This is a genomic window from Neptunomonas phycophila, assembly GCF_001922575.1.
Lineage (GTDB): Bacteria > Pseudomonadota > Gammaproteobacteria > Pseudomonadales > Balneatricaceae > Neptunomonas > Neptunomonas phycophila.
The window spans coordinates 1-56931 of record NZ_MRCI01000002.1 but is presented as its reverse complement, the minus strand read 5'-3'; the positions used below and the strand labels follow the sequence as shown (position 1 = coordinate 56931).

62 protein-coding genes and 1 rRNA gene are annotated in these 56931 nt (G+C 45.5%); 30 read left to right on the top strand and 33 right to left on the bottom strand.

What is annotated here, in order from left to right; all coding sequences use genetic code 11:
* Window positions 1-11 precede the first annotated feature (11 nt).
* Window positions 12-1058, bottom strand: coding sequence for a type 2 periplasmic-binding domain-containing protein (locus tag BS617_RS14190; RefSeq protein WP_075173654.1), 1047 nt, complete (start codon window positions 1056-1058; stop codon window positions 12-14).
* A 278-nt stretch (window positions 1059-1336) separates the two neighbouring features.
* On the opposite strand from BS617_RS14190, the gene BS617_RS14185 reads away from it, so the two are divergent.
* From BS617_RS14185 to BS617_RS14170, 4 genes are all read left to right on the top strand, one after another.
* The gene (locus BS617_RS14185; RefSeq protein ID WP_075173653.1) at window positions 1337-2584 is read left to right on the top strand and encodes an ATP-binding protein; all 1248 of its coding nucleotides are present in this window, start codon (window positions 1337-1339) and stop codon (window positions 2582-2584) included.
* Window positions 2577-3116 carry a response regulator transcription factor gene (locus BS617_RS14180; protein ID WP_075173652.1) on the top strand — a complete coding sequence of 180 codons (540 nt, stop codon included), beginning with the start codon at window positions 2577-2579 and terminating at the stop codon, window positions 3114-3116. The genes BS617_RS14185 and BS617_RS14180 overlap by 8 nt, the downstream gene beginning before the upstream one ends.
* A gap of 162 nt (window positions 3117-3278) precedes the next feature.
* Window positions 3279-4613: a hypothetical protein gene (locus BS617_RS14175; protein ID WP_075173651.1), complete on the top strand. Its 1335-nt coding sequence runs from the start codon at window positions 3279-3281 to the stop codon at window positions 4611-4613.
* A complete protein-coding gene (locus BS617_RS14170; RefSeq protein WP_075173650.1) occupies window positions 4591-4929 on the top strand; it encodes a hypothetical protein in 339 nt (112 codons plus the stop codon). Before BS617_RS14175 ends, BS617_RS14170 begins: the two co-directional genes overlap by 23 nt.
* 74 nt (window positions 4930-5003) lie before the next feature.
* On the opposite strand, the gene BS617_RS14165 is transcribed toward BS617_RS14170, so the two are convergent.
* Entirely contained in the window at window positions 5004-5672 is a 669-nt protein-coding gene (locus tag BS617_RS14165; protein ID WP_075173649.1) for an energy-coupling factor ABC transporter permease, read from the bottom strand.
* Between the two features lie 102 nt (window positions 5673-5774).
* Entirely contained in the window at window positions 5775-6260 is a 486-nt protein-coding gene (locus BS617_RS14160; RefSeq protein ID WP_075173648.1) for an Lrp/AsnC family transcriptional regulator, read from the bottom strand.
* A gap of 336 nt (window positions 6261-6596) precedes the next feature.
* On the opposite strand from BS617_RS14160, the gene leuA reads away from it, so the two are divergent.
* The 4 genes from leuA to BS617_RS14140 all read left to right on the top strand — a co-directional run bounded on the left by leuA (window position 6597) and on the right by BS617_RS14140 (window position 11163).
* The gene (leuA, locus tag BS617_RS14155; RefSeq protein WP_075173647.1) at window positions 6597-8261 is read left to right on the top strand and encodes a 2-isopropylmalate synthase; all 1665 of its coding nucleotides are present in this window, start codon (window positions 6597-6599) and stop codon (window positions 8259-8261) included.
* A gap of 253 nt (window positions 8262-8514) precedes the next feature.
* Complete coding sequence (locus tag BS617_RS14150) at window positions 8515-9015, top strand: MarR family winged helix-turn-helix transcriptional regulator (protein ID WP_075173646.1); 501 nt, start codon at window positions 8515-8517, stop codon at window positions 9013-9015.
* Window positions 9012-10076 carry an HlyD family secretion protein gene (locus BS617_RS14145; protein ID WP_075173645.1) on the top strand — a complete coding sequence of 355 codons (1065 nt, stop codon included), beginning with the start codon at window positions 9012-9014 and terminating at the stop codon, window positions 10074-10076. The genes BS617_RS14150 and BS617_RS14145 overlap by 4 nt, the downstream gene beginning before the upstream one ends.
* Window positions 10066-11163, top strand: a complete 1098-nt coding sequence (locus tag BS617_RS14140; protein WP_083610107.1) for a DUF2955 domain-containing protein — start codon at window positions 10066-10068, stop codon at window positions 11161-11163. The genes BS617_RS14145 and BS617_RS14140 overlap by 11 nt, the downstream gene beginning before the upstream one ends.
* On the opposite strand, the gene BS617_RS14135 is transcribed toward BS617_RS14140, so the two are convergent.
* The 5 genes from BS617_RS14135 to BS617_RS14115 are packed head-to-tail and all read right to left on the bottom strand — an operon-like array spanning window position 11160 to window position 15641.
* Window positions 11160-11744 carry a rhomboid family intramembrane serine protease gene (locus tag BS617_RS14135; protein ID WP_249263623.1) on the bottom strand — a complete coding sequence of 195 codons (585 nt, stop codon included), beginning with the start codon at window positions 11742-11744 and terminating at the stop codon, window positions 11160-11162. The two genes, BS617_RS14140 and BS617_RS14135, sit on opposite strands and share 4 nt — an antisense overlap.
* A gap of 30 nt (window positions 11745-11774) precedes the next feature.
* Window positions 11775-12620 carry a M90 family metallopeptidase gene (locus BS617_RS14130; protein WP_249263622.1) on the bottom strand — a complete coding sequence of 282 codons (846 nt, stop codon included), beginning with the start codon at window positions 12618-12620 and terminating at the stop codon, window positions 11775-11777.
* Between the two features lie 15 nt (window positions 12621-12635).
* Window positions 12636-13088, bottom strand: a complete 453-nt coding sequence (gene rimI, locus BS617_RS14125) for a ribosomal protein S18-alanine N-acetyltransferase (protein WP_075173644.1) — start codon at window positions 13086-13088, stop codon at window positions 12636-12638.
* Window positions 13088-14041: a uracil-DNA glycosylase family protein gene (locus BS617_RS14120; protein ID WP_075173643.1), complete on the bottom strand. Its 954-nt coding sequence runs from the start codon at window positions 14039-14041 to the stop codon at window positions 13088-13090. The genes rimI and BS617_RS14120 overlap by 1 nt, the downstream gene beginning before the upstream one ends.
* A gap of 49 nt (window positions 14042-14090) precedes the next feature.
* Window positions 14091-15641 carry a 2-isopropylmalate synthase gene (locus BS617_RS14115; protein ID WP_075173642.1) on the bottom strand — a complete coding sequence of 517 codons (1551 nt, stop codon included), beginning with the start codon at window positions 15639-15641 and terminating at the stop codon, window positions 14091-14093.
* A 206-nt stretch (window positions 15642-15847) separates the two neighbouring features.
* Here BS617_RS14115 and BS617_RS14110 point away from each other — a divergent pair, with 206 nt between their 5' ends.
* From BS617_RS14110 to arsH, 6 genes are all read left to right on the top strand, one after another.
* Entirely contained in the window at window positions 15848-17002 is a 1155-nt protein-coding gene (locus BS617_RS14110) for a MalY/PatB family protein (RefSeq protein ID WP_075173641.1), read from the top strand.
* Between the two features lie 128 nt (window positions 17003-17130).
* Window positions 17131-18075 carry a ZIP family metal transporter gene (locus BS617_RS14105; RefSeq protein WP_075173640.1) on the top strand — a complete coding sequence of 315 codons (945 nt, stop codon included), beginning with the start codon at window positions 17131-17133 and terminating at the stop codon, window positions 18073-18075.
* Window positions 18076-18214: 139 nt separating this feature from the next.
* Window positions 18215-18589 carry a metalloregulator ArsR/SmtB family transcription factor gene (locus tag BS617_RS14100; RefSeq protein ID WP_075173877.1) on the top strand — a complete coding sequence of 125 codons (375 nt, stop codon included), beginning with the start codon at window positions 18215-18217 and terminating at the stop codon, window positions 18587-18589.
* A 60-nt stretch (window positions 18590-18649) separates the two neighbouring features.
* Window positions 18650-19933, top strand: a complete 1284-nt coding sequence (locus tag BS617_RS14095) for an arsenic transporter (RefSeq protein WP_075173639.1) — start codon at window positions 18650-18652, stop codon at window positions 19931-19933.
* Window positions 19934-19960: 27 nt separating this feature from the next.
* Window positions 19961-20386 (top strand): glutaredoxin-dependent arsenate reductase, encoded by a 426-nt coding sequence (arsC, locus tag BS617_RS14090; protein WP_075173638.1) that lies wholly within the window; start codon window positions 19961-19963, stop codon window positions 20384-20386.
* Window positions 20386-21108, top strand: coding sequence for an arsenical resistance protein ArsH (gene arsH, locus BS617_RS14085; protein ID WP_075173637.1), 723 nt, complete (start codon window positions 20386-20388; stop codon window positions 21106-21108). The genes arsC and arsH overlap by 1 nt, the downstream gene beginning before the upstream one ends.
* A 31-nt stretch (window positions 21109-21139) precedes the next feature.
* Here the strand turns inward: arsH and BS617_RS14080 are convergent, their stop codons facing one another.
* Window positions 21140-21778 carry a pyridoxamine 5'-phosphate oxidase family protein gene (locus tag BS617_RS14080; RefSeq protein WP_075173876.1) on the bottom strand — a complete coding sequence of 213 codons (639 nt, stop codon included), beginning with the start codon at window positions 21776-21778 and terminating at the stop codon, window positions 21140-21142.
* A gap of 228 nt (window positions 21779-22006) precedes the next feature.
* Between BS617_RS14080 and BS617_RS14075 the strand changes: the two genes are divergently transcribed.
* Together BS617_RS14075 and pdxR are read left to right on the top strand one after the other, a co-directional pair.
* Window positions 22007-22201, top strand: coding sequence for a hypothetical protein (locus BS617_RS14075; protein WP_075173636.1), 195 nt, complete (start codon window positions 22007-22009; stop codon window positions 22199-22201).
* Between the two features lie 4 nt (window positions 22202-22205).
* Complete coding sequence (gene pdxR / locus BS617_RS14070) at window positions 22206-23717, top strand: MocR-like pyridoxine biosynthesis transcription factor PdxR (protein WP_075173635.1); 1512 nt, start codon at window positions 22206-22208, stop codon at window positions 23715-23717.
* Between the two features lie 67 nt (window positions 23718-23784).
* On the opposite strand, the gene BS617_RS14065 is transcribed toward pdxR, so the two are convergent.
* Window positions 23785-24195 (bottom strand): STY0301 family protein, encoded by a 411-nt coding sequence (locus tag BS617_RS14065; protein ID WP_075173634.1) that lies wholly within the window; start codon window positions 24193-24195, stop codon window positions 23785-23787.
* Window positions 24188-24586: a BPSL0067 family protein gene (locus tag BS617_RS14060; RefSeq protein ID WP_075173633.1), complete on the bottom strand. Its 399-nt coding sequence runs from the start codon at window positions 24584-24586 to the stop codon at window positions 24188-24190. The genes BS617_RS14065 and BS617_RS14060 overlap by 8 nt, the downstream gene beginning before the upstream one ends.
* A 408-nt stretch (window positions 24587-24994) precedes the next feature.
* Here BS617_RS14060 and BS617_RS14055 point away from each other — a divergent pair, with 408 nt between their 5' ends.
* Window positions 24995-25459 (top strand): pyridoxamine 5'-phosphate oxidase family protein, encoded by a 465-nt coding sequence (locus BS617_RS14055; RefSeq protein WP_075173632.1) that lies wholly within the window; start codon window positions 24995-24997, stop codon window positions 25457-25459.
* A 67-nt stretch (window positions 25460-25526) separates the two neighbouring features.
* Here BS617_RS14055 and BS617_RS14050 read toward each other — a convergent pair whose 3' ends face one another.
* A complete protein-coding gene (locus BS617_RS14050; protein WP_075173631.1) occupies window positions 25527-26105 on the bottom strand; it encodes a histidine phosphatase family protein in 579 nt (192 codons plus the stop codon).
* Window positions 26106-26242: 137 nt separating this feature from the next.
* On the opposite strand from BS617_RS14050, the gene BS617_RS14045 reads away from it, so the two are divergent.
* Window positions 26243-26905 (top strand): cupin domain-containing protein, encoded by a 663-nt coding sequence (locus tag BS617_RS14045; protein ID WP_075173630.1) that lies wholly within the window; start codon window positions 26243-26245, stop codon window positions 26903-26905.
* Between the two features lie 151 nt (window positions 26906-27056).
* On the opposite strand, the gene BS617_RS14040 is transcribed toward BS617_RS14045, so the two are convergent.
* From BS617_RS14040 to BS617_RS14005, 8 genes are all read right to left on the bottom strand, one after another.
* The gene (locus tag BS617_RS14040; RefSeq protein WP_075173629.1) at window positions 27057-27422 is read right to left on the bottom strand and encodes a VOC family protein; all 366 of its coding nucleotides are present in this window, start codon (window positions 27420-27422) and stop codon (window positions 27057-27059) included.
* A gap of 114 nt (window positions 27423-27536) precedes the next feature.
* Window positions 27537-28280, bottom strand: coding sequence for a hypothetical protein (locus tag BS617_RS14035; protein WP_075173628.1), 744 nt, complete (start codon window positions 28278-28280; stop codon window positions 27537-27539).
* Window positions 28277-29104 (bottom strand): hypothetical protein, encoded by an 828-nt coding sequence (locus BS617_RS14030; protein WP_083610105.1) that lies wholly within the window; start codon window positions 29102-29104, stop codon window positions 28277-28279. The genes BS617_RS14035 and BS617_RS14030 overlap by 4 nt, the downstream gene beginning before the upstream one ends.
* 170 nt (window positions 29105-29274) lie before the next feature.
* Window positions 29275-30357 carry a hypothetical protein gene (locus BS617_RS14025; protein ID WP_075173627.1) on the bottom strand — a complete coding sequence of 361 codons (1083 nt, stop codon included), beginning with the start codon at window positions 30355-30357 and terminating at the stop codon, window positions 29275-29277.
* Between the two features lie 102 nt (window positions 30358-30459).
* On the bottom strand, window positions 30460-30810 hold the full coding sequence (locus BS617_RS14020) for a hypothetical protein (protein WP_075173626.1): 351 nt from the start codon (window positions 30808-30810) through the stop codon (window positions 30460-30462).
* Window positions 30811-31295: 485 nt separating this feature from the next.
* Entirely contained in the window at window positions 31296-31832 is a 537-nt protein-coding gene (locus BS617_RS14015; protein WP_075173625.1) for a hypothetical protein, read from the bottom strand.
* 116 nt (window positions 31833-31948) lie between these two features.
* Window positions 31949-32242: a hypothetical protein gene (locus BS617_RS14010; RefSeq protein WP_075173624.1), complete on the bottom strand. Its 294-nt coding sequence runs from the start codon at window positions 32240-32242 to the stop codon at window positions 31949-31951.
* 137 nt (window positions 32243-32379) lie between these two features.
* Window positions 32380-33093 (bottom strand): hypothetical protein, encoded by a 714-nt coding sequence (locus BS617_RS14005; RefSeq protein WP_139303211.1) that lies wholly within the window; start codon window positions 33091-33093, stop codon window positions 32380-32382.
* 344 nt (window positions 33094-33437) lie between these two features.
* Here BS617_RS14005 and BS617_RS14000 point away from each other — a divergent pair, with 344 nt between their 5' ends.
* A complete protein-coding gene (locus BS617_RS14000; protein WP_075173622.1) occupies window positions 33438-33689 on the top strand; it encodes a type II toxin-antitoxin system Phd/YefM family antitoxin in 252 nt (83 codons plus the stop codon).
* Complete coding sequence (locus BS617_RS13995) at window positions 33686-33946, top strand: Txe/YoeB family addiction module toxin (RefSeq protein WP_075173621.1); 261 nt, start codon at window positions 33686-33688, stop codon at window positions 33944-33946. Before BS617_RS14000 ends, BS617_RS13995 begins: the two co-directional genes overlap by 4 nt.
* A gap of 186 nt (window positions 33947-34132) precedes the next feature.
* Here BS617_RS13995 and epmA read toward each other — a convergent pair whose 3' ends face one another.
* Both epmA and efp read right to left on the bottom strand, forming a co-directional pair.
* A complete protein-coding gene (epmA, locus tag BS617_RS13990; protein WP_075173620.1) occupies window positions 34133-35101 on the bottom strand; it encodes an EF-P lysine aminoacylase EpmA in 969 nt (322 codons plus the stop codon).
* Window positions 35102-35200: 99 nt separating this feature from the next.
* Window positions 35201-35764 carry an elongation factor P gene (gene efp, locus BS617_RS13985; protein WP_075173619.1) on the bottom strand — a complete coding sequence of 188 codons (564 nt, stop codon included), beginning with the start codon at window positions 35762-35764 and terminating at the stop codon, window positions 35201-35203.
* Window positions 35765-35905: 141 nt separating this feature from the next.
* On the opposite strand from efp, the gene epmB reads away from it, so the two are divergent.
* Window positions 35906-36910, top strand: a complete 1005-nt coding sequence (gene epmB, locus BS617_RS13980) for an EF-P beta-lysylation protein EpmB (protein WP_075173618.1) — start codon at window positions 35906-35908, stop codon at window positions 36908-36910.
* 162 nt (window positions 36911-37072) lie between these two features.
* Complete coding sequence (locus tag BS617_RS13975) at window positions 37073-37588, top strand: hypothetical protein (RefSeq protein WP_075173617.1); 516 nt, start codon at window positions 37073-37075, stop codon at window positions 37586-37588.
* 84 nt (window positions 37589-37672) lie between these two features.
* Here the strand turns inward: BS617_RS13975 and BS617_RS13970 are convergent, their stop codons facing one another.
* On the bottom strand, window positions 37673-38002 hold the full coding sequence (locus BS617_RS13970; protein WP_075173616.1) for a DUF1820 family protein: 330 nt from the start codon (window positions 38000-38002) through the stop codon (window positions 37673-37675).
* Between the two features lie 207 nt (window positions 38003-38209).
* Here BS617_RS13970 and miaB point away from each other — a divergent pair, with 207 nt between their 5' ends.
* The 5 genes from miaB to lnt are packed head-to-tail and all read left to right on the top strand — an operon-like array spanning window position 38210 to window position 43436.
* On the top strand, window positions 38210-39559 hold the full coding sequence (gene miaB, locus BS617_RS13965) for a tRNA (N6-isopentenyl adenosine(37)-C2)-methylthiotransferase MiaB (protein ID WP_075173615.1): 1350 nt from the start codon (window positions 38210-38212) through the stop codon (window positions 39557-39559).
* A gap of 22 nt (window positions 39560-39581) precedes the next feature.
* Entirely contained in the window at window positions 39582-40589 is a 1008-nt protein-coding gene (locus BS617_RS13960; protein WP_075173614.1) for a PhoH family protein, read from the top strand.
* Window positions 40586-41044, top strand: a complete 459-nt coding sequence (ybeY, locus tag BS617_RS13955; protein ID WP_075173613.1) for an rRNA maturation RNase YbeY — start codon at window positions 40586-40588, stop codon at window positions 41042-41044. The genes BS617_RS13960 and ybeY overlap by 4 nt, the downstream gene beginning before the upstream one ends.
* Before the next feature lie 9 nt (window positions 41045-41053).
* The gene (locus tag BS617_RS13950; RefSeq protein WP_075173612.1) at window positions 41054-41887 is read left to right on the top strand and encodes a CorC family transporter; all 834 of its coding nucleotides are present in this window, start codon (window positions 41054-41056) and stop codon (window positions 41885-41887) included.
* Between the two features lie 58 nt (window positions 41888-41945).
* Window positions 41946-43436: an apolipoprotein N-acyltransferase gene (gene lnt / locus BS617_RS13945; RefSeq protein ID WP_075173611.1), complete on the top strand. Its 1491-nt coding sequence runs from the start codon at window positions 41946-41948 to the stop codon at window positions 43434-43436.
* A 41-nt stretch (window positions 43437-43477) separates the two neighbouring features.
* On the opposite strand, the gene BS617_RS13940 is transcribed toward lnt, so the two are convergent.
* Both BS617_RS13940 and BS617_RS13935 read right to left on the bottom strand, forming a co-directional pair.
* Window positions 43478-44452 (bottom strand): D-2-hydroxyacid dehydrogenase family protein, encoded by a 975-nt coding sequence (locus BS617_RS13940; protein WP_075173610.1) that lies wholly within the window; start codon window positions 44450-44452, stop codon window positions 43478-43480.
* A 40-nt stretch (window positions 44453-44492) separates the two neighbouring features.
* Complete coding sequence (locus tag BS617_RS13935; RefSeq protein WP_075173609.1) at window positions 44493-45128, bottom strand: nucleoside/nucleotide kinase family protein; 636 nt, start codon at window positions 45126-45128, stop codon at window positions 44493-44495.
* Window positions 45129-45288: 160 nt separating this feature from the next.
* Between BS617_RS13935 and BS617_RS13930 the strand changes: the two genes are divergently transcribed.
* Genes BS617_RS13930 through BS617_RS13920 form a run of 3 tightly spaced genes read left to right on the top strand, consistent with a single transcriptional unit; the run spans window position 45289 to window position 47670 of the window.
* The gene (locus tag BS617_RS13930; protein ID WP_075173608.1) at window positions 45289-46119 is read left to right on the top strand and encodes an arylamine N-acetyltransferase family protein; all 831 of its coding nucleotides are present in this window, start codon (window positions 45289-45291) and stop codon (window positions 46117-46119) included.
* Window positions 46116-47108, top strand: a complete 993-nt coding sequence (locus tag BS617_RS13925; protein ID WP_075173607.1) for a DMT family transporter — start codon at window positions 46116-46118, stop codon at window positions 47106-47108. The genes BS617_RS13930 and BS617_RS13925 overlap by 4 nt, the downstream gene beginning before the upstream one ends.
* Window positions 47083-47670, top strand: a complete 588-nt coding sequence (locus BS617_RS13920) for a Crp/Fnr family transcriptional regulator (protein WP_075173606.1) — start codon at window positions 47083-47085, stop codon at window positions 47668-47670. The genes BS617_RS13925 and BS617_RS13920 overlap by 26 nt, the downstream gene beginning before the upstream one ends.
* 24 nt (window positions 47671-47694) lie before the next feature.
* On the opposite strand, the gene BS617_RS13915 is transcribed toward BS617_RS13920, so the two are convergent.
* The 8 genes from BS617_RS13915 to rrf form a co-directional block, all read right to left on the bottom strand.
* Window positions 47695-47940, bottom strand: coding sequence for a TIGR03643 family protein (locus tag BS617_RS13915; RefSeq protein ID WP_083610103.1), 246 nt, complete (start codon window positions 47938-47940; stop codon window positions 47695-47697).
* A 94-nt stretch (window positions 47941-48034) separates the two neighbouring features.
* On the bottom strand, window positions 48035-49306 hold the full coding sequence (locus BS617_RS13910) for an O-acetylhomoserine aminocarboxypropyltransferase/cysteine synthase family protein (RefSeq protein ID WP_075173605.1): 1272 nt from the start codon (window positions 49304-49306) through the stop codon (window positions 48035-48037).
* 207 nt (window positions 49307-49513) lie between these two features.
* Window positions 49514-50191, bottom strand: coding sequence for a DUF1826 domain-containing protein (locus tag BS617_RS13905; RefSeq protein WP_075173604.1), 678 nt, complete (start codon window positions 50189-50191; stop codon window positions 49514-49516).
* Window positions 50188-51393 (bottom strand): zinc metallochaperone GTPase ZigA, encoded by a 1206-nt coding sequence (zigA, locus tag BS617_RS13900; RefSeq protein ID WP_075173603.1) that lies wholly within the window; start codon window positions 51391-51393, stop codon window positions 50188-50190. Before zigA ends, BS617_RS13905 begins: the two co-directional genes overlap by 4 nt.
* A 270-nt stretch (window positions 51394-51663) precedes the next feature.
* Entirely contained in the window at window positions 51664-52140 is a 477-nt protein-coding gene (gene greA / locus BS617_RS13895) for a transcription elongation factor GreA (protein ID WP_075173602.1), read from the bottom strand.
* Window positions 52141-52151: 11 nt separating this feature from the next.
* Complete coding sequence (carB, locus tag BS617_RS13890) at window positions 52152-55358, bottom strand: carbamoyl-phosphate synthase large subunit (protein ID WP_075173601.1); 3207 nt, start codon at window positions 55356-55358, stop codon at window positions 52152-52154.
* Window positions 55359-55409: 51 nt separating this feature from the next.
* Complete coding sequence (gene carA / locus BS617_RS13885; RefSeq protein ID WP_139303210.1) at window positions 55410-56546, bottom strand: glutamine-hydrolyzing carbamoyl-phosphate synthase small subunit; 1137 nt, start codon at window positions 56544-56546, stop codon at window positions 55410-55412.
* Between the two features lie 282 nt (window positions 56547-56828).
* Window positions 56829-56931, bottom strand: a 5S ribosomal RNA gene (gene rrf / locus BS617_RS13880); the annotation flags it as partial.

The window sequence follows — 56931 nt, the reverse complement described above, 5'->3', positions numbered from 1 at the left end:
CTGTGCGCTACTTATTTTTGCAACGCTTTGATAATCGAAGAATACTGATCACGCTTACCTTTCAGGTATGCCTGACTATCAGCCGCGGTGCGAAAATTAGGGATAAAGAACGACTTTTTCAGCTCTTCTTGCACTTCGCCGTCAGCAAACACTTCAGTTAACGCTTTATCGATAAAAGCAATCACCTTAGGGTCTGTTTTCTTGTTGTAGATAAAGAAGAACTCTTTATCGAATGTGAAGTTTTGATCGGCACTCATAGGCACTTCAACAGCCGGGTTTGCAAACGATAATAGTTGCTCACGGCTTGTTTCACCTAAGCCTTCTTCATGTGCCTGTTCAAGCGTTGAACCTTTTGCAGTCAACCATAAAAAGCTCATCGCCTTTTGATCATCAGCAGGTAAGCGAGTGTATTGCTCATTGGCTTGCACGCTACCGTTGATCACATCCGCAAGGCCATCAAATAGTGCTTGGTTTTTATCAGATTGAGAACCGGTATTTAGCGCTACCACATTATCCTCTTGGCCAGGATGCGCCAAACGCACGGCATTTTTCATGGCCGTAAAACCAATTTCAGAAACCCCACCCGGCTGAATAGCCACACGGACTTCTTTACCATTACCAGCGGCTTCTAAGACCTCTGCCATATTCTTATAAGGCGAGCTTTTAGGTACTAGATAACCATTGCCTGGGTTGGTAGCAAACGTTTGGCCTACGATGAAGTTATCAAACGGATTCTCGTAGCCTTTTTTGCCATACAGCTCACCTAAGTAAGCTTGATCATGAAAGATCATAATCGTGCTGCCATTGGGCACTCGCTTTAGCGCCTTGTAAGCCGCCGAAAAACCAACCGCATCGACTTTAATGTTTGTGTCTATTTTTTTAGCCAAGGCCTGCGTAATAATTGAAGACGCTTGGTAAGTATCACCACCTGTCGATTTAGAACCAATAACCACGCGAATGTTGCCGCGGATAGGGTTGTCATCAGCAAATGAGTAAAGTGGTGCAGTCAGCGTTGCAGCAAGCAAAGCTGCTTGTGCACTAATGAGCAATCGTTTCATAACCGTTTTCCTGTTAATTGTTCTTGTAAGAAAAAAGTATCTTCAGTGACTTTTATTGGCAGAACTACATGAATAAATCTTTGTTTATCTATTGAAGCTCTCCACCGAATTCGTAATAAATCATACATCATACAAACTAAGTTACAACCGTTTTTTAATTCGCATGAAACACAGCACTGTGCGACAAGATGTCGCTTAGCTCCATCATTTAGCTTAGCTATAATGAAAAATACGCTAACATACAGGCAACCTTCATCTCGCAGGCGTAGGAGCCAGCATTGACAGCCAATCAGCAACCCTTGCTACAACTAACATATATACGGTTTGTCGTTATTTGCGCGCAAACATGCGCACTAACCTTCGCGATTTTATACCTGCACCTTCCTATATCACCTTGGTTCTCAGGAAGTGCGTTATTACTGCTCGCCTTTCTTAACTTAGTCACTTACGCGCGTCTACACTCCGCTTTCCCCGTGACCTCACTCGAACTGTTTAGCCAACTGCTAGCAGATTGCATCATTTATGGTTTTTTGTTGTACCACACCGGTGGTGGTACTAATCCCTTTGTATCCATGCTGCTTATTCCTCTCATCATTGCGGTGATGACACTTGAGAACCGCTATATATGGATCATCGGTATTCTAGTCTCGCTCATGTACGGCATTCTGCTGCGTGACTATGTACCCATTACCCCCATGTTTGGCCACCAGCACGGTGTCACGGATTATTTAGATATCCACATGGTGGGTATGTGGATCAACTTTTTAATGACCGCAATTGTCATTACTTACTTCATCACACACCTTAACCGTTCTCTGCAGGCGCAACAAAAGGCCCTCATTGAAAGTCGCGAAACAGCCATCCACAACCAGCAGTTACTGTCTTTAGCCACCATTGCTGCCGGCACCGCTCACGAACTCGGCACACCTTTAGGCACCATGCGAGTGCTACTACACGAAATGAGCAAAGACCCCCGGCTCGATACCGAACAGCAAGAAGACCTCGACTTACTTCAACAGCAAGTTCAAGTATGCGCGGGTAAACTAAAAGAAATGGCTCGATCAGTAGAAGAAGAACAAAGCAGCGAGCACACGACCTTGGCTACTGAGTTTATGCAAGACATCATAGAACAGTGGAAGATAACGCGCCCCGAAGTCACCTTCACTCTAAATGTTAAGGCCGATTTACCCCCTGATTTGCGCAGTACTACAGCGCTGCGCCAAGCCATACTCAACCTACTCAATAATGCTACCGACGCAAACCCCCAAGGCATACGCATCAGCCTCACGTGGGATAAAGACGATGTTTTCATACGCATTCGCGACTTCGGCCCCGGTCTACCTATCGAGCAGGCCGACCAGCTAGGAAAGCCCTTTATCACCACCAAAGGAGGTGGGCTTGGTATAGGTCTATTTTTAACGTCATCGACTATCGCAAGTTACGATGGCGACGTACAACTCTATAATGCAGAAGACTCGGGTACTATTACCGAAGTGCGTTTATCTCGGAGAGCTGTTCATGGTTGATACTGAAAAGTTTTTAATCGTAGATGATGACCCCACTTTTACGCATATATTGGCTCGTACCATGTCAAGGCGGGGGTTTGAAACGCAGGTTTGCCAGAATGCAGAAGCTGTACCCGACTTATTAACGACGTGGACCCCCGACAAAGCCACCTTAGACCTAAAAATGGATGGCGCCTCGGGGCTTACTATTATTGAACATTTAAAAGCCGCTAACCCCGCGATTAAAATCGTTATTTTGACCGGCTACGCCAGCATTAATACCGCTGTCGAAGCCATCAAACTCGGTGCTACCCAATACTTACCCAAGCCCGCCAATGCCGATGAAATTTTAGCCGCCTTAGACAGCCAGCCAACAGGAGATGCCAGCACCCCCGTGGCAAACTCGCCTATGTCGGTTAACCGCTTAGAATGGGAACATATCAACAAAGTGCTAGCCGAGAATAACGGCAATATTTCTGCTACAGCGCGCGCCTTGGGTATGCACCGGCGAACCCTACAACGAAAGCTCGACAAGCGACCGGTCAGACGCTGAAGGTCCACGAACCGTTCATTCTACTATCGCTCAACCAGCAACTTGCTCGTTCAGGAGCAAGACTCAACAAAAACAAGGAATAATACTTACATTGTCTTGACAACGGCCAACTAAGAAATAATTATCATTATCATTATCACCACCAATAACATGGAAAGTTTAATGAGCACTTATACAGCAAGAATTCATCAGTATACTGATTCTGTAACAGGTCACGTAAATATTGAAATCCTTGAAAATAATATATCTAAAGGATTTTATGGAACTACAGTTTCCGCCATAGATATAAAGAATGGAATTTCTGGAGGTGTTTATAAAGAGACGTTAAGTTCTGTTGACAGAATTAAATCCCATCCACATAGCCACACTTCGGTGGATATTGATATATCAACAAACCAATATGAGTTATTAACTGACTTTGTTAATAGCAAAGTACATCAAACAAACTTAGGTTATGGAACATACAATTTAAACTGTGGAAACTGCGTCACTTTTATAGGTGAGACATTACAAATAATGGGGCTAGGAAGATACAACTTATCAAATTACCTTCTTCAAGGCCCAAGCATTACAAAAGCTTATGCCGAAGTAGAAGCATTTTTATGTGGCAACGAATACAATGACATGATTGATATTATGTCTACCTACAATATATTAGACTATAAGGTTAGCGCCCCAATAGCAGACTTCTTAGTAAATGAATTCGGAATGCAAAGAGACTTTTATCTTTACGAATTTTCTTACATGCAGTTGCTAGAAGAATACTTAGGAAAAGGATCGGAGTCCGATTATGCTGAAGAACTTACTTTGGACTATGAAGATTTTGGATCACCAATTGTTTTAGACTTAAACAGTGATGGAATAGATACCATAAATCTTAAAGACTCTACAGCTTTCTTCGACATTGATAATGACGGAGTACAAGAGAGAACTGGTTGGTTGAACCCAGATGACGGCTTTCTTTTTTTGGACAAAAATATTAATGGTATTGTTGATAACCAAAGTGAGCTTTTTGGCGGAAAACGAGGTGAGGGCTTTGAAAAGCTAAGCTCTTTCGACTCTAATAAGGACCGAGTAATTGACTCAGAAGACGATGCTTTTGAAGAAATCCAAGTTTGGGTTGATAATAACTCAGATGGATTATCTACTGTAGATGAAATATTCAGTCTTGTAGATCAAAACATAGAAAGCATTGACTTAAATTTCATCTATGTGGGTGAATATAACAATTACAATTTGGTAGGTGAACAATCAACAGCGATAATTAACAACAAAGATAGCATAGTCCAAGACATTTACTTCAGATATGAGGACGACAACATATCACTTACTGATTTATTTGAAGATGAAAATCAAATATTTATTGACTCAGAAAAACCAGACAATCCATTCATTGATAAACCTGAAAATATTGAATTCTATTCAAATAACATTAGCGATATAGATATCATATCCTTACTTCAAGGAAGCGGAAATGCAGCACCTGAAATCATTTAGTTTATTATTTCTAATAATTTCTCTAGAAACAAATGCCTATGAAAAATATAGCTCACAAAAAGAAGCTGGGGATCTCTTATTTAATGAAGTCATTAAGTTTAAAGAAAGTAATGGTCACTACCCTGAAGCCATTAATGAAATTAGCCTTAGCGGCGAATTAAAAAGCACGTTAAAAAAAGAGCACATCGAATACTTCACTTTCGAAACGAATGGAAATAAGGATTTTTCGGTTAAATTCGACGTAAAATTCAGCCTTTTCCATTGCTACAAAGGCAGTAATGATAAAGGTGATTGGATGTGCTTCCTTCGAAAATAGAACAGCCCTTCCAATAAACAGTAAACGCTTGGCAGGCTTCCAAATCACACTTAAGCCAGTCAAGCGAGCGCGCGTTACTGCTCATCAATGTAAACGCGCGCATCAAACGTGCGTATCCAATCCGGATAAAACACCATAATACCGGTCATCAACATGCCGTTCATCAGTGCTTCGGGGAACATGATAAGAGGAAGGTAGTTAATGTATTCGTGCTGAATTTTTGCCCACGGATACACATCGCTTACCCATAATAATAAAGACATTGCCGTACCCGATACAGCAACGACCACAGCCGCTCCCAAGAACCCGCAACCGAACAGGTAAACAAAAAAGTTCTTAGGTAAGAGACGACCAATCCAACTTTGAATAACGTGCGTTAACAATGCTGGCAGCACCACTAAACAGATCCCATTTGCCGTAAAACCTTGCCAGCTCTCTTTACCGAGTACCGTCATGGCTAACAATACTAACGTAGCCGACAAGATGGCGAGGTCCCAGCCGAGTATCAGGGTTAACGCCGTCACCCCTAAAAAGTGGATGCTCAACCCAGGTGAAATACCGGCACGCATAACCCACATCACCATTAATACGACAGTCACTGCGAAAAAAAGATGCTGCAAGCGGCGTTCATTGACCAGCAAATCCCATGGCGCTTTTATGCTAGCCGCCATCAACCCCACAACAAAAAGTACGTGGATAACCCAAAGCCAAGAACCCGTTAACAAACCGTCGGTAATGTTCATAAAAAGCTACTGATCCGTCCCAAACATGTATACATAATCATTAGGCTACGCGTAAATGACAGTGAGACCTTGATACACATCAACGAACTCAGCACCAAACGCTTACCGGCCCAAATAGTGCAAAGGCACGGCAGTCGTATCAATGACTTTACGCATAATAAATGCCGACTTAACCCCTGTAACCCCGCTGATACGAGTGATCTTACCCAGCAAAATATCGTGATAGCTATCCATATCAGCAACAGCAACTTTCAATTGGTAATCAGCATCATGACCGGTAATAAGGTAACACTCCATCACCTCTGGTATGTCACCAATAGCTTGTTCAAATGCCTCGAAACGTTCAGGGATATGCTTGTCCATACTGATATGTAACAAGGCTATTAAGTTAAGCCCCACCTTCCTTTCATTTACGCGCACGACCTGCCGCTCGATGACACCGCTCTCTTCTAACTGCTTAACTCGGCGCGAACAGGGTGCCGCCGTTAGCCCTATTCGATCCGCCAAATCTTGGTTTGATATGGATGCGTCTCGCTGAAGCTCGTGCAATATTTTTATATCAAACCGGTCTAGATCCACATTCAACATCACCACACCTCAAATACTCGCAATAAAAACAAAACAAAACCCATAAAAACATACAAATTATTGCGATTCAATTGCATTAAGAGACATTTTAGCAAACCTATTGCGCATCGTTAGGCGTAGACTACTCATCAATAGGAAGTACACAGGAATCTGCCAGCACACATTTATCCATGAGTGCAGAGTATTCGATTAACCCAATTGAATATGGCAAGCATCTAAACAGCACCCCGTTTAGAGAGCATCCTTAGCTTACCCAGCGTTAACTGTGCTGCTTCCTTGTATATCTTTGATCAAGAATCATCCTTAACTACCGTAGCTCACAAGGCAGGGAACACCATGTTCGACCATCGTAAATACCGTCCATTCACACCTATTCGCTTGACTGACCGCACTTGGCCAGACAAGCAAATTACAAGCGCACCTGATTGGTGTAGCGTTGATTTGCGTGATGGCAACCAAGCACTTATCAACCCGATGAATATCGAACAAAAAACACGTATGTTCCTGCTGCTAGTAAAGTTAGGGTTTAAAGAAATCGAAGTGGGCTTTCCATCAGCATCCCAGCCAGACTTTGATTTTGTACGCAAGTTGATCAATGAAGACATGATCCCTGACGACGTGACTATTCAAATTTTAACGCAAGCACGTGAGGATCTTATCTCCCGTTCGTACGAAGCACTCAAAGGCGCTAAGCAAGCCATTGTTCATGTGTACAACTCAACATCGACCGTTCAACGCGAGCAGGTCTTTGGGATGGATCGCGATGGCATCAAAGCCATTGCTGTTCAAGGCGCTAAATGGGTACGCGAGTACGCATCACAAAACCCAGAAACCCATTGGTCATTTCAATACTCTCCCGAAAGCTTTACGGGCACAGAAATGGACTACGCAGTGGAAGTATGTGATGCCGTTATTGCCGAATGGAAACCTGAAACCGGCCGTAAAGTCATTATCAACTTACCCGCGACAGTCGAAGTGTCTACACCGAATGTATACGCCGATCAGATCGAGTATTTTTGCCGCCACATCAGCCAACGCCAACATATTACTATCAGTCTTCACACGCATAACGACCGCGGCTGTGGTGTCGCTGCCGCTGAATTGGCCGTTATGGCCGGAGCCGACCGTGTAGAAGGCACCTTAATTGGCAACGGCGAACGCACGGGTAATATGGATATCGTCACCATGGGTATGAATTTATATTCCCAAGGCGTCGATCCTGAGTTGGATTTTTCCAACATCAAAGAAATTATAGAAGTCGTTGAGTTTTGTACCGAATTACCCGTCTCTGCACGTCACCCATGGGCAGGCGAACTCGTCTATACGGCATTCTCAGGTAGCCACCAGGATGCGATTCGTAAATCGATCAGCTACCACGAGCAACATAACCTTGAACACTGGGACGTGGCTTACTTACCCATCGACCCGCGTGACATTGGTCGCGAATATGAAGCCGTTGTTCGTATAAATAGCCAAAGTGGCAAAGGCGGCGTGGCGCTTGTTTTAGAGCGAGACTACGGTATACAACTGCCTAAGTGGATGCATGGAGCTATCAGTAAAGTCGTGCAAAAGGCTTCAGAAAATACCGGGGCTGAAATTACCTCATTACAAATCAAATCTCTTTATGATGAGCACTTTGCAGCGATTGACCCCCAATGGGCATTATCAGGCTACGACCTGCATACTGATGCCGGGATAGTAAAAGGCACATTTAAAGTCCCGGCTGTTCAACCACCGCTGCAAGGTAAAGGCACTGGAGCAATCGAAGCCTTAGTTCAAGCGCTAGAAGCCGCTTATGGTGTAACGATTCGCGTCACTCATTTTGATGAAAACGCGCTCACCGAAGGGACTAACGCCCAAGCTCAAGCCTGTATTGCACTGGATATAAACGGTAGCACCTATTGCAGTGTGATCACCGCAGAAGATACATCTGCCGCTAGCTTACAAGCCGTGCTCAGTGCCTTTAGCCGTCGCCAAATTGAGCAAGTACACGCGGCGTAAGTTTACTCCCTAAAAGCCCTTTGCCTCCCGGCCAAGGGGCTTAACACCATGGTGCTCACTGCCGTGTGCACCGCTATACCCCGCTTTACATACGCTCTCTGCCAACCCCCTCAATCAAGCCTTCACACGAAATATGCAACGCTCTTATTCAAACATTGGGCTGCCAACTAGTTAGCCAGCTAACTATAATGCAATCTAATTAGCCTGCTAACTTTATTAAGCACTTTTATATTCACCCACTACTGAGTTTCCCGTGTCTAAACATTCACCTACATCCCCGCCAAAAAACGAGTCCCCCCGTAATCGATCGTTTGGGTTGCAAATAGGCCACCTGCACCGCTTATGGCGAGCTTCGATAACAAGCGTGGTCCAGCCACTCGATATGACCGAATCACGATGGACCGCCATGGTGCATCTGAGCAAGCTGGGTGAAGGCTGCTCTCCGCGAGCACTCGCGAATGAACTAGCCATAGAAATGCCCTCACTAACCCGTACATTAAACCAACTGCAAGAGCACGGTTTAATCGAGCGGCGACAGCACCCAAGTGACAAACGCTCCCAGTGCTTGTGGTTCACACCTAAGGGACGTGATCGGCTTACTGAGCTTAACCACTATATCCACGCGGTTAGAGAGGCTTTTTATCAAGGGGTGACAGATGAAGAGCTGGAAGCGGTGAGCGACACACTAACGCGCATGGAAAACAATGCAAAACGCTGGTTAACCCATGTCGATAACGAGGAAGATCAACCATGACCCCCGATCAACTGTTCAAACGCTGGGTGCATAGAGCGCTCGTCCTGTTTGCCGTTCTCTTTATCTATTTTTTGGGCGCCGATTTATGGATGCCAGTGTCGACTCACTCGCGCGTTATGCATCCAGTCGTGCGTGTAGCACCCGAAGTCGGAGGACAAATTACAGCCGTCCATGTTATTAACAACCAACCGGTGCAACAGGGTGATGTTTTATTTACGCTGGACAAGCAAGCGTATCAATTGGCCGTCACTAAAGCCGAACTAGCGGTTAAAGCCGCGGTTAAAACCAATCAACAATTAGACGTCTCTATAATTGCCGCCAAAGCCAGTGTCGCTGCCGCGACAGCCAATGTGAATGAGTTATCCAAAGAACAAAAGCGTCTATCGCGCCTGTTAGCTAATCGCAATATAGGGCAACAGCAATACGATCAAATACACGCGAGCTACTTGGCTGCTTTGGCGGTGCTCGAAGAAGCGAAGTCAAAAGAAAACCAAGCCACCGTCGAACGGGGTCTTAAAAGTGACCAAAACCTCTTACTCAAGCAAGCCGAAAATAACCTAGCTGATGCAAAGCTCGCACTCTACTACACCGATGTTCGCGCCAAAGTAGACGGTATCATTACCAACTTACAGCTTGTCCCTGGTAACTATGCCAGTGCAGGAGCACCCGTCGCGGCCGTGGTCTCAAATGAAGCCGATATCATCGCTGACTTTCGCGAGAAATCACTCAGTAAGGCTGCTGTGGGCAATGAGGCAAGTGTCATTTTCGACAGCCTTCCAGGACAAGTATACGACGCACTCGTGGTCTCTGTAGACGCCGGTGTTAAAGCGGGCCAACTAACCGCTGACGGCAACTTAGCCGACCCAGCCGAATCCGACCGCTGGATTCGAGACGCGCAATACATGCGTATACACCTGACGCTAGACGAACACCCCGAGCTGCTGGCTTCACTCCCTACCGGCGCACGCAGTACCGTACAGCTTTATCCTGTTTCTGGGCTAGCCGCTTGGTTAGGGCATATCCAAGCCCACCTAATTAGTTGGCTGCATTATGTCTACTAAGCGCTTATTCAAAGTTAGCTTATTACCTAGGAAGTATCGGCCTTCAGCTACGGGGCCTTATGCGCAAACACTGTCTGCCAATGATGTGCAAATGTGCTTGCGCGCTGCCTTCGGCGGCACCTTAGGTTTTATCATCTGCAAACTGATGAATTGGAACTATGGCGCTTTTTTTGTCGTTTACCCCATGCTGTTACTCGCGTTGGTGCCTGTGTTAAATGGGCATGTGATCCGTCAATTTTTAGCCAGCATGGTGCTCATCAGCTTTTCTACACTTTTTGTACAAGGTGTTCTTGGTGACCGACCTATCCCAATGACAATGACAGCTATGGTGATGTTTGCAATTCTCTTTCGCTGCATGAGCCAAGGCCCCTATTTCTTATTTGGTGCCCTAGGTATTACCGGGTTATCCATTCAGCTGCATTTTGCTAGTTATCCGTACCCATCAACTCATGTAAGCGACATGGTCATGTCTAACATAGCAGCCACCTTTGTGACGATTCTTATCGCTATGTTGATGCATACGTTTTTTCCTGATGCCGAGCCGCGAACACCACGAAAACCACCACCCAAACCGGCTAGTAATTTACGCCATGAAATAATCTTAACCACAACGGTAGCGACCTTGTCTTTCGTTGTCTTTCAAGTACTGGATTTAAAAGGCTCGCTCTCTGCACAAATGGCTTCGATTCTTATCTTGTTTCCCCTTAACTGGCACGGCGCTGGCAAAGCGGCATGGAACCGAGCCGTCGGAACGCTGATTGGTTGTAATGTAGGGTTATTAATTCAGTTCGTGCTGCTAACACACTCTAATATGCTGCTATTTGTTAGCTTTGGACTGTGGTTTAGCATCATGCTATTTGCACGACATCACGCACATGAAGGTGGCGGGTCTGGAGCGGGTTTTGGTGCAATGACGACCATGGCTATCTTATTTGGGCAATACTTAACCCCCACTCAAGATTTGGTCTACAACGCCTTATACCGGTTTACATCGGTCTCGGTCTCGGTCGTACTCACCTTACTGGTCATCTACCTAATGCACCTGCTCCTCAACCGCTTTGAAGCAACACGCCTATACATTAATTAAGTTGGGCGCGCGCTTTTGTTTGCTCGGCTATAAAGGTACGCAAAAAGCGCACCGGCTAATGCTCCAAATAGGTGGGATTCAAAGGAGATGCGCGGGTCCGTGGGTAATACGCCATAAGCCATTCCGCCATAAAATATCACCACGACCAGCGCTATTAATATGTTAATTAATCGACGGTCAAAAAACGCCATCGCAATCAAAATGCTCCACAAACCAAAAATCCAGCCACTAGCCCCAATATGCAATGCGCTGCGTCCAAACAGCCAAACCAACAAACCTCCCACGGTAATAACAAACACGCTAGCGGCTAGCCAAAAGCGAAGCGAGCGCACCATACAAATAGCACTGAAGACCGTAAGACCAACCAGATTATTGACTAAGTGGCCGAGACTACCGTGAATAAAAGGCGCGGTAAAAATATGCACTAAGCTGCCAGTGTCGCGCGGAATAATCCCCCAATACGCCAATGAAACTGGCAGCACATTGTCTATCACATAAAGGCCCGCCATGCTGCCAATCAAAATAAGCAGCACCGTGATATTGGTGGATAAATGATCAGAAAAAGAACGCCGATTAGTCACCTGAAAAATACTCGCTAATGGTTATGGTTATTAATCACTAGGCATACAGCAGTGCTTATAGCGCTTTTTGCTGCCGCATGGGCATCGCTGCTTACGCTTAACTCGCACATCCTTTTCGATGGCCATCACATCTTGTTGATAGAACTCCGATAATGCATCAAATAATTTAGGATGCTTATCTTTCATCATCTGGGGGCGCTCAAAAAAATACTCAGACGCTACCGCAAAAAACTCAACACGATTGGTGCTGGCATAATCACCAATGTTGCTTTTACGTTTCACTATCTCGTTCGTTTTGTGACGAACCAATTCAAACCAAGGGATGGAATAGGCATATTCTTTAAAACGCTCTGGGTAGCCATCACACTCGCCATCCAACATATCTATAAGATGTACAAACTCATGAATACCCACATTATGTTTATCTTTACTATTAGCAAAACCTTGATAGAGCGCTGAGCGACACAACGCCATTTTGCCCGCCATAGGCCCAGTGCCCACCATACCGGTGATACGAGAATCCGCCTTACCGCATTCAAATTGCTGGTTAAAAGCAGCAGGTAATAGGTAGACGGCTTTTAAATTAAAATAGTGCCACTTGGGGAAGCCCCATACAGGGATGATGGCACTTGCGGCGACTAACATCCTATCCTTGTCAGTCACCTCAAACTGCCCCGCCTCAACCGCTGTGGTAGCTAAGAATAACGCAACTCGATGCTCAAAAAGGGCCTTATCTTCTTCGCTGAGTACTCGATAAAAAGCGACATTAGCCGTCAAAATATGACTCCACTCAGGCTGCCACTCAACCGGCACAGGCGCTTTAGAACGAAACAACCAAGTTGAGATTGCACTTAACCAACGTAAAATTTGAGTCACTCACTTTCCTTAAAGTTAGATGCTCAGCTGCATCAAGACAGCGTCTTGCTTTCCGGCCTCTGTCTGGTAATAACCCCGACGACGGCCATTTTCAACAAACCCTATTTTGGCATATAAACGTAACGCCGCCACATTGCTAGCGTTTACTTCTAGCAGGGCTACGTTGCAGTGCTGACTGCGCCAACGCGTTACCAATGATGACAGGAGCTGGGATGCCACACCTTGGCCTGCATACGCAGGATGTGTCGCTATTTGATAGAGCTCTACTTCGTCCAACACCACTCGGCTAATTGCAAAAGCGATCAAACGGTCTTGGTCATACACCCCCATATTTAATGTGTCAGGATGCTGTAGATGCGCCAATAATTGAGATTCAGACCACGCCTCATGCGGCAAACAACAGGTCTCTAGTACACCTATAGCTGGTATATCAGATGCTGCGAGTGCCGCCACACAATAACGATTCATTAGGATAACGAGCTAGCCGTATCATCGGCGGGCGTAACATAGGCCGCCAAGGGGAGTAAGGCTTGTAAATCTTGCCAGGCTTCTTTTTTACACTCGGGGATTTGCAGCATTTGCGTGAGGCTATGGCTGATAACGACCTTAGCGTCGCTACGATAATTAAACACCATACCCCGCATATCATCGATGCTTTCTTCTCGCTGCATCACCATTTGCGCCGCACTTTCGCCCAGCAAAATAATAGGCCGCGGCGGGTGATCGGCTAAGACTTTTTCCAGCTTATATCTGACCGCTTCAGACGCGACCGTACGACCTTGATTTAACGCATCACCGACTAAAATAGGCCACGGCAGCACATAAGGCGATGCGACCAATTCGGCGTTAGCCCCCATGGCGCGTACCATATTCACACACAGTCGCTGGTGCCGATCAAGATTCTGACCTACACGCCCTTGTGGCGGCATGCTATCGATCACAATGGCTTGCTCAAATAGCCAAAACGCCAAACGGAAAGTAGGGATCTCTTCTTTATGTTGTCGTGGCTTAATTTCGATATTCGCCGCCAGTTCTGCGGCTGGGGAAGGCACGCCCTGGGGCGCCGTTGCGTTATCGGCGTTTTCTTGCTTAACCCCTGTTGGCTTATTGGTGGTTAACGCATTCAAACCCGCCTGTAACTGCTCTCGCGCATGACCAGATGGCAATGGAGGTGATTTTTGTAAAGCATCAGCAAGCTGGTGCGTTGTCTGATGAGCCACCTCAACTTCGTGAGCACTGTGGTGGTTTTCATGGCCACCGGCATCGTCTAAGTCATCAAACCCCTCACTGCCATAATCACCATACAAAAACGTATTAACCCAGTCAGGAGAGGCTTTAGCTGCCGGTAACGCCGTACGAGGCAACCAACTACTGATGCCCATCGCCTGTAAATAATCGTGCCGACGTTGTTCCGAATCCATTGTTAAAGCCTTACCTGATTGAATGTCGTTGGCGAATATCCGCGAGGAGCTAAACGCCGCTGCCTTGAGGGTGCGCCTTTTGAACCGTCGAAGCCATTAAGTTTAGCGCGTGAATATATGCTTTAGCCGATGCAATAATAATATCGGTATCAGCACCTAATCCATTGACTATGCGCCCTGCTTTTTCTAAACGTACGGTCACTTCGCCTTGTGAATCAGTGCCACTGGTAATCGCATTAACCGAGTAAAGCTCCAAACTCGCATCCGATTGCACAATCGATTCAATGGCTTTTAGCGCCGCATCAACTGGCCCACCACCCGTTGCTTCGGCTTTATGCTCTTCACCATCGACCATCACCGTAATCTGCGCTAAGGGAGTTTCCCCTGTCTGTGATGTGACATTTAAAGACGACAACTTATATTTCTCGTACGCATCTTCAGCACGCGTATCCGACACTAGCGCCATTAAATCTTCATCATAGATTTCATGCTTTTTATCCGCTAATTCTTTAAAGCGAGCAAAAGCATGGTTGAGTTCTACATCAGTATTGAAGCTGGTACCCAGCTCTTCTAAACGCGAGCGAAACGCATTGCGGCCTGAGTGCTTACCCATAACCATACGGTTAGTGTTCCAACCAACATCTTGCGCCGTCATGATCTCGTAGGTTTCACGGTGTTTTAGCACGCCGTCCTGATGGATACCGGACTCATGAGCAAAGGCATTAGCGCCGACAATCGCTTTGTTTGGTTGAACAGGAAAGCCCGTGACACTCGATACTAAACGCGATGCAGGAACGATCTGTGTCGTATCGATACTGGTTTCCAACCCCAAACGGTCTTTACGGGTGCGCAAAGCCATCACCACTTCTTCTAATGACGCATTACCCGCACGCTCACCTAAGCCATTAATGGTACATTCTACCTGACGCGCACCGGCACTCACCGCTGCGAGTGAATTAGCAACCGCCAAGCCTAAATCGTTATGGCAATGCACAGAGAAAATCGCTTTGTCTGCATTTGGAATACGTTGCAATAATTGCGCGATAGTATGGCCAAACTCTTCGGGTACCGCGTAACCCACGGTATCGGGAATGTTAATAGTACGAGCACCAGCGTCGATAACCGCTTCGATGATACGGCACATAAAGTCCATCTCAGAGCGGCTAGCATCTTCTAACGAGAACTCAACATCATCAATTAAGTTGCGCGCACGTTTAACGGCGTGCACAGCGTTTTCGACTACGCGATCAGGTTCCATTTGAAGTTTGTACTTCATATGAATAGGCGATGTTGCAATAAAGGTATGAATACGGCCCGATGCAGCATTACGCAGCGCCTCTCCTGCACGGTCGATGTCGGCATCAAGCGCGCGAGATAACGAGCACACCGTGCTTTCAGTAATGGCATTAGCAATGGCTTGCACTGATGCAAAATCACCTGGCGAAGCAATAGCAAAACCCGCCTCAATGACATCGACACGCATTTTCTCTAACTGTTTGGCAATACGCAGCTTTTCATCACGAGTCATTGACGCGCCCGGACTTTGTTCTCCGTCACGTAAGGTAGTGTCAAAAATAATAACGCGATTATCTTGTGTCATAGCTGGCAGCTCCGCTCGGTTGTCTCTTGTAGGACGCTATTTGATGAGCGATAGTTTAACGCAAATGGCCGTTTTACGTCATATTTAGATCACACTTACAGCGCTAGTTACATGATATACAAAAGCTATCAGCCTCATTGATAAAGAGTTATTGATAATCATTATCAATAACGTAATATAGCGACTACATTAAAAGGGATTAGGTAATGACTCCGTTCGATTTTGATACGCAAATAGATCGCCGTGGCACGGCCAGTGAAAAGTGGGAACGCTACCGCGATACCGACATTTTGCCCATGTGGGTGGCTGATACCGATTTTATGTCGCCACCGGGTGTTATCAAGGCGCTGCATGAACGGATTGACCACGGCATATTCGGTTACACCGAAGCGCCAGAATCGCTCGTGCAAACCGTCATTAAGCGCATGGCCAGCGAATACAACTGGTCTATCGAAAGCGATTGGATAGTTTGGCTACCAGGCTTAGTATGCGGCCTCAACTTAGCCTGCCGCGCTGTTGGCACGTCTCAAGATACTGTTATAGCGCCGCAACCTATTTATCCACCGTTTGTCACAGCACCCCGCTTGTCCGACCGTCATGTTACTCAAATCCCAATGGTCGATCACGGCCAGCGCCGAGTACTGGATTTTGATGCGTTAGAAGCCAACATAACCGAGCAAACGCAGCTGCTATTGTTTTGTAACCCGCACAACCCAGGCGGCACCGTCTATAAACGAGAGGAATTAACTCGTTTAGCCAGCATTGCAGAACAACACAATATAACGATTTGCTCGGACGAAATTCATTGCGATCTCGTTCTGGAACCAGGGTTAGTCCATATTCCTCTTGCCTCCATTTCAGAGACAATAGCACAGCGCACCATCACCCTGATGGCTCCGAGCAAGACCTACAATATTGCAGGCCTTGGCTGTTCGTTTGCCATTATTCCTAACCCTCAGTTACGTCGGCAGTTTAACCAAGTACGTAAAGGCATCGTGCCTAGTGTCAATTTACTCGGTTACACCGCCGCCGAGGCCGCTTACGCGACCGGTGACCAGTGGAATACAAAACAACTGGACTACTTACGTGCGAATCGCGATTACCTCGTCAAAGAAATCAATCAAATACCTGGGTTGTCGTTATTGCCGATAGAAGCAACCTACCTGGCTTGGATCGACATTTCGGGGGCAAAACTTGAAAACCCAGTTCGTTTCTTTGAAGAAGCCGGTGTCGGTATGTCACCCGGACGCGACTTTGGTGATGATCGCTACATGCGCCTTAACTTTGGTTGCCCACGAGCACTACTTGAAGAAGCGATACGCCGCTTGCGCATAGCCCTTATTAACCATCTACCCGTATAAGTGGAACGTATTAAAAGGCAAACAGTCGGAAAAACGGATTAACGTTCTACTTAAACAATGATCAAAACGTACATAGCCACTTAACACAGGTACTTTTTACAGGAACTTTTACAGGAACTAAGCTCCCCATGGAAACACAAGCCTCGATATCAACCGCGCAACCCAATCAGTCGATTGCATTTTTTAGTCAACTCATTGATGAGATGAAACGCCATCCGCTGATCACAGCCGGTTTCATGCTTACTGTTATTGCGGTAATTGTATTAGTGCTGATTGAGTACAACGCGCTGGGGGGACAAAATATCCGTTTCAACCATGCCATGCTCGGAAGCCTAGTCAGTTTTAGTACCACGGCCCTTGGCGCGTGCGGCGTTTTACTATTGCGTGGCCTTTCAACAAAAATAGAAGACAGCATGCTGGGGTTTGCCGCCGGTATGATGATGGCCGCCAGTGTGTTTTCTCTTATTATACCTGCCTTAGATGCCTCGACCGAGATCCTTGGCAAACCCGCTTTATCACCCTTTATTGTGGTTATTGGTTTAGCGATGGGCGTGATGTTAATGCTGGGGCTCGACCGCTTTACTCCACACGCCCATGCACACAGCGGTACGTTTGGCCCCGGACGCGACCGCCTCAGTGGCGTTTGGTTATTTACGATGGCCATTACCTTGCACAACCTACCCGAGGGAATGGCTATTGGTGTCGGGTATGCCGGTGGAGATGATACCGTTGGCTTAGCCATCACATCCGCTATTTCTATTCAAAATATACCTGAAGGCTTAGCCGTAGCGATGGCCTTGCGCGCGGCCGGTATTCGCCCCTTACTCGCTCTCATTGTCGCGGCGGGGAGTGGATTAATGGAACCCATTGGTGCCTTTATTGGCGTAGGTGTCGCCAGCGGCTTACCGCTAGCTTACCCGCTAGGTTTAAGTCTTGCAGCCGGCGCCATGTTGTTTGTCGTATCGCATGAAGTCATCCCAGAAACACATCGCAATGGCCACCAAACTCCAGCAACTATTGGTTTGATGGGTGGGTTTGCCGTCATGATGGTATTGGATACAGCCTTAGGGTAATAGCCGCCTACCGCTGTTAAGCCCTTATCCTGATTAGGCCGTGCGCCTTATGAACCACCAACAACATATACGTTTTAATAAATATGTTGTCGGTGGTTTTTTTCTGTTCTATCATGTGCGCTGCACAGATGGAGCCGGTATGACACACTCTCAAGCCACAACAACAGACGCCTTAACCCCATTAAAGCTATTTAAGCTCTTGTCGGATGAAACACGCCTAACCACCCTTCTTTTACTACGTGAGAAAGGAGAACTGTGCGTGTGCGATATTACGTCGGCGCTACAGCAGTCGCAGCCTAAGGTCTCTCGGCACTTAGCCATGCTAAGGGAAAGCGAGTTACTATTAGATCGTCGAGAAGGTAAGTGGATTCACTATCGTTTGTCGCCCAACATACCTGCATGGGCTGCTCAGATCATCGAGCAGGCATGGCAGTGCAACTATGATGATATTAAACAACTCACCCAACACGCACAGAGTACATCACCTACTTTAGGTAAATCTGTGTGCGTATAACTTACTAAAAAATTTTACCTTAACATATATGAAATATCATATCTGTATAAAGAGAACCCTATGATACTCGCAAGCATAATATTCATCACAACATTAATACTCGTGATTTGGCAGCCCAAAGGACTAGGCATAGGCTACAGCGCGATATTAGGGGCTATAGCGGCATTGGCTACGGGCGTGGTTAGCTTTGACGACATCCCAACCGTGTGGGCAATCGTCTGGAACGCTACCGCCACTTTCATAGCCGTTATCATCATCAGCCTTTTGCTGGATGAGTCAGGCTTCTTTGAATGGGCAGCGTTGCACATCGCTCGCTGGGCCAAAGGGCGGGGAAAATGGCTATTTACGTGGGTTATTTTACTCGGCGCAACCGTTGCCGCTATTTTTGCTAATGACGGTGCTGCGCTCATCCTTACGCCTATCGTTATTGCCATGCTATTGGCACTTGGATTTAGCCGAGGGGCAACGCTGGCCTTTGTGATGGCGGCAGGTTTTATTGCCGATGCCGCAAGCTTGCCGCTAATCGTCTCTAATTTAGTGAATATAGTCACCGCTGACTTCTTCTCGCTTGGTTTTAACGAATACGCTTCTGTTATGGTCCCCGTCAATGTGGCTGCTATTCTCGCCTCTTTAGTGACACTTCACTTATTTTTTCGCAAAGAAATCCCGATTGATTATGACGACAGCAAATTAAAAGCCCCTCGCCAAGCTATTCGCGATCACAAAACCTTTGTTATGGGCTGGGTTGTACTCGCCATGCTGCTAATCGGCTTTTTTGCTTTAGAACCTTTGGGAGTTCCCGTTAGCTTAGTCGCAGCTGTTGCCGCATTAGTGTTGTGGATAACCGCTAAGCGCGAACGTTTAATTGATACTCATAAAGTCATCAAGGGTGCCCCATGGCAAATCGTAGCGTTCTCTCTGGGCATGTATTTGGTGGTGTACGGCTTACGCAATGCGGGGCTAACAGACTTTATTTCAAATATCCTCAACTCATTTACCGAACATGGCATTTGGGTCACCACATTAGGCACTGGGTTCTTAACCGCATTTATGTCCTCAGTAATGAACAATATGCCTACGGTCTTAATTGGTGCGCTGTCTATTGAAGGTAGCACCGCAACAGGCGTCCTCAAAGAAGCCATGGTTTATGCCAATATTATTGGCTGTGACCTGGGCCCTAAGATAACACCGATCGGTAGCTTAGCGACTCTTCTATGGCTGCACGTTCTTTCCCAAAAGAACATCCAAATTTCATGGGGGTATTACTTCAAAGTAGGTATTTTGATGACCACTCCTGTACTGCTCGTCACGCTAGCCGCCTTAGCGTTGCGCTTATCCATGTAATGCCCTTCAATTAACTGGGAGCTTGCTATGAGTCACATTACCATTTACCACAATCCAGCCTGCGGCACGTCACGTAACACACTGGCTTTGATCCGTAATAGCGGAGTAGAGCCAGAGATCATTCTCTACTTAGAAACGCCCCCTTCACGGGAGAAGCTCGTTTCACTCATTGCTGACATGGGTATACCTGTTCGCGCATTGCTAAGAACGAATGTTGAACCCTACCACGATTTGAACTTAGCCGAAGGGAGCTTCACAGAGGAACAAATTATCGATGCAATGATGGATCACCCTATCCTGATTAACCGCCCAATTGTTGTAACTCCCCTAGGTACACAGCTGTGCCGACCGTCAGAAATCGTTTTGGATATTCTGCCCGATGCCCAGCAAGGCGCGTTTAGCAAAGAAGATGGCGAGCTCATCGTTAACGATCAAGGACAACGAGTTAAATAATGAATATTGATGATTTAAGCATGCCAGCGCTCCAATCAGAGCTGCTCGAACAGAAGATGACCAAGACGGCCTGCAGCCCCACTCCTGTTGAGCACCCACCGAGAATTCTCATGCTTTATGGATCACTACGTGAGCGCTCTTACAGCCGCTTAGTGACAGAAGAAGCTGCACGTTTATTAACAAGCATGGGGGCTGATGTGCGTATATTTAACCCGTCAGGCTTACCCCTGCCTGATGACGCGCCCGACACTCACCCCAAAGTACAAGAGTTACGAGAAATGGTACGCTGGAGTGAAGGTATGGTCTGGTGCTCACCTGAGCGTCATGGTGCCATGACAGGCATTATGAAAACACAGATCGATTGGATACCACTGTCTGAAGGAGCGGTTCGGCCATCCCAAGGAAAAACACTTGCCATCATGCAGGTCAGTGGCGGTTCTCAATCATTCAATGCCTTAAACCAAATGCGTATTTTAGGCCGTTGGATGCGTATGTTTACCATACCCAACCAATCATCCGTGGCCAAAGCATGGCAAGAGTTCGACGAAGCGGGCCGCATGCGCCCTTCCTCCTATTACGACCGTGTCGTCGATGTCATGGAAGAGTTAATGAAGTTTACGCTGCTACTTCGCGGTAACGTAGATCAGTTAACAGACCGCTACAGCGAGCGTAAAGAAACCGCTGCGCAGCTTATGGCCCGCGTCAACCAAGAGAAAATATAATCGCTTGGTAACACCGATGAGCTGGTGGTGCCTACACCAGCTCACCCACTTCGATACCCGCCTCCTGCTGCAACGCATCCTGAATAGGCTCGCCGCGGACACTGGATACCGGAATCACCCCAGCCCAGACAGGCAACGCATGATCCTCTGCATCATCGATCGGTGCGCCCGCCCTCACTTTAGCGGAGACCTCTTCAATTCGAACACCAATCACCGTTGTGGCACGCAGCTCATTCGCATTAGGCGGCCGAGCGGTTAACGACCGGCCTTTATGCGTCTTCTCAAGCAGCGCATCCAACACCCTCTTTTTTTCGGCTTCGTCTTCCACCAGCTCGGGCGTGCCAAAAAGCATTACAGAGCGGTAATTAACAGAATGATGAAATGCCGACCGTGCCATAACCAACCCATCTAAAATCGATACGGTTATGCACACTTTGCCTTGCTCAAGGATACTGCGAATCAGGCCATTTTTAACAGAACCATGAATATAGAGCACATCGTCAACACGCCAGTGCAAATTAGGCTGAACTACCGGCAAGCCATCAACCACGCCGCCCACATGACACATCGTCGCTTCATCTAAAATAGCATCGATCACCGCTTTGTCGTACGTAGCCCGATTACCACCGCGCTTAACGCGGGTATGGGGTTTTACTGAATAAGATTCCATGAGCACCTCGCACTGTTTAACCATCATTCATCCAGATATAAACAGGGTAAAGGCATTATCGGGCTAAATTAATACCCACTTTTTTACTTTTTAACTAACCCACTTTAACCGCATGGCAAGAGCCGTTAACATAGGAGAGAGCATTTACATTTCTTTACATGAGTACTTTGCGCCAATCCGTTGTCTATAAATGGGAACTCAAGAGACATACACGCAAAAGGACATACAATGAAAAACATCAAAGCAGCAATCCTTTTAGTACTCAGCCTGATTATCGGTGCGTTTTTAACCGTAGTAGGATTAGTTGTTGGCTGCGCCCTGTTTGTAGCGATTGCTATTAAAATGCGCTTATCTCCGGCTCGCAAACAGTCCGAAGAAGATGGCCACACCTATGATGCCGAATACCGGGTAATCAACGACTAACACTATGGCACTGCGCTTATTTGAAACGGAAATATCGTTAACCCCACACAATAAGCAGCAAAGCCTTTATCAACTTATTCTATCGGCTATTAGACTGGGAAAACTGGAAGCCAATGACAAACTGCCTTCTACCCGTCTACTAGCCGAACAACTCCACATAGCCCGCTCTACCGTTAAAACGGTTTACGAAATATTACAAGCCGAAGGGTATGTAGAAACGCGCAGAGGCTCAGGCACGTTTGTGGCTAACTTACCCGAACTGCCAAGCTATGAACTGCCAACCAGTGAACCGCCAGCGACAAGCGAGTCGCACGCCACTTCACCGTCTTCCAGCTTAAACGCACCTGCTGTTTCGGCTAGCGCTAATACACTAAACGATTCACTACGCCAACGGCTGCACAACGAGCAAACACATCATTTTTTACCGGCTCAACCGGCGATGGATCACTTCCCACATAATGTTTGGCATAAAGTCAGTAAACAAGCCCTCCGGGAAAGCTACCACTACGGCAACCCAGACCTCGCAGGTGATCCGTTATTACGGCATGAAACCGCTCTATTTCTCCGCCAACAGCGCGGTGTAAACTGCACTGCTGACAACCTCATTATTACCAGCGGATCACAGCAAGCCTTGTACTTGATGCTACGTATCCTGCTCAATGCGGGAGATACCGTGTTACTCGAAGGGGTAGGCTACCAAGGTGTTGATCTTATTCTGAATAGTCTTGGTGTAAATAATGAACTGATCAGCGAAAATTCAGTAGCATCCTACTTTACCTCCACCGAGGCCAATAGCAACGTTGCAACGGCAGCCATCGTCACCCCTTCGCGTAGCTTCCCGCTGGGCGAAACCATGCCCTTATCAACTCGCAAAGCCCTACTCGATTGGGCTACACGCCATGAGCGCTGGATCATTGAAGACGATTACGACAGCGAATTTACCTTTAGCGGCCACAGCATAGCGGCTTTGCAAGGCCTAGACAGCCAGCAACGCGTTATCTACACCGGCACCTTTAGCCGAACCATGTTCCCCGGTATCCGCTTAGGCTACCTAGTTGTACCACCCAGCTTAACCGCACATGCACTTAGACTGCGCTCCATTACCGACGGCGGCTTATCCACATCACTGCAGCGTTCGCTGGCCTACTTTATGAACCAAGGCCACTACAATCGCCATCTACGCCGCATGCGCAAACTGTACCAAAGCCGCAAGGCGTTACTGAATGCACTCGTCGACCAACACCTGCCCGAACTCACCTTGCAGCCCAATAAAGGCGGAATGCACGATTGCTACTTTTTACCAGACGCACTGACTGACAAAAATGACGAAAACAACCCACTTGACCAATCGATAGAAGCGCGCGCCAACCAAGCCAAACTAGGCATACGAGCGCTCTCTCGATATTCGCGCTCACACCCAAAACGACAAGGCATCGTCATAGGCTTTGGCTCTACTGACGAAGCCGACATGGAAGCAGGGGTTATTAAACTCGCGGGGATTATTCGATCGTATTAAAGACGCGACCGAAGGATCTAAAGGGCCATCATAAAGATCACTTATTAGGCCCTTTAGTTGGTAATTACTATTTCAAACGGCAATTAGCAGTATTTCCGCCATGTTGCGGAGTAGGTATTTCGCAAGCGGAAGCTCTTTCAAGCTCTTTTGCTAAAGTAACCGAGGTGTTTGCGTACTGGCATACCACCCAAACCGACTCTTGAGCATACGAGAGATCATATAAGTCGATATCTTTCTCTTTCAGATATTCAGGCCTCAACCACTGTTCCTTATCAGGGCTACCTTCAGTAACACCTATCCCAAGGAAGTAATTCGCACCTTTTTTTGTAAAAGCACTGAATGACTCATCAGCAGACTCTACCACCTGAGCAGTAGAGATGCTTTCGGGACACTCAATATGAGCAACACCATCATGTGCAAGGCTGTAACTACTATAAAGTGGAACTGACAATAGGGCCAACATGACAAATTTATTCATGAATAATCACCGACAACGCATCGCCATTGTTACTAGGGTCAACAAATGACCCATCGGAATTTTTCCCTCTAAACAGCATTTTTCGCTTAGAAATAGATGGCTTTGATGTCCATTGATCCATAACCCAAATGCCTTGTGAATCTTGGGAGATATAAAGAGCGGCATGATTCCCGTGACTACGATTAGGATAAACTCCATTTTCGAATGTCGCCACAGCAGTACCCGATACTATTTCCGAAGCATTACCTCTAACTTGAATACCCTCTCGCCACGTATCAGCCTTTCCAACTTTTGTGTACCACTGGACTAAACCAGCGCACTGCCCACCAAATACTTTTGGTTTGCCTTCCAAACTTTTTACTTTTGTATAAACAAAATGACCGTCGCTCATTACATACATTCCTTGTAGACTAGCGTTGATAGTAAATCAGCATTCTATTATTGGCCGCAGTAGCAAATCAAACTTATATCAAAAGTAAAAAACCAACAGCCTCCCCAGCACTCCATATTTGAACTTTACTACCCTAGTAGACATAACATTTTTATTCATACACCCGCGTACTATCCTGTAAAAAAGTAAACCTACCTGCATAAATTACAGGAACCTTACCCCTGTTTTCCCACTGCGCAAACTCCGTACTACGCTAAAGCCCTGACATAGCGCCAATCATGTATTCTGGCATGCCTTATGCTCATTACTCACTAAGTAGTTAACGCGAACGCGCCATTGGTTTAACAAAACAACGTTAATCATAAAGCCTAGCGTTAACTCAATTTACGTTTATACAAGGAGCACACTATGTCGACTGATATGAGTAAAGCTATGTGGGAAGCGCTTGCCGATAGCCCTAATGTAATGCTGGGGCTAACGGGTACTAACGATCACTCAGAGCCCATGCGCGTACAGTTAGATAAAGATGCCAACAGCGAGTTCTGGTTTTACACCACCACAACGAACCGAGTTGCCAAAGGCGGACCGGCAATGGTGCAATTTAGCAGTAAAGGTCATGATTTATTCGCCTGCATTAGCGGTACACTCGTCCATGAAACGCGTCCAGAAATTATCGACAAATACTGGTCCAAACCTGTCAGTGCTTGGTATGAGAAAGGTAAAGATGACCCATCGCTATTAATGATGCGCATGGAACTGAAAGATGCCGAAATCTGGACAGCCGACCCCAGCATCAAAGGGATGTTCAAGCTATTTACCGGCAAACAAATTGATCCCGATGAGATGGGCGATCACGCACGCGTCAACGTTTAGATACAAGCGTGTTTTAAAAAGGGAGCTAGCTCCCTTTTTAACGGCTCCCTTCAAACACACCTATTTACTACTGCGTTTTAATCGTGCCCAGCACCGTGAGATCGGAGCCTTCACCAACACGCAACACCACAATTTCACCTGACGAAGGATAAACACCTGTGAGCGCCGTGATATTAACCTGATGAGTTACCAACACTCTGGGGGTGTCAGTATTTTGCTGGATAATCCATTGCCTAAGCTCTTGGGTTTGCTCACCCTTTTGTGAAGTGTCTTGAAAGAAGGAATTTAACAAAGGTTGCGGCGTTACACCGCCAAAGGCCAACAAATTAGCCGTATCTAAGCACCGAAACCACTCACTCGAATAGACATCTGCCTCAGTAATACCCTGCTCACGAAACCTATCGCCAATACGCTTTGCTTGGTTAACCCCAGCATTCGACAAATTCCGCTGTGTGTCGCGCTCACCAAGCGTGAAGTTTGATGGATCGCCAATGCCCGGCGCTATCGCATGGCGCATAATAGCCACATGATGAGTAGACGCTAACGCCTGCCATAATTGATCCTCTGTCAACTCTGACGCAGAACCTACCGCGCTAATCAACGCCGAACACAACAAAATACACAACTGAGTTATTCGCTTTCTCATACAATAACCCTACCTAGCCCTACAGGCTTTGTTGCTAAAATGAATGACAAACAGGGAGTCTGCACGTACAGCGTTTAGACGCAGCCTTGTAAGGACAGTACCCGTAGCCAACCCAAAAACATCGATGAGAACGTACCATGAGCACATTACTCAATGCCGACTTTGACCAACGTGTCGTCATTCGACCTGAGGATTACCAATGGGTCCCATCCCCCATGCCCGGCGTTGAACGCATGATGCTCGATCGAATAGGCGATGAAGTCGCACGCGCCACGTCTATTGTGCGCTATGCACCCCACAGCCAGTTCTCATCTCATACGCACGACGGAGGCGAAGAGATTTTTGTACTCGACGGTGTATTTGCCGATGAGCATCAACCCTACCCACAAGGCAGCTACCTTCGCAATCCAATAGGCACCTCCCACACGCCCAACATCGGAAAAGAAGGCGCGACGATTTTTGTTAAGTTACACCAATTTAACGAACGCGATACTGAGCAAAAAGCGATTGATACCACCCAACAAATGTGGCACCCAGGGTTGGTTGATGGTTTAACCGTGATGCCATTGCACGAATTTGAAGGCGAGCACGTAGCACTCGTGAAATGGGCCCCCAACACGCAATTCAAAACCCACCAGCACTGGGGCGGTGAAGAAATACTTGTTATCGCTGGCACCTTCTACGACGAACACAGAAGCTACCCCGCGGGTACATGGCTACGAAGCCCCCACATGAGCCAACACACGCCATTTACAAAAGAAGACGGCGCATTGATCTATGTGAAAACGGGGCATTTGTAGTGAGCTTTTGGCAGTAAGTAGAGGGATGCAGGACTTAATAAGGCCTATGTAACAGCGCTATTTTTTGTGGAGAGCTTTTATAAAAAGTGTAGCAAAGCGAAATTCACAAATGGCGCAGCCAAAAAACTGCCCTGTAGACATGTTTGTTAGGCTATACATTTTGGCCAAACCGCCACAATACACCGCTAGGATCGTGAATAACAAAATCTAGCATACCCCACGGCTGCTTCGTAATATCTGAGACACTAATATGATATTTATCGGCCACACCCGACTCTTTGATTTGCTTATGCCAAGAATAAACATCTTCGACCAGCAAATGCATCATCAGGTTTTCAGCTAATGATTTGTCATAAAAATCTTGAAGTAGAAAGCTGCAGCCACCAGAGTGAAAGCAGGCAATTCCACCTTCATCAGAAGCTTTTGTGAAACCAATTTCCGAATAGAAATTCTTTGATGTTTCAAAATCCTTTGAAGGAATAAAAGTCTTCAGCTCTACAGTTTTCAGATTGCTCAAATTTTCCTCCTTGAGAGCCTAACGTCGCCATAATTTGCTGCTTGGAGCGCAGCGTAAAGCAGTCAGATTAATGGCTTTGTTATGCATCCGCCTCCAATTTACATTTCCCGGCTATTAAACATCACGCAAATAGCCGTCTGCACCGACACTTTCTATAACTGACATGAACTCAGAATTATCCAAAGACTTTAAAACTGAGTAATTTAAGTATTTGTGAGAAACAAGTACTAATCTAACAAGCGAGTAATCAGTAAAATTAATTAATGTTTCGTAGTAATCCTTAATCTCTTGAGGATCAAAATCATCATAAGAACCTAATTTTTTATCAATCATTTTAACAATTACGCAAAAAGTTCTTACTACAGAATATATTTCATCATTTTCATCAAATACTTCAATCGCATTTTTAATTTGCTGATTAGTTCCTCCTGCTTCTCTCATTTCTATCAAAACAGACTCCAACTCTATCACAGCCGCCGAAGAATAAAATAGCTCTATACTTTCTGAATTTTTGAACTTCAAACAAAATTTATCAAATATAACCTTTTGAGAATCAATCATGTTGAAAAAACTTGTTTCAAATGAGCGTACTCTTTCAAAGCGCTCGCTCTTCTCAATCTCAGACTGGAGGTGAGAGTTTGATTCTTTCTGAATTTTTAAAGAACTCACAAGTAAAACAATAGTCAAAAAACTTAGAATAGGATTTAGAACACCACCCAAGAAATCACCTAAAACAGCCCAATCCTCAGGGTTTCTTGATATTTCATAGGAATTCAAGTAACTAAAATTGTACCAATAAGAAAACCATGCCAAAAATATAGTCAATAGCGATATAAGGACTATTTTTTTTGAAGTCATACATATACGCCCGTAATTAGATACTTGATTACCTTGCCTTTTGGCAATGAAATCTTCTTTGTTCGTATCTTTATAAAGGTTCCATTTTCTGGGTCAACTGTATTGTTTTTATGTAGGTTTTCTGAAATTGATTTTCGAATTTGATCTGTAACGACTTTGATTTTGCTAGCAAACCCAAATGATTCAATAGCCTGCAATTTTTTAATATAGAACCTTCCATTTCCTGTAATAGAGTGAAAACGAACTATTACAACGTCAAAATCCTCTTCCTCATCGGAACAGGTGGCCTCAGTTATATTCTTGGCTGTATTTTTATCTAGGAGAAGGAGCTGCCTAGGCACGTCTAACCCTCGTTTTCTCTGCCTTATTTGTATATTGTAGTTGAAATAGACAGCGATTTTATGCATATCTATCAGTGGTTCTTTAAGTCGATCCACTAATTTGTCAGATATATCAGAAAGTTGATCTACAATTATTTCCGCACCGTCACTTAGATCAGGGGTTTCTATGTACAGTGCATCCATTACAAAATAGCTAAGTACTTCTAAAAATACCTCATCGCCTATTTTTCGCAACCTCTTTTGTAGGTCTTTATCTTCTATTTCTAAAGAGAACCTTTGCCCATAAGAGCCCGTAAATGTATTTTTTAATCTAGTTCTAACATCACTCTTGTGCGTTCTTTTCTCTGGGACTCTTTCTCTCAAAATTGTTTCGGCTGCAATACTAATTACATCAGATGTACCTTTCAAAGTCTCAAGACCATATTGCATATCAATTTCATTTTCGAGGCTATTAACAACAACATCCAAATTTAATTTAATCATCTACAACTTAAATCCTTTTCAAATTTCAAGAAAGAGCTCGTAGTATGTTCTTAATACATGATCGCTCTAATAAATCTACGTAAAGTGGTAATTTACACCGTATGCATAACGTTCGCGTAATGGGCTGGTTTGCAGCGACAGCGGAAAGCCAGTCCCAATTGACGCGCTTGTTACATGTTTTGATTGGTAGCAATAACGGCTAAGCGATCAAATATTATCTTTTGATATAGGCCTTCTGAAAATGCTATCGAATTAGATGCAGTTGCTTCACCATGAACATCTTCAACGAATAACTTACATTGAACACTTTGCCCCCAGTAAGTATTTATGAGTTTCCTATCCTCTTCAGGGAGCTGGGAAATGTCGGTGGATGAAAAGGTTCCAACTACTGTAGAGTTTGGTGAAATCTCGGATTTTGTTTCAAAATCACTAAGAGTCAGCTTCAAATCTATATAGTTTTCTCTTCCGATATAAACTCGAAATAAAGCAGGCCTTTTGATTGAAGTGTTTAAGCGACCTGAATTAATTAGCGTAACTGAAATTTCAAAATATGATTTATTTGCAATAAGGTCTTCTTTTATCTGAGTCACTTTTCGGTCTATTTCAGGAATAGATGACTGAAGCTCATCATATTTTTCCTTGATATTTGAAAGTTTGTCTTCAAAGTGTCTTTTAAACTCAACTAAGGTTGCTGATACATCTTCAGAATTGAAATCAATTTCTGGCCGTAAAAGCCTATTAAGCTTATTACATTCATGCTTTGAAAATGTATCAGCTGTAAAGGCATTAACCTTTTCAAGATCATTTTTTCTATCGGCTATTTTCTCAGGAAAATCTTTTAGCTCTTGTTTAGCCCTTTGAAGCAATTCCTCTAACTCATCAAGTGTTACAGATCTATCTTGCGAAGCTCTCTTTGGTTCGCCACCCATGATAATAAACCTTGGGTTATCCTCCTCCTTCATTTTTCGCAAATATGAAAGTTCAGAATGTTCATCTAACGAAACTTTTGCTTTATCCGAGACCTTTCGGCTTATACCATTCACTTCAATCGCAAGCTTTGACCTTTGAATAACATACGTCTGCCAAATAGGAACAAGTAAAGCAATTGATGCACCTATCACAGCAGCTAATAAATTAGAGTAATCACCTACGCCTTTAAGTAGATAGAAAGATATCATGCCAAGCAGTAATCCAATCACAAGTGCTCCAGCTAATTGGATGCTACTAGCTGTCCTTTTGTCTTGTGTTGCCATATTTACTCCATAGTTTGATTGAACATGTAACGCCGCCATAATTTGCCGACTGCAGCGCAGCGTAAGACGGTCAAATTGATGGCTTTGTTAAGGGCTTTCACCTCAAAGTAAAGAAGCATAATTTTTTAGAACCTTTTCAATGCCGTTTGTTGCTATCTGTTCTCCGTTAACCGCATCGTGATAAATGCGATACAACGAACCATTTTCGCCTTCTGAGGTCTTTATGTAGTAATAATCACCACTACCAGTCAAACACATTGCAACAGGTACATAGCCCTCTATAATTGCCGCTTTCCCAGGATAACATTCGGTTGCCTCAGAAATACATTGCTCAATATTCATGATTTTCAGATCGGCACCTAGCTCGGATAAATCATCTTCTTCCGAGACTTCAAATTCACACCCGATAATTTCGTTTTTATTTATAAAATTACGCCAATACTCTGGAATCATGGCTGCCCCTTAACAGTTTTATTCATGCGCATGCGCGTTTACACCCCAAAGCCCAAGCTCCGGAATAACTATTAACCTTTTGATATTCATTAGTTTATTGAAGATATTCAAAGAATACGGCTCCCTGTAAACACGCATGCGCATTATAATTCTTGATTGTGCGCATTATCTTCCCTGTTGATAACTGTAGCACCTTGATTATGGATGCTTTTCTCGTTTTGTCCAGTTACAAAATGAGCACTCTTATGTGTGTAAACGCGCACGCTTTCGCAGAAACACTAAATACACTGTATAAACGGCTATGTTTTAACGAGGGTTGTCCACAGGGCGATATGGTGACCCTTAGGATTCTGAAAGCCCGTGACATACTGTGTAATGGGATTAGAGTAATATGAAACGTATTTAATCTAAAAGCTAGCCTAAGTCTTCTAGGTATTAAGTTTTACTCTAACCCTGTTTATTTTTGAGAAAATTCATTAAGCCATTTATTGAATTAGCTTTCTAAATTCATTGTTCTGCACAACTTTACCAATGAGGTTTTGAACGGCTGGCATTAGCGCCTGAGCTGTTTGGTTACAGGCTGTTTCGCCATAGAAACTTGTTGTATATGAATAATTTTCTGATACGGTAAGGGAATTTCCGTTTGATGAATTAACAGTAAGCGCGAGGTTCCATGTTCCTGAGCTCGATGAGAAATCGATAGCGTCTAAATTTCCTGTAAGTATAATTTTTGCTGCATTGGAATAAGCCTCTGCGATTTTCAGCTCATCTACTAAAGCTTTTTTAATAAAGTTCTCAAAGGTCTGTCCGTCAGGAGTTTTAATTGGACCAACTCCACGACACATGATTTCTGTTTGGCCTGGTTTCGACGCGGTAAACTCACCTACATCCAGTTTTGTTTCATTGATCTCTTTTAAAGCCGTTACATTATCGACTGATATTGAATAACGATTAGCTGAGTAGGTTGAGCAACCTGTCATAACTACTGCTAAGATCAAAGTTACAAAAATTTTTGGCAACATACTTTTTATTCCTTATTTGCTTAAAAAATTGGCAGGCCTAACGCTTGCGGCACAGGCAACCGCGCAGCGGTTGTACAAGCCAGCTTTGCTGGCGGATGTGCACACCCTTGTTATGTTTAGCCATATGACACATGCTTTTTACTAGTGGTGTGGTGACATTTTGGACACTGGCTAATGTTCAATTCTTTTATGAACAGCATGATTTGTGGAGGGAAAGTGCATTTACAGAGTTCATAACCTAGCTCTTTAGCTGTTGCAGCTTCAGCAATAGCTAATTCTTTTTCCGTTTGAATTAACTTGGCTTCAATATTTGATTTATCTTCACCGTCAGGAAGTAAGCCTTTTGCCTCCTTCCCAATATCTATTGCCGCTTTCGCGATACCTAATACTGAAGTAATTTCAGCAAGCATTTCAAATCCTCCATGGAACATAACGCCCAATTAAGGTGTGAAGCACGCGACCACGACACTCAATTTGACCACCGTAAACACTGAGCTTAACCCAAACCAAAAATGCCAAGCGTGCTGAATCACTCTTAAATTGTTTGTTATATTTTTTTAGTAATCGCCAACTCAACTAACTTAATGCTTCTTTCTAGCCTAGATATAAGGAACATCATCCCAACTCCAAAGATGTGAAGAAAAGGTATTGCCAACGCGATCCCAACAACCCAAGGGCTCTGCTCGCTTGGTAACTTTGTAAACATCACGACTAAAGCTAATATTCCCGGTAGCAAACCTACTTTTTCTATGCTTCCATTTATAAGGGAAATACGTCTAGAAAAGGCTTCTTTTTCAGATATTAACTGCAACAGCAAATAGCGCAACTCTTCTAACGAGTAACTAAGTAACTTTCGATAATGTGCCATATCAGTAGATGCATTACTTTCGGCGTTAGACACAATCAAAGTAAAAGGTTCTGTCCATAGTCTTTTCAGAATATCTCGGTGTGTAAATACGTCCCAGAGCATACTGAGAATTATTGATATATAACATATAGATAAGCTGAACAAGCCGAACCAAAACCATGTGCTTTCTAGCTGATACTTATAAGCTACAAAGAACGTTATAAGCGATATAAGTAGCGGAATTCCGAAGCCGAAGAGCCAAATATAACGTTGAACTTTGTTTTTATTTGATGATAAGACTGCTCGCTTATTAACCTCATCGTTACTAACGCTTCTAACGATATCGAACAATTCTTTTGTTCTAATTTTCCCCATAACCCACCTAAAAGATATAACAGTTTTATTCATGCGCATGCGCGTTTACACCCCAAAGCCCAAGCTCCGGAATAAAACTATTAACCTTTTGATATTCATTAGTTTATTGAGGATATTCAAAGAATACGGCTCCCTGTAAACAAGCATGCGCATTATCATTCTTGATTGTGCGCGTTATCTTCCCTGTTGATAACTGTAGTACCTTGATTATGGATGCTTTTCTCGTTTTGTCCAGTTCCTCATCCTACGGTGTCTCGACTTCAATTTTCATGTGCTCTCCAGCCTAACTCCGTTGTAACCGGAGCATGGCAAACTGCATCAGGTTGACAGCCTTTTTATGTGATCGTATAGTTATGTACAATTTTACGTACAGGAAAACCATTATGGACGCCATAAGCTACACTGCAGCACGAGCGAACCTTGCCAAAACCATGGAAAGGGTCTGTAACGACCACTCTCCTGTGATTATTACCAGAAAGAGCGAAACACCGGTGGTAATGGTCTCCCTCGAAGACTACCAGGCTATGCAAGAGACCGCCTACCTTCTCCGCTCCCCAGCAAATGCTAGACATCTGCTTGAATCCATTGCTGAGCTCGAAGCCGGAAAAGGTACCGAGAGAGACTTAATGGAATGAAACTAACATTCTCCTCTAGGGCATGGGAAGAGTACTTATATTGGCAGAAAACAGACAAGGCTATGGTGAAACGGATCAATACCTTAATCAAAGATTCCTCTCGTGACCCCTTTGAAGGCATAGGTAAGCCCGAGCCGCTAAAGCATGGCCTTTCTGGTTATTGGTCTCGTCGTATAAATGATGAGCACCGATTCGTATATAAAGTTTCCGATGGCGGCCTTTTAATCGCTCAGTTGCGCTACCACTACGAATACTGATCTACATAACAGTTTTATTTATACTCATGCGCATTATCATTCTCTGTCATGCGCGTTATCTTCCCTGTTGATAACTTTAGTATCTTGATTATGGATGCTTTTATCGTTATGTCCAGATACAAAATTCACTGTATAAACTGTCATGTTTTAAAGAAGGTTATCCACAGGGTGATCGAGGTTTGTAAGTTACGCCCTTTCAAACGGAAACGGGATGACTTGATCAATCCTATCCGTGCCCTGCGCCAGCATGACTAACCGATCCACGCCTAATGCAACTCCTGCACAATCCGGTAAGCCTTGTGTTAATGCGTCTACCAGCCGTGTTTCTAACGGGCGTTGCGGGAGGTTTAAGCTAACACGTGTCGCTTGGTCTGCTGCTAAACGGCGTTGCTGTTCAGCTGGGTCGGTCAGTTCGTGGTAGCCGTTGGCGAGTTCCATGCCGCCAATGAACAGCTCAAAGCGGGCCGCAACGGGGATGCCGTTGGCGTCTGGGCGTACGCGGGCGAGTGCCGATTGTGAGGCGGGGTACTCGGTTACGAAGATGGGTTCATCGATTAAGGTTGGTTCGATAAAGTGCGACATAATGAGGTTGAGCCAGCCATCACGATCGTCGGTGGCGATATCCACATCGATATGCGCGCGGGCGTAGTCTGCTAGGGTTTGGTTGTCGTCGTTATGGATATCTAGGCCGGTTTTTTCAGCAAAGATGCGTGTGTAAGTGCATCGACGAATAGGCGGGATGCCCAGTATAGAGGTGACTAAGGCTTCCACATCATCCATCAACTGTGTGTCGTCCATGCCTAAGCGATACCATTCCAGCATGGTGAATTCGGGGTTATGGATGCGCCCTACTTCGCCGTTACGAAAGACTTTACCCATTTGATAGATATCACCACTGCCCGCGGCGAGCAGCCGTTTCATGGCATATTCTGGTGACGTTTGTAAATAACACTGCGTTGCCTCTGCTTCGGGAAAAGGACGGTAAGCAACTTCTAACGAATCAATAAAAGGATCACTCACAGCGGCCTGCGACATCACGGCGGCATCCACTTCCCAGACCTGCTGATTAGCAAAGTAACGGCGGATTTGCGCGAGAATGTCGGCGCGTTTTTGTAGATGTGCGATAGGAGCCGTTGGTTGCCAGTGTGAATTCATAACTTGCTCGTCAGTTAACTTGTAAAGCCTTGGGAGAGGATGTTGTTTTTGCCACAAAAAACGGCAGCCGTAGCTGCCGTATCTTTTACGGTTAGCGGCTTATGCGCGGCTAACGTATTCACCAGAGCGTGTATCGATTTTAAGCACTTGGCCTATTTCGATAAACAATGGTACACGTACCACAGCGCCAGTGCTTAACGTTGCAGGCTTAGTTCCGCCTTGCGCCGTATCACCTTTTAGGCCTGGGTCTGTTTCGGTTACTTCTAACTCAACAAAGTTAGGCGGTGTTACGGCAATCGGGTTGTCGTTCCACAGGGTAACTTGGCAGGTGTCGTTCTCTTTTAGCCATTTAATAGCATCGCCCACAGCGGCGGTGTCTGCGGCGTGCTGCTCAAACGATACTGGGTCCATGAAGTAATACATGTCACCGTCGAAGTACGAGTAATCCATATCGCGGTCCATGATATCCGCGCCTTCTAAGGATTCGTTCGCTTTGAATGTACGCTCCCACACGCGCCCTGTTAATAGGTTACGCAATTTAGCGCGGGTGAACGCTTGCCCTTTACCAGGCTTTACGAAGTCCAGATCTTGAATAGCGCATGGATCGCCATCTAGCATAACTTTAAGGCCATTCTTGAGCTGGTTTGGTGAGTAAGTTGCCATATTCGTCTCAGTGTTGTTTTAGCTATGTTTACGCAAAAATGTTTAGTGTGAGTAGTGTGCAGTATAAACAAGTTAATGCAAATTGACTGTTATTCTACTTAAAAGGAGAATGCGAGCAAAATTGATTTGCATCGGACTTCCATGATTTCACTCCACAACCTCGCCGAATTTGATTGGCAAACACATTTAAAGCAGGCGGTCACCCGTTTAGACACCCTACTAGAGGCCGTTGAATTAACGGCCAACGATGTGGATATCAGCGAAGAGGCCGCCCGTAGCTTTGCACTTAAAGTACCGCTTACGTATCTAGCGCGTATAAAAAAAGGCGACCCAAACGATCCTTTACTGCTGCAAGTACTACCCCAAAAAGCGGAGATGGAATCCTTTCCTGGGTATTCGCACGACCCGTTAGCCGAGATGGTCAGCAACCCTGCTCCGGGGCTTATCCACAAATACCAAGGCCGCGTTCTCTTTATTGTGAGCGGCGCGTGTGCCATTAACTGCCGTTATTGTTTTAGACGGCATTTCCCTTACGAAGATCAACAACTTAGCGGTGATCAGTGGCAGCAAGTACTTACTTATTTACGCAATGATCCTTCTATTAGCGAGGTTATCTTCTCGGGCGGTGACCCGCTGGCTACCAGCGATAATCGCTTAGACCGGATGATCAGCGATCTAGAAGCTATCCCTCATCTGGAGCGTTTACGGATACATACACGCTTACCTGTGGTGATCCCGCAACGTGTGACCGATCAGTTAGCACAACGGCTGGCACAGTCGCGTTTTAAAACGGTTTGTGTTTTACACATCAACCATCCTAACGAAATTGATGATGCCGTAGGCCAAGCTACTTTAAAATTACGTGATGCTCGTGTTACCGTGCTCAACCAAGCCGTCTTGCTGAAAAATATTAACGATAACGCAGCGATTCTTCATCAATTAAGCTTACGCTTATTTGACTACGCTATACTGCCTTACTATCTATTCTTGTTAGATAAGGTAGAGGGCGCTGCGCACTTCGATATTGATGATGAGGCGGCGGCCAGTTTGGTTCGGCAATTACAAGCGACACTCCCCGGCTATTTGGTTCCACGTTTAGCCAGAGAGGTGCCTGGAAAACCGTCTAAAACATGGATTGCTTTTTAGTTAAAATGGTTGCCGTACTTTTTCGGCAATAGCGCTATCTTGGTGCAACAAAAACACGACACTAGCTGTATGATCAGCTCAGTGAATTTACAGAAAAAGGAACCAGACTCAGCACCTTAGGTCTACGGGTGGGTTTCTAACAATCAAACAACAGGGCATGTTATGCGCGCACTTTTTAATTGGACAGGTTTAGTCATCGCTATTGGTTTACTTTCGGCATGTAGCCAGGAGAAAGTTGTTATCACTCCTCCACCCGAGCCTGTTCCTCCACCGATTGTCATTACTCCGTTAATTACTCTAGAAAATGCCCTACCCGTTGCTAAAGGCGGCCGTGGTCCTGTAGGCACTAACATTGACTTTGTTAACTCTTCCGACGGGATTTACCAGTTTATTCTCTTCCGTACTACGGCTTATGATTCGGCGGGCAATATTATTCGTGCGCGTAAAAGCCGTGATCACAGCGCTTACCTGCGCGTTGCTGGCCCAATCATGCCTGGCCAGCGCAGCTTAGGTAACGCATGGAAAAACACATGGGCAAAGCACAATGTGCAATGTGTTGATATCGATTCGGTAGAGATCGTGTTTTCTGATGGCAGCGTTGAAGTAGCATCAGGCCAAACACTTGCCAAGCTAAACAGCACCTGCGGGTTTGATACAGCTTCGGCTAGCACGCAGTAACGGCCGGTATTACCAAAAAATGGGCCTAAGGTCGCACCTTACGCCCATTTTTTACTGGTTGTTTGCCGGGTAAGTGGGGCAGCGCTATGGTTTGGAAGGTGGCGGCATAATAGGAAACGCACTTACATTACCTTTTATGTCAGTTATTTTGGCCACGCCTTCTTTTTTGACTTCATCGATGCGTACAATCGCTTGCATAGGGATATAGCTACGGTTAACCCCCTCAAATTGCTGCTTGAGCTTATCCTCACTCGGATCAACAAGCACGTCTGAACGGCTTCCAAAAATAAAGTCTTCTATTTCAATAAACCCCCACATATCACTCTGATACACATTTTTAACAAAGATTTCGTATACCTTGTCTTGATTTAAGAACACGACACGATAGATATGATCTTGTTTAGCAACCGCCATAATGACCCCACACAGTTAAAATTCGCCAACAGCACGTAATAACAAGGGCGCTGTGGAATGAGTGGCTCGTAATAAGTGAACACCGCACACTTTATGGGGTCAAATGCTGATATTACAAGCGTATTAAGCGCTACTCATAGAGGCCTATTTCACGTATAATATCTGGTCTTTTTTTAATCGATTCACACAATCCAACCTAGGTGCGAAATGGCGAAGAAGCTATTTATTAAAACTCATGGCTGTCAAATGAACGAGTATGATTCCTCCCGTATGGCGGACTTACTAGGTGAAAGCCATGCATTGGAATTAACCGACAACCCGGATGATGCCGATGTTCTGCTGCTAAACACCTGTTCAATAAGGGAAAAAGCACAGGAGAAAGTTTTCCACCAGCTAGGCCGCTGGAAAAAGCTTAAAGCGAAACGTCCCGATTTATTAATTGGTGTTGGTGGGTGTGTCGCCAGCCAAGAAGGCGATAAAATTTTAGGACGTGCACCGTATGTGGATATGATCTTTGGTCCGCAAACCTTGCACCGTTTGCCAGAGATGATCGACCTCACACATGAAGGCAAAAGCGGCATTGTTGACGTAACCTTCCCTGAAATCGAGAAATTTGACGCCCTACCGGCTCCAAAGGTAGAAGGCGCGGAAGCATTTGTTTCGGTTATGGAAGGCTGCAGCAAGTACTGCACGTTCTGTGTTGTACCTTATACTCGTGGTGAAGAAGTTAGCCGCCCCATGAACGATGTAATCGCCGAGTGCATCGAACTTGCAGAGCAAGGCGTGCGTGAAGTTAACCTTTTGGGCCAAAACGTTAACGCCTACCGTGGCGAACTAGATGACGGCGATTATGCTGATCTAGCCGAGCTTATCCGTAACGTTGCGGCAATTGAGGGTATTGACCGTATCCGCTTTACGACATCGCACCCCGTTGAATTTACGGATAGCTTAATCGAAGCCTATGCGGATGTCCCTGAGCTAGTGAGTCATTTACACTTACCGGTGCAATCGGGTTCAGACCGTATTTTGATGGCCATGAAGCGCGGCCATACGGTATTAGAGTACAAATCTAAAATCCGTCGTCTGTTAAAAGTGCGCCCTGATCTGAGCATGTCCTCTGACTTTATCATTGGCTTCCCGGGTGAGACAGACGCCGACTTTGAAGCGACGATGAACCTGATCCAAGAGATCAACTTCGATACCTCTTTCAGCTTCATTTACAGCCGCCGTCCGGGGACACCGGCTTCTGACTTACCGGACACGGTCACAGAAGAAACCAAAAAACAGCGCCTAGAAATTCTGCAAAGCCGTATTATCCAGCAAGCCATGCAAATCAGCCGTCGTATGGTCGATTCTACCCAACGCATTTTGGTGAATGGATACTCGAAGAAGGACCCAGGCATGCTTTCAGGTCGTACTGAAAACAACCGTGTGGTTAACTTCCGCTGCAGCAATCCTGATCTTATCGGCCACTTTGCCGACGTGAAGATTGTCGAAGCCTATGCCAATTCCTTGATCGGAGAGCTCATTAGCTCCGAACTTGATACGATTCAGTAAACCGGAGCTAGACAAGCCCTATATGACCAACACATCCAATCAGGACGTTAAATTTCTATTAACGCCTTATGACGCTGACGCACTGGCTAGCCTGTGCGGTCAGCTCAACGCGCACCTTAAGTTGATTGAATCTCGACTTAAGGTCAGCATTCACAACCGCAGCAACGAATTTCAAGTAACCGGTCCAACCGAGTTAGTCGAACCCGTTGCCACACTGTTAAAGCAACTGTATTCCGACGCGTTAAATGGCCATGCGCTAACACCCGAGTCTGTGCATTTGCATTTACAGCAATCTGGTATCGAGCAACGCGTGGCAGCGCAAACTGATAACACGAGCGGTGTGGAAGTCGATGTTGTAATACGCACCCGCAAAGTACAGATCAAACCGCGCGGGCCCAATCAACAAGGTTATATCCGCTCGGTGTGGGCACATGATATTAATTTTGGTATTGGCCCTGCCGGTACAGGTAAAACTTACCTTGCTGTAGCCTGCGCCGTTGAGGCATTAGAGCGAGAAGAGATTGATCGTATACTGCTTGTGCGGCCTGCCGTGGAAGCGGGCGAAAAGCTGGGTTTTTTACCTGGTGATTTATCACAGAAGGTCGATCCTTATTTACGTCCGCTTTACGATGCTTTGTATGAAATGCTGGGTGTCGAAAAGGTTGCCAAGTTAATCGAACGAAACATTATTGAGATTGCGCCATTAGCCTACATGCGCGGCCGTACTCTTAATAACTCGTTTGTTATCCTTGATGAAAGCCAAAACACCACGCGTGAACAGATGAAAATGTTCCTCACGCGTATCGGCTTTGGCTCAACCGCCGTTATCACTGGCGATGTGACTCAAGTCGATTTACCTAAGGGCACCTATTCTGGCCTCAAGCACGCTATTGAGGTACTCGACGGCGTTAAAGGTATTGGTTTTACGCATTTCTCATCTAAAGACGTAGTGCGTCATCCGTTGGTTCAGCATATTGTTGAAGCCTACGACCGATTTGATAAAAAGCACAATAACGAGAACCATCTATGAGCCTCTACGTTGATATTCAACGCGAAGCCGACGCCAGCGACATCCCTAATGATGCTGAGTTTAGCCAATGGGTAACCTTGGCACTGAAAGGCCGACGCGGTCGTGGTGAAATTTGCATACGCATTGTTGAGCCCGATGAGAGCCAAACACTTAACAATAGCTACCGCGGCAAAGACGCTCCGACTAACGTTTTGTCTTTCCCGTTTGAAGCACCACCGGGTGTTCCTAACGATATTATTGGCGATTTGGCCATTTGTGCTGATATTGTTCGCCAAGAAGCTCAAGAGCAAAAAAAGCCACTATTGCACCATTGGGCGCACATGGTTATCCATGGCTGCTTGCATCTTATCGGATTCGACCATATAAATGACTCCGAAGCACAAGAAATGGAAGCGTTAGAAACAGAGCTACTCGCTACCTTAAATATTCCTGACCCTTATCTTCAAGGAGAATGAGGATCCGCTATGAGTGAAGATCGATCGGCACAACCCCGAAGTTGGTTCGGGCGCCTTACCCAAGCTTTTTCTGATGAACCTAAAACACGTCAAGACGTGTTGGAATTGCTGCGCGAAGCAACCGAGGAAAACGTCCTTGATTACGAAGCGTTAAACATCATAGAAGGCGCCATGCAGGTGTCCGAAATGCAAGTTCGGGATATCATGATCCCGCGCTCACAGATGGCTGTAGTTAATGCAGAGCAAACGCCCAAAGAGTTTCTTCCACTGATCATTTCTAGCGCCCACTCGCGCTTCCCCGTGATTGGCGAATCTCCTGACGAAGTTATAGGGGTGTTACTGGCAAAAGATCTGCTCCCGCTTATTATCGAAGACAACCAAGAAGAATTCGATATTTATAGCAAGCTTCGCAAAGCAACGTTTATCCCTGAAAGCAAACGCTTAAATACATTGCTCAAGGAGTTTCGTGCTACCCGTAATCACATGGCTATCGTCATTGATGAATACGGTAGTATTGCTGGCCTGGTTACCATTGAAGATGTTCTTGAACAAATCGTCGGTGAGATAGAAGATGAGCACGACGTCAACGACAGCGAAGGTAATATTCGCCCCTTTGATGAAAACGCTTACATCGTAAAAGCTCTAACCGAAATTGAAGACTTTAACGAGTATTTTGATGCTTCCATTCCCGATGACGAGTTCGATACCATTGGCGGCATAGTCACTCGACGCTTTGGGCACTTACCGCGCAAAGACGAAGAAGTCACGATTGATGGATTTGTGTTCAAAGTTTTATCATCGGACACGCGCCGGATTCGTTTATTACAGGTTAAACGTAAATAACCAGACACTAACTGTTGGGATTTACTTTATTTAGCAACCTAAACTGTAGGATATCGTCATGCCTTTTTACGGGCGCGCCTTATTGGCATTGTTTGCTGGCGGGTTAACACCGCTGGCCTTTGCTCCTTTTCACTGGTGGCCGCTCATTCTCGTCACACCAGCTCTCCTTTTTTTATTACTCAAAGACCAAACCATTAAACAATCTACATGGCTTGGCTGGCTATTTGGCTTGGGCTTGTTTGGTACGGGTGTTTCTTGGGTGTATGTCAGCATTCATACCTTTGGCGGCACCCCAATGGTGTTTGCCGTGCTCATGACCGCCGCATTTGCGGCTGGGCTGGCGCTATTTTTTGCATTACAAACTTACTTGTATGCGCGCTGGTTTTCCCGCCCGGGCTTTACCGTCGCCGGGTTTATAGGTACTTGGATACTATTCGAATGGCTACGCAGCTGGGTGTTCACGGGCTTCCCATGGCTGTATCTAGGTTATGCCCTATTAGACACTCCCTTTGACGCTACAGCACCTATCGGTGGAGTTTGGCTAGTGAGCCTAATATCCGTCACGCTCAGCACCTGCTTTTGTGCATTATTAACCACTCGCGAGATCGCACAGCGCATTTTATGTGCAATAACAATTTCGGTACTGTGCCTGACACCATTGCTAGAACGAGATTGGACCTCTCCCGTCGGCAAGCCTTTTGATGTCGATGTGGTGCAGGCAAACATACCGCAAAATCAGAAATGGGATCCGAGCTACCTTCCGGATTTTTTAATGCGCTACGTTAATCTCACTCATGAGCAAACACGAGCGCCGGTAGTTGTTTGGCCTGAAACGGCTATACCAGCCCTGTTTAGTGAAGCATCACCTTATGTATACATGCTGATATCCGAGATGGAAAAAGACGGGCGCACGCTAATCAGCGGTATTCCGTCACTTGTACTGGATGCCGAAAGCCCGGATGGGTACCGCATGTATAATAGTTTGGCCGTGTTAACCGGCGATGGCGATCTCTACCATAAACAGCGCTTAGTGCCCTTTGGTGAATATGTGCCGTTTCAAGATGTCATGCGAAAAATTGGCGGGTTCTTTGATTTGCCGATGTCGAGCTTTAGCTTACCTGCTCCCGAACAAGACCCACTAAACACCGATTCCATGGCTATCGCCGCTGCTATCTGTTACGAGATTGCCTACCCCGAACTGGTGCGCGTCATGGCAATGAAAAGCGATTGGCTCGTAACAGTCTCGAATGACACCTGGTTTAGCCACACCATCGCGCCTGCACAGCATTTACAAATAGCCCAGATGCGAGCACTGGAAAACGGCCGCTGGCTGGTGCGTAGCACTAATAATGGTTTAACGGCCATTATTGATGATAAAGGGAAAATCAGTATGCAAATCCCTCCGTATCAAGAAGCCGTATTACATGGATCTATCCAAAAACGAACAGGTATTACCCCTTATCAACGCTGGGGCGTAGCTCCTGTACTTGTCATCAGCTTTGTTTTGCTGATGATTGCTTATGGCTGGCGCAAAAACAGGGCACAGTAAGGGCGCCCTGTTTACGTGGAAATTTGGCACTAATGCCTTCGTTAGTGTGCTATGTTCTGCGGTTGTGCATTAGCAAAGGCCACCACATTTTCAAAAGCAATATTGAAGTAAAGCTCGTAACTGTTTTTCTCGACATAGCCAAGGTGTGGCGAACATAGTGCATTAGGCAGAGATAACAGAGGTTCATTCTGTAGCGTTGCGGGCTCTATATCATATACATCAATGGCTGCTCGCTTAGTCGGCTTGCGGATTAACTCCTGCAATAATGCGCCTGGCTCAACCAATTCTGCACGGCTGGTATTAACGAACAAAGAGTCTGCTTTCATTCGTGCTAAATCAGCCGCGGTCACACACCCTTTGGTAGCCTCATTAAGGCGTAAGTGTAGACTCAACACATCAGCATCGGCAAAAAACGCTGCCTTACTGTTAGCCACTTGCCAGCCATCAGCTTCGGCCTTTATACGCGACGGCTCTCGCCCCCACACCAATACATTCATATCAAATGCCTGTGCAAAACGAGCTATACGCTGACCTATTTTACCGTATCCCCAAATACCCAAAGTTAAGCCGCTCAAGGTTCGCCCTAAGCCAAGAGAAGAACCTTCCCCACCCGATTGCTGCCAATACCCCTGTGACAACTGATCACAATAAGCCGGGATATGTCGTGATGCAGCCATTATTAGCCCCCAGCATAACTCAGCAGGCGCCACTGGTGAGCCAACGCCTTCGGCAACGGCTACGCCATATCGTTTGCATAAGGCTACATCGATATGGTTGCTGACTTTGCCTGTTTGGCTAATCAATTTTAGGGCGGGAAGCTTGGATAAAAGCGCTTCACTAATGACAGTTCGCTCGCGGATCAAAACCAAGGCTTCGACACCGGCTAACTTCTGCGCCAACGCATCAATATCCGTATAAGTTTCATTTAGCACCATCACTTCGTGACCTTGCAACACAGAAAAACAATCGAGGTTGACTACCGCATTTTGGTAATCATCTAGCACAGCTATTTTCATAAAGATTCTGCTCCTGTTATGTGCGTCCGCTTAATCGACATTAAATACAAATCAAACGATCAGCATTGGCGGGAGAAACTTTTGTTATTAATTCAGCGTTGATTACATCATTAGCAGCGACTCGCTGGCTAGCCTGTTCTGGGGTCAAGCCAAGACTCACATGACGGCCTGTAACACGACGGTTTGACTCATCCAGCGAAATATTGATAAACCAGCTTTCATCAAACACGTGCGTTTTAAGATTGCACCACGGTGACTCATCCAACAATAAAAAACTGCCTTCAACAATGATGACACGGTGCTGGCGAGAGAGGTGTATATCATTCTCGACAGGATCACCAACGCCGTGGTCAAAACTCGGGAAACAACCTTCCCCTTTCTGGCGTGCCGTTACTAAGTCAGCCACTAGCTTGTCGGCATTGAACGTAAAAGACGCTCCCCGCCTTACATGCATATAAGTGGGATTATCCATAGTATCGAGTTCATGGCGATAATAGTGATAGCCGTCTTGGGGAATCACCAACAGTTGCTCACCGATTTGTGCTTTTAACTCCTGTGCGATCGTACTTTTCCCGCTGCCGGGCGCTCCGGCTAAACCAATCCACAGTTGCTGGTTATGCGCCAAGCTCGCCATACGATGACGAAGAATGTTGGCTAATTCAGTATATGTATCCATTTTTTATGCTCTATTGTGCTGCTCATGATATATAAGCATGCAAAGCATACGCTCTCCAGCCAAAAACAAAGATATTTCACCTGAGTAAACCTAGGTTAATTCCTTGTCGCCGCGTCGACATTACTATGGCGCCATCAATCACACAGACTAGGACGCCATCATGTCTCTTCCACTGAGTTTACTGTCATACCTTACCGACCTTGGACTGGAGATCCCAGATAGGCTAACGCTTGCGTTTACAACACGATTACAGCAACGACATGTGGAACGCTATACCTTCAATAGTTTAGCGGCATTACTGCGGGAAGATATTTCTCTTGATATAGATGATATTAGCCAAAAGCTGGTGACTCGCGGTTACGGAGGCTATTGCTTTGAGCATAACAAACTCACATTTGAGTTATTGAAAGCGTTGGGCGGCGATGTAAAGCTGATGCTAGCTAGGGTGCTCAACAACCAAGATATCAATGCCCCACGCACACACCGAGTGAGTCTCTTAACGCTGGATAATCATAGCTATCTCATCGATACAGGCTTTGGCTCTAACGGCCCTATTGCGCCTCTCTTACTTAAAACAGATATAGAGCAAAAGGCTGGCATTGATACCTATCGATTGATTCAAAAAGCCCCTCAAGAATACGATTTACAAATTCGGCAAGCCGATGGCTATTTTACATTGTACCGCTTCGATTTAGCCGAGTACTCCGATGCTGACTGTACGTTAGGGCACTTTTATTCGCACAAACATCCGCAAGCCGCTTTTGTAAACAATCTAGTAGTCAGCATTAAAACCGCTGAACAGACTACACTACTTAAAAATCAGAATTTTACGATTAAAAATGCCAGTGGGGAGCACACTCAAGCCGTTACAACCGCTGCACACTTGGCAAACCTATTCGCCAGTGTATTTTCTATCAGTCTAGCTCCCGAAATCAGTGCGCATCTGTTTGACCGTGTTATCGCACCCCGTTTAAGTGAGCATTCGCTATGAATCAGCTGATGTATTTATTACTGTGGGCGTGGCTGATGGCGTCTTCTTTTATCATCTCAGGGAATATGTCAGCCTATGCGAGTCCTTTGGCGACGTCGTGCTTTCGCTTTTTGTTAGCTCTATTGTGCATCGTCCCCTGTCTTATTATCAGCTGGCGTCGCACTGGGCTTCACTCGCCAACCGAGTTCAAACGCCTATTCAGTAAACGGTCGCGCCTACTCCACTATGTGTTCATCAGCGGTACGTTGGTTGGTTTTTTTATTGGACTTTTCCTGGCGTTAGAATCTACCACACCGTTAAACACTTCAGTGTTATATACACTGGTTCCACTGATGGGCGTAGTCATCGCGCGCGTTTGGCTTGGAGAGCTTGCCTCTGGAGTCCGAATTTTTGGGTTTATAGTAGGCTCGCTAGGAGCCGTGATTGTGCTGCTCTCTAATCACAGCACGCAAACAGCAGGCTCAAACAGCTTTGTGTGGCACTCAGGAGATTCGATTTACATCGGCGCTTGTTTCTTACTCGCGCTGCACGTGGTTTCAGTGCAAAAATGGGGCCGAACACTGCCTGCATTATCTGGCGCGTTTATGATTATGCTATTTGGCACATTATGGCTGCTGCCAATTACGCTAATATGGGGGAACATAGACGAGGTTTCATGGCACCTAAGCGGTTTTTGGAGCAACATACTTTATCTAACCATCTTTACGACACTACTCACGTTTGTGCTACAGCAACGCTTAGTAGTTTTAGCAGGCGCCACTCGATTACTGGCTATGTCTTATACCATACCTGTCTGGGTTGCTTGCTACACTAGCGTGAGCCAGTCATCATTCTCATCGCTTCTGAGCACGCACTTTATCAGCGGCCTTCTATGTATTGTTATTGCTTTGTTATTGATTGACGGAACATATTTTACATTGGCAAGCCGAAAACGGCGCCTGATTAACACCAAGGAAATCCCCCATGGATCGCACTCAACTACAAGATAGCTTTAGGGCCTACTTTTCGGACATGGGTTACCAAATAAAGTGGGAACGTTTTTCGCTAACCCTCGATATCCATGTTATCCGCAAGGGAGATTATCTTTTTCAACAAGGCGATCATGCCAATAAACTTTACTTTTTACACAAGGGCTTGATGAGGTATGTGAGCGTTTCAGATACCGGCAAAGAGTTCACTCAGACCTTTGCTAAAAGCCCTCGCATCATCGGTTCTACACGATCTATGGTCACTCAAGCACCGGTGCTGTTTGGTATTCAAGCCCTAGAAGACAGTGTTGTAATCTCCTATCCATGGCCAACATTCTTCGAACAGCTGCAGCACGATAAAAGCTTTTTATCTTTTTACATCCACTTTTTGGAAAATATTTTTATTACCAAAGAAGAGCGAGAAAGCGCTTTTGTGAAAGAAACGGCAGAGCAGCGTTACCTTAACTTTTGTGCTGATTATCCCGAACTAAAAGAGCGCATCCCGCTGCAACAGATTGCATCCTATATAGGAATAACACCCGTTGCTCTGAGCCGGATTCGCGCTAAACTTTCATTGAGTTGAAAAGAGTAATCGTTTGGCTTTACATTATTTTGGTTTGTACTGTCGGGAACAATACGCTCGGCTTACCTTGGCAGAGCGTAACGCCAGGTGTTTTGTTTTGCGTCCAGCGACTCGGCTACGCCACAACTTAAAACTACTGGGCTTGAGCTGACGACGCATCATCTTAATTACTTCAGACTCGCAAAGCCCATATAAGGTATCGATAGCTTCGAAAGGCGTTCGATCTTCCCAAGCCATTTCTATAATCCGCGATTCATCTACGTTATCCACGCTAACCCCTGCTCAAAACATTCACTATTGATCTAGTGAACTTACGTTTCGAGCTGGGGTTTAGATGATCTCTCAACTAACTAATATCGTACCCTTAGGCCTTATCCAGTGCTTGGCTGACATCCGCGATGATATCGTCAATGTGCTCGATACCAACCGATATTCTTACTAGATCAGGGCTCACCCCTGCTGCCGCTAACTCTTCGTCGTTCAACTGTCGATGAGTGGTTGACGCAGGATGACAAGCCAACGATTTAGCATCTCCAATATTAACCAAACGTAAGATCATCTCTAACGCGTCAATAAAGCGTGTTCCGGCTTCTATCCCGCCAGTAATACCAAAACTTAAAATCCCTGACGCTTTACCGCCCGTGATTTTTTGACAATTAGCTTGATAGGGGCTGTCGGGTAAAGCGGCATAATTTACCCACTCTACTTTCTCATGGTTTTGAAGGAATTGCGCCAACTTCTCGGCGTTTTCGCAATGGCGCTCCATCCGCAAGCCAAGTGTTTCTAAACCTTGCAAAATAAGGAAAGCATTCATCGGTGAAATAGCGGCGCCCGTATTTCTAAGCGGCACTACACGACAACGACCGATATAAGCGGCAGGACCAAGGGCTTCGACGTACACCACATCATGGTAAGACGGATCCGGCTCATTCAGCATTGGGAAACGCTCTTTATTAGCGGCCCAATCAAACTTTCCAGAATCAACGATCGCACCACCGATAGAAGTACCATGCCCACCAATATACTTAGTGAGTGAGTGCACCACGATGTCGGCCCCTAGCTCAAACGGACGGCACAGGTACGGTGTCGCTACCGTATTATCGACAATAACAGGAATGCCATGTCGATGAGCTATCTCAGACAACTTAGCAATATCCACCACATTACCAGCAGGGTTACCTATCGATTCACAAAATATCGCTTTGGTGTTCTTATCGATCGCTTTCTCAAAGCCGTCAAAGTCCTCAGCAGACACCATCCGAACGGTAATGCCCTGTTTAGGAAAGGTGTGTGCAAATAGATTATAAGTACCGCCGTACAATTGGCTTGTACTCACAATATTATCACCCGCCTCACAGATACACTGAATAGCGTAAGTAATAGCAGACATGCCAGAGGCAACAGCCAACGCGCCTATCCCTCCCTCCATTTCGGCAACACGTTGCTCTAGCACCGAAGAGGTTGGATTCATAATGCGTGTATAGATATTACCCGCCACCTTAAGATCAAACAGATCAGCACCGTGTTGGGTGTTATCAAAGGTATACGAAGTGGTCTGATAAATAGGAACCGCAGCCGCTTTGGTTGTGTCTTCCGATTTATAAGCATGATGGAGAGCGATTGATTCTAGCTTCATGATATGACTCTTCAAATTTTATATTTTTATCATTGAATACTCTCTTTTTTGAAAGAGAGTAGCGAGTATCTTGCAGTAATGCGGCTCAGCTTATCACGATTATCCAAGCGACATCATTCAGAACAACAGGTTTACACGACTACCAAGATAACAGGTAATCAATAAACCTACATTTAGCCACTCGCTAAAATATGACAACAATAAATACTATGATATGAAGTCCAATGTAAGCATTAAGCGAGGCTGTTTGTCAGCTACAGCAGGGGAGCGATGGACTAACCCGGCATTCTCATTACCGACCCACAACTCCCCTTTCAATAAAGCCACATCTCCCTGATTAAGCTGCTGAATATCTCGACTACTTCGATAAAGGCCAGATTTGGCATCCACTTTACCCAAATTACCCGCCCCTAGTTTTGAGCGATCAACATCTTTGTCGGCGAGCCATTCAGTCGCAACTCCCTGATAAGTCGTAATAAGACGGCACGGGACTTTATCAACATGAAACCGAGGACACATGGCCTGGTTAAGCACACTAAAGCGGAGCCCCGCACGCTTTAACTCAAATAGGCAAAAAAACATATCCACTAAGAGCGCAACATCTTCACTGATGATATCCGCCCCGTCAAAACGCCCAAGCGCCTCTATGACAGCTTCATAGGTGCAATCAGGCGTCACGGTCATGACAGATTTAAAATAAGTATTTGTTGTCAAAAAACGAGCTACGCTTTCTTGCAGTGCATCATTAAGCTTACGCTGCCATATAACAATATTGGTATCTTCTTGATAGAAATCTATAAACGAAGCCGGATGCTCGCCTATAACTGACCGGCGAGCGTCGGGAGGTTTAGGCACATTTAAATGAGTTGGAACAGCGGCATTCATGCTTGCTCTCCCCACGCAGGAAACGGATCATTCAGAGCCATCCAGTAGCGCTTTCCTTTTAACACCTCCTCTTCTGATAAAAGGCAGTCATTCAACGCGCTTGTCATTGCCTCTTTATCCAGCTGCTGACCTATAAACACTAACTCTTGTCTCATATCGCCAAACGGCTCAACCCATTTATTCTCTATAGACTCAATAAACTCATGATCTTCAGGCCAACGATCTTTTGGAATGGCTTTCCAGAACATGCCTGCAAAACCATATCGGGCGATACCACCCGCTTGACTCCACTGTCCAGCAAACTCAGGGCGAGTTGCTAACCAAAAATACCCCTTTGAACGGATTAACTTACCGAAACGCTCCGTGTTATGGAGCAACTGATAAAACTTTTCTGGATGAAACGGCAAGCGCGCCTGATAACTAAAACTACTAATCCCATACTCTTGCGTTTCTGGGACATGTTCTCCGCGCATTTCCTTAAGCCAACCCGGAGCTTGTTGTGCACGTTCAAAATCAAAAAGACGCGTATTAAGAATCTGGTCAATATCCACTTGCCCTTGCTCAATCGGTAAAATCCGGGCGCTCGTATTGAGTGTTTTAAGGATGGCAGTTAGCCGCTCAAGCTCTGAGGCATCTATCAGATCGGTTTTACTAATCAGAATTACATCAGCAAACTCGACTTGATCGACTAGCAAGTCAGCAACGCTTCGCTCATCCTCTTCGCCCAATGACTCGCCTGAGTCTTGCAGGTATTGAGCTGCTTCATAGTCTTTTAAGAAGTTAACCGCATCAACAACAGTGACCATGGTATCAAGCACCGCCACATCCGATAATGACTTACCATCCTCATCAGCAAACGTGAAGGTTTCAGCCACAGGTAGAGGCTCTGATATCCCCGTCGATTCAATAACCAGATAGTCAAACCGGCCGTCCCTAGCCAACTTAGTAACCTCTAAGAGCAGATCTTCACGTAATGTGCAGCAAATACACCCATTACTCATTTCTACTAATTTTTCTTCACTGCGGTTCAGAGAAACCTCATTCTGAACGATCGAAGCGTCGATATTAACTTCACTCATATCATTTACGATAACAGCCACTTTTTTTCCACTGCGGTTATTTAAAATGTGGCTTAAAACCGTTGTTTTACCAGCGCCGAGAAAGCCCGACAGCACAGTAACCGGTAGTCGCTGTTCAAACATACATTGCATCCTTAGAAAATAGATATCTAATATATGTTATAACATAACATTAATACTTTAAACCAGACTCAAACAAGAAGAGTGTTATCAACACAACTTCGATTACGCCAATGCGAATATGAAATACGAATAAAAAACGATTCCTGCAGCTAAGCACCACCACAGCAACTGCAGAAACATTATCGATAATATGAGTATTGGGTAAAAATATGTTTACCTTCTCAGTAAAGGCGTGCCTTACTGAGAAGGTAGGCTGTCTAACACGAGTGGTTAAACGTGAAGTACTTCTTCGATTTCGTATTCAACGATCCCGCCAGGTGTTTGAATTCCCGCTATATCGCCTTCAGATTTACCAATAAGACCGCGCGCAATTGGTGAGTTTACCGACAGCTTGCCAATCTTAATATTTGCTTCATCATCTCCAACAATCTGGTATTTAACCGTTTCATCAGTATCACAGTTAACAATAACAACTGTAGTACCGAAAATAACTTTACCCGTATGTGGAATAGCAAGCACATCAATAACTTGAGCGTTTGATAACTTGCTTTCTAGCTCCTGAATACGGCCTTCGACAAAGCCCTGCTCTTCACGAGCAGCATGGTACTCAGCGTTTTCTTTCAGGTCACCGTGCTCACGCGCATCCGCAATAGCTTGGATAATACGTGGGCGATCAGATGTTTTTAACTGATCAAGTTCTTTTCGCAGCGCTAATTCGCCACTCACCGTCATGGGTACACGACTCATGAACTACTCCTTTAATGCAGATCCTGTAGCCGACGAACTTCTTTCTCTTCGCCGTACTCTAATGCCTTCACAATCGCTTCAGCGCCTGCCAATGTCGTTGTATAAGGAACCTTATGCTGTAACGCACTGCGACGGATTTCAGATGAATCAGCTATCGCTTTACGGCCTTCCGTTGTATTGACTACGTAAACAACCTCGTGGTTCTTTATCATATCAATAATATTAGGACGACCTTCGGCGACTTTGTTCACAATACTGACATCAATGCCATGTTCTTTGAAGAAAGCAGCAGTACCACCGGTTGCAACCAGCGAAAAGCCCAATTCAATCAGCGATTTAGCAATAGGCACTGCACCGTCTTTATCGACATTACGAACAGAGATGAACGCCTTACCAGGCTTAGGCATTTTTTCACCCGCACCTATTGTCGCTTTCATAAAGGCTTCACCGAAACTTTCACCCGTACCCATTACTTCACCAGTAGATTTCATTTCTGGAGAAAGAATAGGGTCAACGCCTTGGAACTTGTTAAACGGGAAAACAGCTTCTTTTACATGGAAATACGAAGGAATTATCTCTTCTGTAAAACCTATCTCAGCTAGCTTTTTACCTGTCATAACTAAAGCGGCAACTTTCGCTAACGAAACACCAATACATTTAGATACAAAAGGAACCGTACGTGACGCACGCGGGTTTACTTCGATAACGTAGATTTCGCCGTCTTGGTAAGCCAACTGGCAGTTCATTAAGCCAACAACGCCTAACTCAATCGCCATTTTTTTGACTTGCTCACGCATCTGGTCTTGCACGTCTTTTGACAGACTGTACGGCGGGAATGAGCAAGCCGAATCACCTGAGTGCACACCTGCCTGTTCAATGTGCTGCATGATCGCGCCAATAACAACCGTTTCACCGTCAGATACGGCATCAATATCAATTTCAACAGCAGCATTCAAGAAGCGATCTAATAAGACTGGCGCTTCATTCGACACCTGGACGGCTTCGTTCATGTAGCGGCGAAGCTCTTCTTCCTTGTACACGATTTCCATCGCACGCCCACCCAATACATAAGAAGGGCGAACAACCAGAGGATAGCCAATTTTCTTGGCTTCGATGATAGCCTGCTCTAAAGAACGAACAGTAGAGTTCTCTGGCTGCTTAAGCCCCAAACGCATGAGCATCTGCTGGAACTGTTCACGGTCCTCTGCACGATCAATCGCTTCTGGAGATGTACCAATGATCGGCACACCAGCCTGTTCAAGCGCAACAGCAAGCTTGAGCGGTGTTTGACCACCAAACTGAACGATTACACCGACAGGTTTTTCTAGATGAACAATTTCTAACACATCTTCTAACGTGATCGATTCAAAATACAAACGATCAGACGTATCGTAATCAGTAGAGACGGTCTCTGGGTTACAGTTAACCATAATGGTTTCGTAACCGGCTTCACGAGCGGCTAGTGCAGCATGCACACAGCAGTAGTCAAACTCGATTCCTTGACCGATGCGGTTTGGCCCGCCACCAATAACCATGATTTTTTCACGGTCAGAAGGGTTAGCCTCACACTCTTCTTCATAGCTAGAGTACATATAAGCTGTATCTGTAGCGAATTCAGCTGCACAGGTATCGACGCGCTTATAGACAGGACGAATGTTCAACGCATGACGATGCTTGCGGAACTGTTTCTCACTAACACCCAATAGAGTAGACAAGCGAGCATCAGAGAAGCCTTTACGCTTTAGGCGATAAACGGCATCAGCGTCAAGCTCATGTAATCCCATCTTACTGACGCGTTCTTCGTCTTTGATCAAATCTTCTATTTGCACCAAGAACCACGGATCAATGCCAGAGTATTCGTATAACTCTTCAACCGTCATTCCCATACGGAAACCGTCAGCAAGATACCAAATACGCTCTGCGCCTGGTTGCTTCATTTCACGAATAATATCGGAGCGTGCATCTTCACTTTCTAGATCAACAATCGGATCTAATCCAGTCGCACCAACTTCTAAGCCACGTAGCGCTTTTTGCAAAGACTCTTGTTGCGTACGACCAATAGCCATGACTTCACCTACAGACTTCATCTGCGTTGTGAGGCGGTCATTAGCTTGCGGGAATTTCTCGAAAGTAAAGCGAGGAATCTTGGTTACTACGTAATCGATAGACGGCTCAAACGAAGCGGGTGTAGCACCACCTGTAATATCGTTTTGCAACTCATCTAATGTGTAACCAATCGCTAACTTAGCAGCTACTTTAGCGATAGGGAAACCTGTCGCTTTAGAGGCCAAGGCTGATGAGCGTGAAACACGAGGGTTCATCTCAATTACAACCATACGGCCATCTTCAGGGTTCACACCAAACTGAACGTTCGAACCACCAGTTTCTACGCCTATTTCACGCAAAACAGCAAGCGATGCATCTCGCATGATCTGGTATTCTTTATCTGTCAGCGTTTGAGCCGGAGCAACTGTAATTGAGTCCCCAGTGTGCACGCCCATAGCGTCAAAGTTTTCAATCGCGCAGATAATGATACAGTTATCGTTCTTGTCTCGAACGACTTCCATTTCGTACTCTTTCCATCCAATTAACGATTCATCTATTAACAACTCGTTAGTTGGCGACAGATCAAGTCCACGCTCACAAATTTCTTTGAATTCTTCAACGTTATAAGCAATACCACCACCTGATCCACCCATTGTGAATGAAGGGCGAATGATGCATGGGAAGCCCAATTGCGCTTGTACTTGAAGCGCCTCTTCCATGCTATGCGCGATGGCAGAACGAGGACACTCAAGACCGATATTTTTCATCGCCTTATCAAAACGATCTCGGTCTTCTGCTTTATCGATGGTATCCGCATTCGCACCAACCATCTCAACACCAAACTTTTCTAAAACACCTTCGCGTTCAAGATCTAACGCACAGTTAAGCGCTGTCTGACCACCCATTGTAGGTAGTAAAACATCTGGACGCTCTTTTTCAATAATTTTGGCAACTGTCTTCCAGTTAATCGGCTCAATGTATGTTGAGTCCGCCATCGATGGATCTGTCATGATGGTTGCAGGATTAGAGTTTACCAAAATAACTCGGTAACCTTCTTCACGCAGCGCTTTACACGCTTGTGCACCTGAATAATCAAACTCGCAGGCTTGTCCAATAATAATTGGGCCTGCACCAAGGATCAAAATACTGTTAATGTCCGTGCGTTTTGGCATTGTATAAACCGGTCAAATCAAATTACTTGGCTAAGCCGCAAAAGTTGCTACTTAGGCGTATTTACGTTTTCTCATTTCTGCAATAAAGCGATCAAACAGAGGAGCCACATCGCGTGGTCCTGGGCTCGCTTCTGGGTGCCCCTGGAAACTAAATGCAGAGCAGTCCGTACGCTCAATACCTTGCAAAGAGCTATCAAAAAGAGACTTATGAGTTGTACGCAATGTTTCAGGCATTGTGGACTCATCAACAGCAAAGCCGTGGTTTTGGCTGGTGATCATCACCTTTTTAGTAGACACGTCTTGGACAGGGTGGTTGGCACCATGATGACCAAACTTCATCTTAACGGTTTTTGCTCCTGAAGCTAACGCGAGGAGTTGATGCCCTAAACAAATACCAAAAACAGGGACATCAGCGGCACAAACTTCTCGAATCGCTTTGATAGCGTAATCACAAGGTTCTGGATCACCGGGGCCGTTTGATAAGAAAACGCCATCGGGAGACATAGCGAGGACATCACTAGCAGGTGTTTGCGCCGGAACGACCGTCAATTTACAGCCACGCTCTACCAGCATACGCAGGATATTGCTTTTTACACCGTAATCATAAGCAACAACATGGAATGGTAGGTCTTGATCAGACTTATCCACATGACCTACACCTAACTGCCATGTAGATGAACGCCATTCATAAGATTCTTTAGTGGATACTTCTTTTGCTAAGTCCATTCCCTTAAGACCAGGGAATGCTTTAGCTGCCGCTAGCGCTGATTCTTCATCAACGTTGCCAGCCATGATACAGCCATTCAAAGAACCTTTTTCACGTAAAATGCGGGTTAATCGACGTGTATCAATATCTGCGATTCCAACAATATTGTTGTCTTTTAGATATTGATCTAGGGTCTTCTCTTTCCTAAAGTTGCTAGCAACTAAAGGTAGATCACGAATAACTAGGCCGGAAACCCACGTCTGAGAGGACTCAGTATCTTCATCATTGGTTCCCACATTACCAATATGAGGGTATGTCAACGTAACAATTTGGCGACAGTATGATGGATCCGTGAGAATTTCCTGATAACCGGTCATGGAAGTATTAAAGACAACTTCCCCGCTAGACTGACCGTCTGCGCCAATAGCAATACCCTTGAATACACTACCATCTTCAAGAGCCAGAATGGCTGGTCTCGTCAATTGAACCTCCCCCGCGTGCGCTGCGACTATACAGAAAACTATGTGACACCTGTAAAAAAGCGAGGTCATCCCTCGCCTATTACGGAATTAAATGTGGTTAGCATTTGAGCAGCTAAACCGGCGGTATTTTAGACTAAGCAGCCGTAGCTGTCCATGAAACGCTTACATCGCCGCCTCATGAGATAAACTTTGTTCAGAAAATACAGGCTTAGCAGCAAACGCTGCCCTTACCCATAACGAAAAAACCCCTGACTGCAGCGCAATCAGGGGTTCGGTATAAAAGCTTGGCGATGACCTACTCTCACATGGGGAGACCCCACACTACCATCGGCGCTAAAGCGTTTCACTACTGAGTTCGGGATGGGATCAGGTGGTTCCACTTCGC

Excerpts from the sequence above, each read along its gene's own strand:
- lnt (WP_075173611.1), top strand. The coding sequence starts at position 41,946 with ATGCCTTTTTACGGGCGCGCCTTATTGGCATTGTTTGCTGGCGGGTTA.
- BS617_RS14065 (WP_075173634.1), bottom strand. The coding sequence starts at position 24,195 with ATGAATAAATTTGTCATGTTGGCCCTATTGTCAGTTCCACTTTATAGT.
- BS617_RS14145 (WP_075173645.1), top strand. The coding sequence starts at position 9,012 with ATGACCCCCGATCAACTGTTCAAACGCTGGGTGCATAGAGCGCTCGTC.
- BS617_RS13940 (WP_075173610.1), bottom strand. The coding sequence starts at position 44,452 with ATGAAAATAGCTGTGCTAGATGATTACCAAAATGCGGTAGTCAACCTC.
- BS617_RS13910 (WP_075173605.1), bottom strand. The coding sequence starts at position 49,306 with ATGAAGCTAGAATCAATCGCTCTCCATCATGCTTATAAATCGGAAGAC.
- BS617_RS14160 (WP_075173648.1), bottom strand. The coding sequence starts at position 6,260 with ATGTTGAATGTGGATCTAGACCGGTTTGATATAAAAATATTGCACGAG.
- BS617_RS14075 (WP_075173636.1), top strand. The coding sequence starts at position 22,007 with ATGAAAAACATCAAAGCAGCAATCCTTTTAGTACTCAGCCTGATTATC.
- BS617_RS13925 (WP_075173607.1), top strand. The coding sequence starts at position 46,116 with ATGAATCAGCTGATGTATTTATTACTGTGGGCGTGGCTGATGGCGTCT.
- BS617_RS14015 (WP_075173625.1), bottom strand. The coding sequence starts at position 31,832 with ATGTTGCCAAAAATTTTTGTAACTTTGATCTTAGCAGTAGTTATGACA.
- BS617_RS14055 (WP_075173632.1), top strand. The coding sequence starts at position 24,995 with ATGTCGACTGATATGAGTAAAGCTATGTGGGAAGCGCTTGCCGATAGC.
- BS617_RS14180 (WP_075173652.1), top strand. The coding sequence starts at position 2,577 with ATGGTTGATACTGAAAAGTTTTTAATCGTAGATGATGACCCCACTTTT.
- BS617_RS13975 (WP_075173617.1), top strand. The coding sequence starts at position 37,073 with ATGCGCGCACTTTTTAATTGGACAGGTTTAGTCATCGCTATTGGTTTA.
- BS617_RS14105 (WP_075173640.1), top strand. The coding sequence starts at position 17,131 with ATGGAAACACAAGCCTCGATATCAACCGCGCAACCCAATCAGTCGATT.
- BS617_RS14110 (WP_075173641.1), top strand. The coding sequence starts at position 15,848 with ATGACTCCGTTCGATTTTGATACGCAAATAGATCGCCGTGGCACGGCC.
- BS617_RS14140 (WP_083610107.1), top strand. The coding sequence starts at position 10,066 with ATGTCTACTAAGCGCTTATTCAAAGTTAGCTTATTACCTAGGAAGTAT.
- BS617_RS14050 (WP_075173631.1), bottom strand. The coding sequence starts at position 26,105 with ATGAGAAAGCGAATAACTCAGTTGTGTATTTTGTTGTGTTCGGCGTTG.
- leuA (WP_075173647.1), top strand. The coding sequence starts at position 6,597 with ATGTTCGACCATCGTAAATACCGTCCATTCACACCTATTCGCTTGACT.
- BS617_RS13935 (WP_075173609.1), bottom strand. The coding sequence starts at position 45,128 with ATGGATACATATACTGAATTAGCCAACATTCTTCGTCATCGTATGGCG.
- BS617_RS14190 (WP_075173654.1), bottom strand. The coding sequence starts at position 1,058 with ATGAAACGATTGCTCATTAGTGCACAAGCAGCTTTGCTTGCTGCAACG.
- arsH (WP_075173637.1), top strand. The coding sequence starts at position 20,386 with ATGAATATTGATGATTTAAGCATGCCAGCGCTCCAATCAGAGCTGCTC.
- BS617_RS13960 (WP_075173614.1), top strand. The coding sequence starts at position 39,582 with ATGACCAACACATCCAATCAGGACGTTAAATTTCTATTAACGCCTTAT.
- BS617_RS14020 (WP_075173626.1), bottom strand. The coding sequence starts at position 30,810 with ATGATTCCAGAGTATTGGCGTAATTTTATAAATAAAAACGAAATTATC.
- rimI (WP_075173644.1), bottom strand. The coding sequence starts at position 13,088 with ATGAATCGTTATTGTGTGGCGGCACTCGCAGCATCTGATATACCAGCT.
- BS617_RS14095 (WP_075173639.1), top strand. The coding sequence starts at position 18,650 with ATGATACTCGCAAGCATAATATTCATCACAACATTAATACTCGTGATT.
- BS617_RS14060 (WP_075173633.1), bottom strand. The coding sequence starts at position 24,586 with ATGAGCGACGGTCATTTTGTTTATACAAAAGTAAAAAGTTTGGAAGGC.
- BS617_RS14175 (WP_075173651.1), top strand. The coding sequence starts at position 3,279 with ATGAGCACTTATACAGCAAGAATTCATCAGTATACTGATTCTGTAACA.
- ybeY (WP_075173613.1), top strand. The coding sequence starts at position 40,586 with ATGAGCCTCTACGTTGATATTCAACGCGAAGCCGACGCCAGCGACATC.
- BS617_RS14120 (WP_075173643.1), bottom strand. The coding sequence starts at position 14,041 with ATGGATTCGGAACAACGTCGGCACGATTATTTACAGGCGATGGGCATC.
- carB (WP_075173601.1), bottom strand. The coding sequence starts at position 55,358 with ATGCCAAAACGCACGGACATTAACAGTATTTTGATCCTTGGTGCAGGC.
- BS617_RS13950 (WP_075173612.1), top strand. The coding sequence starts at position 41,054 with ATGAGTGAAGATCGATCGGCACAACCCCGAAGTTGGTTCGGGCGCCTT.
- BS617_RS14115 (WP_075173642.1), bottom strand. The coding sequence starts at position 15,641 with ATGACACAAGATAATCGCGTTATTATTTTTGACACTACCTTACGTGAC.
- BS617_RS14170 (WP_075173650.1), top strand. The coding sequence starts at position 4,591 with ATGCAGCACCTGAAATCATTTAGTTTATTATTTCTAATAATTTCTCTA.
- BS617_RS13905 (WP_075173604.1), bottom strand. The coding sequence starts at position 50,191 with ATGAATGCCGCTGTTCCAACTCATTTAAATGTGCCTAAACCTCCCGAC.
- BS617_RS14025 (WP_075173627.1), bottom strand. The coding sequence starts at position 30,357 with ATGGCAACACAAGACAAAAGGACAGCTAGTAGCATCCAATTAGCTGGA.
- BS617_RS13920 (WP_075173606.1), top strand. The coding sequence starts at position 47,083 with ATGGATCGCACTCAACTACAAGATAGCTTTAGGGCCTACTTTTCGGAC.
- pdxR (WP_075173635.1), top strand. The coding sequence starts at position 22,206 with ATGGCACTGCGCTTATTTGAAACGGAAATATCGTTAACCCCACACAAT.
- BS617_RS14010 (WP_075173624.1), bottom strand. The coding sequence starts at position 32,242 with ATGCTTGCTGAAATTACTTCAGTATTAGGTATCGCGAAAGCGGCAATA.
- miaB (WP_075173615.1), top strand. The coding sequence starts at position 38,210 with ATGGCGAAGAAGCTATTTATTAAAACTCATGGCTGTCAAATGAACGAG.
- arsC (WP_075173638.1), top strand. The coding sequence starts at position 19,961 with ATGAGTCACATTACCATTTACCACAATCCAGCCTGCGGCACGTCACGT.
- BS617_RS14005 (WP_139303211.1), bottom strand. The coding sequence starts at position 33,093 with ATGCGCATGAATAAAACTGTTATATCTTTTAGGTGGGTTATGGGGAAA.
- zigA (WP_075173603.1), bottom strand. The coding sequence starts at position 51,393 with ATGTTTGAACAGCGACTACCGGTTACTGTGCTGTCGGGCTTTCTCGGC.
- greA (WP_075173602.1), bottom strand. The coding sequence starts at position 52,140 with ATGAGTCGTGTACCCATGACGGTGAGTGGCGAATTAGCGCTGCGAAAA.
- BS617_RS14165 (WP_075173649.1), bottom strand. The coding sequence starts at position 5,672 with ATGAACATTACCGACGGTTTGTTAACGGGTTCTTGGCTTTGGGTTATC.
- epmB (WP_075173618.1), top strand. The coding sequence starts at position 35,906 with ATGATTTCACTCCACAACCTCGCCGAATTTGATTGGCAAACACATTTA.
- BS617_RS13970 (WP_075173616.1), bottom strand. The coding sequence starts at position 38,002 with ATGGCGGTTGCTAAACAAGATCATATCTATCGTGTCGTGTTCTTAAAT.
- efp (WP_075173619.1), bottom strand. The coding sequence starts at position 35,764 with ATGGCAACTTACTCACCAAACCAGCTCAAGAATGGCCTTAAAGTTATG.
- BS617_RS14035 (WP_075173628.1), bottom strand. The coding sequence starts at position 28,280 with ATGACTTCAAAAAAAATAGTCCTTATATCGCTATTGACTATATTTTTG.
- BS617_RS14030 (WP_083610105.1), bottom strand. The coding sequence starts at position 29,104 with ATGATTAAATTAAATTTGGATGTTGTTGTTAATAGCCTCGAAAATGAA.
- BS617_RS13995 (WP_075173621.1), top strand. The coding sequence starts at position 33,686 with ATGAAACTAACATTCTCCTCTAGGGCATGGGAAGAGTACTTATATTGG.
- BS617_RS14100 (WP_075173877.1), top strand. The coding sequence starts at position 18,215 with ATGACACACTCTCAAGCCACAACAACAGACGCCTTAACCCCATTAAAG.
- BS617_RS14080 (WP_075173876.1), bottom strand. The coding sequence starts at position 21,778 with ATGGAATCTTATTCAGTAAAACCCCATACCCGCGTTAAGCGCGGTGGT.
- BS617_RS14000 (WP_075173622.1), top strand. The coding sequence starts at position 33,438 with ATGGACGCCATAAGCTACACTGCAGCACGAGCGAACCTTGCCAAAACC.
- BS617_RS14045 (WP_075173630.1), top strand. The coding sequence starts at position 26,243 with ATGAGCACATTACTCAATGCCGACTTTGACCAACGTGTCGTCATTCGA.
- BS617_RS13930 (WP_075173608.1), top strand. The coding sequence starts at position 45,289 with ATGTCTCTTCCACTGAGTTTACTGTCATACCTTACCGACCTTGGACTG.
- epmA (WP_075173620.1), bottom strand. The coding sequence starts at position 35,101 with ATGAATTCACACTGGCAACCAACGGCTCCTATCGCACATCTACAAAAA.